At 71.2% G+C, this 57,671-nt stretch carries 49 protein-coding genes and 1 pseudogene (2 of these 50 running past the window's edge); 16 read left to right on the plus strand and 34 right to left on the minus strand.

Annotation, left to right across the window (positions count from 1 at the left end):
* The 3 genes from dapD to ACZ79I_RS08780 form a co-directional block, all read right to left on the minus strand.
* On the minus strand, nt 1-895 hold the 5' portion of the coding sequence (dapD, locus tag ACZ79I_RS08770; RefSeq protein ID WP_471495765.1) for a 2,3,4,5-tetrahydropyridine-2,6-dicarboxylate N-succinyltransferase. Its footprint begins 95 nt before the window's first position; 895 of the gene's 990 nt are visible here — the first part of the coding sequence; its start codon is at nt 893-895; its stop codon lies beyond the left edge, outside the window.
* Nucleotides 896-1,192: 297 nt separating this feature from the next.
* Entirely contained in the window at nt 1,193-1,732 is a 540-nt protein-coding gene (locus ACZ79I_RS08775) for a TetR/AcrR family transcriptional regulator (protein WP_471495766.1), read from the minus strand.
* Nucleotides 1,732-2,052 (minus strand): DMT family transporter, encoded by a 321-nt coding sequence (locus ACZ79I_RS08780; protein ID WP_471495767.1) that lies wholly within the window; start codon nt 2,050-2,052, stop codon nt 1,732-1,734. Before ACZ79I_RS08780 ends, ACZ79I_RS08775 begins: the two co-directional genes overlap by 1 nt.
* 291 nt (nt 2,053-2,343) lie before the next feature.
* Between ACZ79I_RS08780 and ACZ79I_RS08785 the strand changes: the two genes are divergently transcribed.
* Nucleotides 2,344-3,207 (plus strand): AbfB domain-containing protein, encoded by an 864-nt coding sequence (locus ACZ79I_RS08785; protein ID WP_471495769.1) that lies wholly within the window; start codon nt 2,344-2,346, stop codon nt 3,205-3,207.
* Between the two features lie 64 nt (nt 3,208-3,271).
* Here the strand turns inward: ACZ79I_RS08785 and ACZ79I_RS08790 are convergent, their stop codons facing one another.
* The 8 genes from ACZ79I_RS08790 to ACZ79I_RS08825 form a co-directional block, all read right to left on the minus strand.
* On the minus strand, nt 3,272-3,607 hold the full coding sequence (locus ACZ79I_RS08790) for a metal-sulfur cluster assembly factor (RefSeq protein WP_471495771.1): 336 nt from the start codon (nt 3,605-3,607) through the stop codon (nt 3,272-3,274).
* Nucleotides 3,604-4,071, minus strand: coding sequence for a Fe-S cluster assembly sulfur transfer protein SufU (gene sufU / locus ACZ79I_RS08795; protein ID WP_471495772.1), 468 nt, complete (start codon nt 4,069-4,071; stop codon nt 3,604-3,606). Before sufU ends, ACZ79I_RS08790 begins: the two co-directional genes overlap by 4 nt.
* 22 nt (nt 4,072-4,093) lie before the next feature.
* Nucleotides 4,094-5,350: a cysteine desulfurase gene (locus ACZ79I_RS08800; protein ID WP_471495774.1), complete on the minus strand. Its 1,257-nt coding sequence runs from the start codon at nt 5,348-5,350 to the stop codon at nt 4,094-4,096.
* Nucleotides 5,347-6,138, minus strand: coding sequence for a Fe-S cluster assembly ATPase SufC (sufC, locus tag ACZ79I_RS08805; RefSeq protein WP_471495775.1), 792 nt, complete (start codon nt 6,136-6,138; stop codon nt 5,347-5,349). The genes ACZ79I_RS08800 and sufC overlap by 4 nt, the downstream gene beginning before the upstream one ends.
* Before the next feature lie 7 nt (nt 6,139-6,145).
* Complete coding sequence (locus ACZ79I_RS08810) at nt 6,146-6,466, minus strand: bifunctional 3-phenylpropionate/cinnamic acid dioxygenase ferredoxin subunit (RefSeq protein WP_471495776.1); 321 nt, start codon at nt 6,464-6,466, stop codon at nt 6,146-6,148.
* Entirely contained in the window at nt 6,463-7,656 is a 1,194-nt protein-coding gene (gene sufD / locus ACZ79I_RS08815; protein WP_471495778.1) for a Fe-S cluster assembly protein SufD, read from the minus strand. Before sufD ends, ACZ79I_RS08810 begins: the two co-directional genes overlap by 4 nt.
* An 85-nt stretch (nt 7,657-7,741) precedes the next feature.
* Nucleotides 7,742-9,163 carry a Fe-S cluster assembly protein SufB gene (gene sufB, locus ACZ79I_RS08820; protein ID WP_471495779.1) on the minus strand — a complete coding sequence of 474 codons (1,422 nt, stop codon included), beginning with the start codon at nt 9,161-9,163 and terminating at the stop codon, nt 7,742-7,744.
* The gene (locus ACZ79I_RS08825) at nt 9,160-9,930 is read right to left on the minus strand and encodes a helix-turn-helix transcriptional regulator (protein WP_471495780.1); all 771 of its coding nucleotides are present in this window, start codon (nt 9,928-9,930) and stop codon (nt 9,160-9,162) included. The genes sufB and ACZ79I_RS08825 overlap by 4 nt, the downstream gene beginning before the upstream one ends.
* Before the next feature lie 351 nt (nt 9,931-10,281).
* On the opposite strand from ACZ79I_RS08825, the gene ACZ79I_RS08830 reads away from it, so the two are divergent.
* The 3 genes from ACZ79I_RS08830 to ACZ79I_RS08840 are packed head-to-tail and all read left to right on the plus strand — an operon-like array spanning nt 10,282 to nt 13,044.
* Nucleotides 10,282-11,205 (plus strand): ABC transporter ATP-binding protein, encoded by a 924-nt coding sequence (locus tag ACZ79I_RS08830; protein WP_471495782.1) that lies wholly within the window; start codon nt 10,282-10,284, stop codon nt 11,203-11,205.
* Nucleotides 11,206-11,255: 50 nt separating this feature from the next.
* Nucleotides 11,256-11,972 (plus strand): ABC transporter permease, encoded by a 717-nt coding sequence (locus ACZ79I_RS08835; protein WP_471504830.1) that lies wholly within the window; start codon nt 11,256-11,258, stop codon nt 11,970-11,972.
* 55 nt (nt 11,973-12,027) lie between these two features.
* A complete protein-coding gene (locus ACZ79I_RS08840; protein WP_471495783.1) occupies nt 12,028-13,044 on the plus strand; it encodes a COX15/CtaA family protein in 1,017 nt (338 codons plus the stop codon).
* A gap of 275 nt (nt 13,045-13,319) precedes the next feature.
* Here the strand turns inward: ACZ79I_RS08840 and ACZ79I_RS08845 are convergent, their stop codons facing one another.
* The 3 genes from ACZ79I_RS08845 to ACZ79I_RS08855 form a co-directional block, all read right to left on the minus strand.
* A complete protein-coding gene (locus ACZ79I_RS08845; RefSeq protein WP_471495785.1) occupies nt 13,320-14,426 on the minus strand; it encodes an amidohydrolase family protein in 1,107 nt (368 codons plus the stop codon).
* A 124-nt stretch (nt 14,427-14,550) separates the two neighbouring features.
* Nucleotides 14,551-14,907 carry a hypothetical protein gene (locus ACZ79I_RS08850; protein WP_471495786.1) on the minus strand — a complete coding sequence of 119 codons (357 nt, stop codon included), beginning with the start codon at nt 14,905-14,907 and terminating at the stop codon, nt 14,551-14,553.
* Between the two features lie 92 nt (nt 14,908-14,999).
* Nucleotides 15,000-15,953 carry a heme o synthase gene (locus ACZ79I_RS08855; protein ID WP_471504832.1) on the minus strand — a complete coding sequence of 318 codons (954 nt, stop codon included), beginning with the start codon at nt 15,951-15,953 and terminating at the stop codon, nt 15,000-15,002.
* A gap of 481 nt (nt 15,954-16,434) precedes the next feature.
* Between ACZ79I_RS08855 and tkt the strand changes: the two genes are divergently transcribed.
* Genes tkt through pgl form a run of 5 tightly spaced genes read left to right on the plus strand, consistent with a single transcriptional unit; the run spans nt 16,435 to nt 23,106 of the window.
* Nucleotides 16,435-18,537, plus strand: a complete 2,103-nt coding sequence (gene tkt, locus ACZ79I_RS08860) for a transketolase (protein ID WP_471495788.1) — start codon at nt 16,435-16,437, stop codon at nt 18,535-18,537.
* Nucleotides 18,538-18,571: 34 nt separating this feature from the next.
* Nucleotides 18,572-19,726 carry a transaldolase gene (gene tal / locus ACZ79I_RS08865; protein WP_471495790.1) on the plus strand — a complete coding sequence of 385 codons (1,155 nt, stop codon included), beginning with the start codon at nt 18,572-18,574 and terminating at the stop codon, nt 19,724-19,726.
* A 4-nt stretch (nt 19,727-19,730) separates the two neighbouring features.
* Nucleotides 19,731-21,263, plus strand: coding sequence for a glucose-6-phosphate dehydrogenase (gene zwf / locus ACZ79I_RS08870; RefSeq protein ID WP_471495792.1), 1,533 nt, complete (start codon nt 19,731-19,733; stop codon nt 21,261-21,263).
* Nucleotides 21,260-22,327 (plus strand): glucose-6-phosphate dehydrogenase assembly protein OpcA, encoded by a 1,068-nt coding sequence (gene opcA, locus ACZ79I_RS08875; protein WP_471495794.1) that lies wholly within the window; start codon nt 21,260-21,262, stop codon nt 22,325-22,327. Before zwf ends, opcA begins: the two co-directional genes overlap by 4 nt.
* Nucleotides 22,324-23,106, plus strand: coding sequence for a 6-phosphogluconolactonase (gene pgl, locus ACZ79I_RS08880; RefSeq protein ID WP_471495796.1), 783 nt, complete (start codon nt 22,324-22,326; stop codon nt 23,104-23,106). The genes opcA and pgl overlap by 4 nt, the downstream gene beginning before the upstream one ends.
* A 78-nt stretch (nt 23,107-23,184) precedes the next feature.
* Here pgl and ACZ79I_RS08885 read toward each other — a convergent pair whose 3' ends face one another.
* The 5 genes from ACZ79I_RS08885 to ACZ79I_RS08905 form a co-directional block, all read right to left on the minus strand.
* Complete coding sequence (locus ACZ79I_RS08885; RefSeq protein WP_471495798.1) at nt 23,185-24,024, minus strand: carbohydrate ABC transporter permease; 840 nt, start codon at nt 24,022-24,024, stop codon at nt 23,185-23,187.
* Complete coding sequence (locus ACZ79I_RS08890) at nt 24,021-25,382, minus strand: ABC transporter permease (RefSeq protein ID WP_471495799.1); 1,362 nt, start codon at nt 25,380-25,382, stop codon at nt 24,021-24,023. Before ACZ79I_RS08890 ends, ACZ79I_RS08885 begins: the two co-directional genes overlap by 4 nt.
* 6 nt (nt 25,383-25,388) lie before the next feature.
* Nucleotides 25,389-26,717, minus strand: coding sequence for an ABC transporter substrate-binding protein (locus ACZ79I_RS08895; protein WP_471495801.1), 1,329 nt, complete (start codon nt 26,715-26,717; stop codon nt 25,389-25,391).
* A 50-nt stretch (nt 26,718-26,767) separates the two neighbouring features.
* Entirely contained in the window at nt 26,768-28,399 is a 1,632-nt protein-coding gene (locus ACZ79I_RS08900) for a glycoside hydrolase family 13 protein (RefSeq protein WP_471504834.1), read from the minus strand.
* A 217-nt stretch (nt 28,400-28,616) separates the two neighbouring features.
* On the minus strand, nt 28,617-29,888 hold the full coding sequence (locus ACZ79I_RS08905; RefSeq protein ID WP_471495803.1) for an ABC transporter substrate-binding protein: 1,272 nt from the start codon (nt 29,886-29,888) through the stop codon (nt 28,617-28,619).
* A 123-nt stretch (nt 29,889-30,011) separates the two neighbouring features.
* Between ACZ79I_RS08905 and ACZ79I_RS08910 the strand changes: the two genes are divergently transcribed.
* The 3 genes from ACZ79I_RS08910 to ACZ79I_RS08920 all read left to right on the plus strand — a co-directional run bounded on the left by ACZ79I_RS08910 (nt 30,012) and on the right by ACZ79I_RS08920 (nt 33,656).
* Complete coding sequence (locus ACZ79I_RS08910) at nt 30,012-30,527, plus strand: PadR family transcriptional regulator (protein WP_471495805.1); 516 nt, start codon at nt 30,012-30,014, stop codon at nt 30,525-30,527.
* Nucleotides 30,524-31,273 carry an ABC transporter ATP-binding protein gene (locus ACZ79I_RS08915; protein WP_471495807.1) on the plus strand — a complete coding sequence of 250 codons (750 nt, stop codon included), beginning with the start codon at nt 30,524-30,526 and terminating at the stop codon, nt 31,271-31,273. The genes ACZ79I_RS08910 and ACZ79I_RS08915 overlap by 4 nt, the downstream gene beginning before the upstream one ends.
* Before the next feature lie 100 nt (nt 31,274-31,373).
* Nucleotides 31,374-33,656 (plus strand): ABC transporter permease, encoded by a 2,283-nt coding sequence (locus ACZ79I_RS08920; protein ID WP_471495809.1) that lies wholly within the window; start codon nt 31,374-31,376, stop codon nt 33,654-33,656.
* Between the two features lie 99 nt (nt 33,657-33,755).
* Here the strand turns inward: ACZ79I_RS08920 and ACZ79I_RS08925 are convergent, their stop codons facing one another.
* The 13 genes and pseudogenes from ACZ79I_RS08925 to uvrC all read right to left on the minus strand — a co-directional run bounded on the left by ACZ79I_RS08925 (nt 33,756) and on the right by uvrC (nt 50,007).
* Nucleotides 33,756-34,757: a hypothetical protein gene (locus ACZ79I_RS08925; protein ID WP_471495811.1), complete on the minus strand. Its 1,002-nt coding sequence runs from the start codon at nt 34,755-34,757 to the stop codon at nt 33,756-33,758.
* 90 nt (nt 34,758-34,847) lie between these two features.
* Nucleotides 34,848-36,500, minus strand: coding sequence for a glucose-6-phosphate isomerase (gene pgi, locus ACZ79I_RS08930; protein WP_471495813.1), 1,653 nt, complete (start codon nt 36,498-36,500; stop codon nt 34,848-34,850).
* 71 nt (nt 36,501-36,571) lie between these two features.
* Nucleotides 36,572-37,336: pseudogene (locus ACZ79I_RS08935) on the minus strand (MFS transporter).
* A gap of 208 nt (nt 37,337-37,544) precedes the next feature.
* Nucleotides 37,545-37,880: an RNA polymerase-binding protein RbpA gene (locus tag ACZ79I_RS08940; protein WP_078066843.1), complete on the minus strand. Its 336-nt coding sequence runs from the start codon at nt 37,878-37,880 to the stop codon at nt 37,545-37,547.
* A 212-nt stretch (nt 37,881-38,092) separates the two neighbouring features.
* Entirely contained in the window at nt 38,093-38,323 is a 231-nt protein-coding gene (gene secG, locus ACZ79I_RS08945; RefSeq protein ID WP_189698983.1) for a preprotein translocase subunit SecG, read from the minus strand.
* 127 nt (nt 38,324-38,450) lie between these two features.
* Nucleotides 38,451-39,227, minus strand: a complete 777-nt coding sequence (gene tpiA / locus ACZ79I_RS08950) for a triose-phosphate isomerase (protein WP_471495814.1) — start codon at nt 39,225-39,227, stop codon at nt 38,451-38,453.
* A 6-nt stretch (nt 39,228-39,233) separates the two neighbouring features.
* Nucleotides 39,234-40,445 (minus strand): phosphoglycerate kinase, encoded by a 1,212-nt coding sequence (locus tag ACZ79I_RS08955; RefSeq protein WP_471495816.1) that lies wholly within the window; start codon nt 40,443-40,445, stop codon nt 39,234-39,236.
* 152 nt (nt 40,446-40,597) lie between these two features.
* Nucleotides 40,598-41,605: a type I glyceraldehyde-3-phosphate dehydrogenase gene (gene gap, locus ACZ79I_RS08960; RefSeq protein ID WP_471495818.1), complete on the minus strand. Its 1,008-nt coding sequence runs from the start codon at nt 41,603-41,605 to the stop codon at nt 40,598-40,600.
* A gap of 226 nt (nt 41,606-41,831) precedes the next feature.
* Entirely contained in the window at nt 41,832-44,795 is a 2,964-nt protein-coding gene (locus ACZ79I_RS08965) for a M14 family metallopeptidase (RefSeq protein ID WP_471495820.1), read from the minus strand.
* A 148-nt stretch (nt 44,796-44,943) separates the two neighbouring features.
* Nucleotides 44,944-45,933: a DNA-binding protein WhiA gene (gene whiA / locus ACZ79I_RS08970; RefSeq protein WP_381083360.1), complete on the minus strand. Its 990-nt coding sequence runs from the start codon at nt 45,931-45,933 to the stop codon at nt 44,944-44,946.
* Nucleotides 45,924-46,967, minus strand: coding sequence for a gluconeogenesis factor YvcK family protein (locus ACZ79I_RS08975; RefSeq protein ID WP_471495822.1), 1,044 nt, complete (start codon nt 46,965-46,967; stop codon nt 45,924-45,926). Before ACZ79I_RS08975 ends, whiA begins: the two co-directional genes overlap by 10 nt.
* The gene (gene rapZ, locus ACZ79I_RS08980; RefSeq protein ID WP_471495824.1) at nt 46,964-47,977 is read right to left on the minus strand and encodes an RNase adapter RapZ; all 1,014 of its coding nucleotides are present in this window, start codon (nt 47,975-47,977) and stop codon (nt 46,964-46,966) included. The genes ACZ79I_RS08975 and rapZ overlap by 4 nt, the downstream gene beginning before the upstream one ends.
* Nucleotides 47,974-50,007 (minus strand): excinuclease ABC subunit UvrC, encoded by a 2,034-nt coding sequence (gene uvrC, locus ACZ79I_RS08985; RefSeq protein WP_471495825.1) that lies wholly within the window; start codon nt 50,005-50,007, stop codon nt 47,974-47,976. The genes rapZ and uvrC overlap by 4 nt, the downstream gene beginning before the upstream one ends.
* Before the next feature lie 637 nt (nt 50,008-50,644).
* Here uvrC and ACZ79I_RS08990 point away from each other — a divergent pair.
* Nucleotides 50,645-51,592 (plus strand): hypothetical protein, encoded by a 948-nt coding sequence (locus ACZ79I_RS08990; protein WP_471495827.1) that lies wholly within the window; start codon nt 50,645-50,647, stop codon nt 51,590-51,592.
* 18 nt (nt 51,593-51,610) lie between these two features.
* Here ACZ79I_RS08990 and ACZ79I_RS08995 read toward each other — a convergent pair whose 3' ends face one another.
* Nucleotides 51,611-52,036: a Rieske (2Fe-2S) protein gene (locus ACZ79I_RS08995; RefSeq protein ID WP_471495829.1), complete on the minus strand. Its 426-nt coding sequence runs from the start codon at nt 52,034-52,036 to the stop codon at nt 51,611-51,613.
* 194 nt (nt 52,037-52,230) lie between these two features.
* Here ACZ79I_RS08995 and ACZ79I_RS09000 point away from each other — a divergent pair, with 194 nt between their 5' ends.
* Entirely contained in the window at nt 52,231-53,334 is a 1,104-nt protein-coding gene (locus tag ACZ79I_RS09000) for a LacI family DNA-binding transcriptional regulator (RefSeq protein WP_471495831.1), read from the plus strand.
* Nucleotides 53,331-54,242 (plus strand): carbohydrate kinase family protein, encoded by a 912-nt coding sequence (locus tag ACZ79I_RS09005; RefSeq protein WP_471495833.1) that lies wholly within the window; start codon nt 53,331-53,333, stop codon nt 54,240-54,242. The genes ACZ79I_RS09000 and ACZ79I_RS09005 overlap by 4 nt, the downstream gene beginning before the upstream one ends.
* 112 nt (nt 54,243-54,354) lie before the next feature.
* Here the strand turns inward: ACZ79I_RS09005 and uvrA are convergent, their stop codons facing one another.
* Nucleotides 54,355-57,393 (minus strand): excinuclease ABC subunit UvrA, encoded by a 3,039-nt coding sequence (gene uvrA / locus ACZ79I_RS09010; RefSeq protein WP_471495835.1) that lies wholly within the window; start codon nt 57,391-57,393, stop codon nt 54,355-54,357.
* Between the two features lie 222 nt (nt 57,394-57,615).
* On the opposite strand from uvrA, the gene ACZ79I_RS09015 reads away from it, so the two are divergent.
* Nucleotides 57,616-57,671: the 5' portion of a maleylpyruvate isomerase family mycothiol-dependent enzyme gene (locus ACZ79I_RS09015; protein WP_471495837.1), read on the plus strand. 631 nt of this gene lie beyond the right edge of the window; the window shows 56 of its 687 coding nt (coding positions 1-56); it begins with the start codon at nt 57,616-57,618; its stop codon lies beyond the right edge, outside the window.

The raw sequence follows: 57,671 nt of genomic DNA on the forward strand, positions 1-57,671 counted from the left end.
GGATGTGGGAGGCGCCGGAGAGCTCGCGGGCCTTGACGATCTGGCCGTCGGGCAGGGTGACCCGGGTGCCGGCGGTGACGTACAGGCCGGCCTCGACGACGCACTCGTCGCCGAGGGCGATGCCGACGCCCGCCTCCGCGCCGATGAGGCAGCGCTCGCCGATGGAGATGATCACGTTGCCGCCGCCGGAGAGCGTGCCCATGGTGGAGGCTCCGCCGCCGATGTCCGAGCCGTCACCGACCACGACGCCCGCGGAGATGCGGCCCTCGACCATGGAGGTGCCGAGCGTGCCGGCGTTGAAGTTCACGAAGCCCTCGTGCATGACCGTGGTGCCCTCGGCGAGGTGCGCCCCGAGCCGCACCCGGTCGGCGTCGGCGATGCGGACGCCCTTCGGCGCGACGTAGTCCGTCATGCGCGGGAACTTGTCGATCGAGGTCACCTGCAGGTGCAGACCCTCGGCGCGGGCGTTCAGCCGCACCGTCTCGATGTCGTCGACGGCGACCGGGCCCAGCGAGGTCCAGGCCACGTTGGCCAGGAAGCCGAACATGCCGTCCAGGTTCTGGCCGTGCGGCTTGACCAGGCGGTGCGAGAGCAGGTGGAGGCGCAGGTAGACGTCGTGCGCGTCGATCGGCTTGTCGTCGAGCGAGGCGATGACCGTGCGGACCGCGACCACCTCGACGCCCCGCCGGGCGTCCGGGCCGATCGCCTTCGCTGCGCCCTCGCCGAGCAGTTCCACGGCCCGCTCGGCGGACAGCCGTTCGGTGCCGGACGGTCCGGGCCCGGCGGCCAGTCCGGGCGCGGGGAACCAGGTGTCGAGGACGGTGCCGTCGGCGGCGATCGTGGCAAGGCCGGCGGCCACCGCACCGGTGGTACGAGGAGCAGTCGTGTCGGTCATAGGGGAAACCTAACGTGGCCGGGGGCGCTCCGGCGAACCCGTACCCGGACGTCTCACGTACCGGGCCACGGCACCCGGCACCCGGCACCCGCGGCCAGGGGCAGGGACAGGGCCGCCGGTCCCGGGCCACGGCCCCCGGTGCGCGCCCGGCCCGGAAACCGGAGTCCGGAGACGCCGCCCATCGCCGCCCATCGCCGCCGGGCGCCCTGACCGTCGCCCGGAGGCGCGCCGACCATCGCCCGGAGTCGCGCCGACCGTGTCCGGAGGCGCGCCGGTCGCCGGGCCGTCACCCGCCCATCACCCGCCCATCACCCGCGTGAACATCTCCCTCGCGTACTCCTCGTCGTACCGCGCACCCGTGAGCAGCACCTGCAGGCAGATCCCGTCCGTCAGGGCGAGCAGGGCACGCGCGGTGGCCGGGTCGATGCGCCGGGCCAGGCGGGTCGCGGTCTCCTCGGTCCACTCCGCGGCGACGGGGCGCAGGGCCGGCCGGCGCAGGGCCGCGAGGTAGAGCTCGTACTCGAGCTCGACACTGGCGCGGTCGCGGTCCAGCCACTCCCCCAGGGCCCGGGCCAGGTCCGCGGCGAGGTCGCCCTCCGCGTCCTGCGCCACACCGCTCGCGGCCAGTACCTTGGCGAAGCCCTCGTTCACCTGGCGCAGCGCCGCGACCATCAGCTCGTCGAGGGTCGCGAAGTGGTACGTGGTGGAGCCGAGCGGCACATCGGCCTCGGCGGCGACGGAGCGGTGGCTGAGCCCCGCGATGCCCTTCTTCCCCACGACCCGGATCGCCGCGTCGATGATCCGCTGCCGCCGCGCGGGGTCGTGGCGCCGGGGCATCAGTGCACGCCTCCGAGGTTCAGGACCACCACCCCGCCGATGATCAGCCCTATCCCGGCGATCTTCGCGAGGCCCAGTCCCTCGCCGAAGAGCACCAGGCCGATCGCGGCGACGGTCGCGGTGCCGACGCCGGACCAGATCGCGTAGGCCGTGCCGATCGACAGGGTCTTCAGGGCCTGTGCGAGCAGCACGAAGGAGATGACGTAGCCGAGGACGGTCACCAGCGAGGGCCAGAGCCTGCTGAAGCCGTCGCTGTACTTCATGGCGGACGTCGCGACGACTTCGGAGGCGATGGCTCCGGCGAGGAAGGCGTAGTCCATGTGTACGAGTGTACGCATCGATGTGTACGGCCGTACACGAGCGGGTCCGCGGGCCGGCGGGCCGCACGGGGAAACCGCTCTCCGAAACGGGTTCTGGAAGCCCGTCATGTCCACTACTGTTTCACCGGCCGCGCACCCGGCGGCCACCGCCGCCGCGCCACGCGTCCGTGGCCGGCTGCCCCTGCTCTCGCTCCTGCTTGCCTTGCCTTCCCTTGTGCCCCTTGTGCCCCTTGCGCCACCACCACTTGACGATTCCGCGTCCGCCGTACGGCGACGCTGAGGGACCCGCGCATGCCAGAAACGAACCCCCCATCCGCTCCCGACCGGCCAGGCCCCTCCCCGGTGTGGGAGACCGGTGAGGCTCCGGGCGAGGACCGTACGCCCGGGACGCGCAGGCTGTGGGCGGCCGGTCTGCTCGCCGTGGCCGTCTTCTCCACCAGTGCGATAGCGATCTCCTTGGCGGGCAGTGCGTCTGACGGGGCATCACCCCAGCGCACACAGGACGCCGCGGTCGCGCTGGGCGAGCCGGACGTGCCCGACGCCCCGCTGCCCGCCCCCTCCGTCCCGGCGCCCGTCGGGAAGAGCGGCATGGCCTCCGCCGGCCCCTCCAGGACGGCCGCGGACGGATCGCCCTCCCCGAAGTCCGGGAAGCCCGCGCCCGGTTCGGGACCGGCCGCCCACTCCTCGGCGTCGGCCGCCGCCACGTCCAGCGCGTCCGCGTCCACGCCCGCCGCGACACCGACGAGGTCGGTCCGGTCGGTCAACTACCCCGACCGCTACTGGCAGGTGAGCGGCGACTATGTGAAGCTCGACCCGGCCGGCTCCGCTCACGACCGGCGAAACTCCACCTTCACCCTGGTCAAGGGCCTGGCCGACGGCTCCTGTTACTCGTTCGCCACGGCCGACGGCGGCTATCTGCGCCACCGGAACTTCCTGTTGCGCGCCGAACGCAACGACGGCTCCACACTGTTCGGGCAGGACGCCACCTTCTGTCCCCGACCGGCGTCGTACTCCGGCGCGGTCATGCTGGAGTCGGTCAACTACCCGGGCCGCTTCCTGCGCCACCAGAACTTCCAGCTGCGTCTGGACCCGTACCAGCAGACCCCCCTCTACCGCGCGGACTCGGCGTTCCGGCTGGTGGACGGACTGGCCTGAGCACGCGAAACGGCGGCGTCCGCCGGACGCCGCCGTTGTCCCCGGCCGGTGGGGGCCAGGGGCCTCAGACGTTGAACCCGAGTGCCCGCAACTGCTCGCGGCCCTCGTCCGTGATCTTGTCGGGGCCCCACGGCGGCATCCAGACCCAGTTGATGCGCAGCTCGTCGACGAGGCCCTCCGTGGCGGACATGGCCTGGTCCTCGATGACGTCCGTCAGCGGACAGGCCGCGGACGTCAGGGTCATGTCGACGGTGGCGATGTTCGCCGCCTCGTCGATGTGGATGCCGTAGATGAGGCCGAGGTTGACGACGTCGATTCCCAGCTCGGGGTCGACCACGTCCATCAGGGCCTCGCGGATTTCCTCCTCCGAGACCGGCTTCGTCTCCACGGTGTCACTCATGCCGTCTTCCTTTCGGCGTCGGCTCCGCCCAGCGCCTGGGCCGTCGCGTCCTTCCACGCCATCCAGCTCAGGAGGGCGCACTTCACCCTCGCCGGGTACTTGGAGACGCCCGCGAACGCGACCGCGTCCTCCAGGACTTCCTCCATCGCGTCGTCGGGCTCGATCCGGCCCCTGGACTGCATCAGCTCCAGAAAGGTCTCCTGGATCTTCTGCGCCTCGGCCAGCTCCTTGCCGACGAGCAGGTCGTTCAGTACGGAGGCCGATGCCTGGCTGATGGAGCAGCCCTGCCCCTCGTACGACACGTCCCTGATCGTCGTGCCGTCGTACTTCACACGCAGCGTGATCTCGTCGCCACAGGTCGGATTGGTGTGGTGCACCTCGGCGTCGCCATCCCTGAGACCACGACCGTGCGGGTTCTTGTAGTGGTCCAGGATGACTTCCTGGTACATCGAATCAAGCTTCACAACGCCTGCCCTCGCGTCCCTGTCAGCCGAAGAAGTTCCGTACGTGCTCCAGCCCCTCGACCAGTGCATCGATCTCGGCCGGCGTGGAGTACAGATAGAACGACGCTCGTGTGGTCGCCGGAATTCCGTAACGGAGGCAGACCGGACGGGCACAGTGGTGGCCGACCCGGACGGCGATGCCCTGTTCGTCGAGGACCTGGCCCACGTCGTGCGGATGGATGTCTCCCAGAGTGAAGGAGATCGCCGCGCCCCGGTCCTCGGCCGTGCCCGGTCCGATGATCTTCAGATCGGGGACCTCGGCCAGCCGCTGCACCGCGTACTCGGTGATCGCGTGCTCATGGGCGAGGATCCTGTCCATGCCGATCGAGCCGAGGTAGTCGATCGCCGCACCCAGGCCGACCGCCTGCGCGATCGGCGGCGTGCCCGCCTCGAACTTGTGCGGGGCCGGTGCGTAGGTCGACGAGTGCATCGAGACCGTCTCGATCATCTCGCCGCCGCCCAGGAACGGGGGCAGGTCCTCCAGCAGTTCCTGGCGGCCCCAGAGGACGCCGATGCCCGTCGGGCCGCACATCTTGTGGCCGGTGAAGGCCACGAAGTCGGCCTGCAGGGCCTGCACGTCGAGCGGCATGTGGGGCGCGGCCTGCGAGGCGTCGACACAGACCAGCGCGCCGACCTCCTGCGCGCGGCGCACTATCGCCTCGACCGGGTTGAGCGTGCCCAGGATGTTGGACACCAGCACGAAGGAGACGATCTTCGTCTTCTCGGTGATGACCTCGTCGACGGCCGACAGGTCCAGCCGGCCGTCGTCCGTGAGGCCGAACCACTTCAGCTTCGCACCCGTGCGCTGCGCCAGCAGCTGCCACGGGACGATGTTGGAGTGGTGCTCCATCTCCGTGATGACGATCTCGGTGTCGTGGTCCACCCGGTAGGGCTCGTCGGCCCAGCCCAGCATGTTCGCCACCAGATTGAGCGACTCGGAGGCGTTCTTGGTGAAGATCACCTCGTCGCGGCTCGGCGCGTTGATGAACGCGGCGACCTTGTCGCGTGCGCCCTCGTACAGCGCCGTGGCCTCCTCGGCGAGCACATGCACCCCGCGGTGGACGTTGGCGTTGTGGCGCTCGTAGTACTCGCTCAGGACGTCCAGCACCTGGCGCGGCTTCTGCGAGGTCGCCGCGTTGTCCAGGTACACGAGCTTCTTGCCGTCGTGGACCAGCCGGTCCAGGACGGGGAAGTCCTTGCGGATCGCCTCGGTGTCGAGGAGGCCCGGCAGCTGTGTCACGCGACGCCCTCCCCTGAGTTCGCTCCGCTCACGGGGCCACCCTTCACGTATGCCTCGTAGCCCTCGTCCTCCAGCTTGTCCGCGAGCTCGGGGCCGCCGGACTCGACGATGCGGCCGCCGGCGAACACATGGACTTGGTCGGGCTTGATGTAGCGCAGGATGCGCGTGTAGTGCGTGATCAGCAGGGTGCCGACCTCGCCGGTGTCACGGACGCGGTTGACGCCCTCGGACACGATGCGCAGGGCGTCGACGTCCAGGCCGGAGTCGGTCTCGTCGAGGATCGCGATCCTCGGCTTGAGCAGTTCCAGCTGGAGGATCTCGTGGCGCTTCTTCTCACCGCCGGAGAAGCCCTCGTTCACATTGCGCTCGGCGAAGGTCGGGTCCATGCTGAGGCGCTCCATGGCCCCCTTGACCTCCTTCACCCAGGTGCGCAGCTTCGGTGCCTCGCCGCGGACGGCGGTCGCGGACGTGCGCAGGAAGTTGGAGACCGAGACGCCGGGGACCTCGACCGGGTACTGCATCGCCAGGAACAGGCCCGCGCGGGCGCGTTCGTCGACGGACATCGCCAGGACGTCCTCGCCGTCGAGCAGCACGGTGCCGCTGGTGACCGTGTACTTGGGGTGACCCGCGAGCGAGTAGGCGAGGGTCGACTTGCCGGAGCCGTTGGGGCCCATGATGGCGTGTGTCTCGCCCTGCTTCACGGTGAGGTCGACGCCCTTGAGGATCTCCTTCGTGGCGTTGTCTGCCTCGACGGTGACATGCAGGTCTCGGATTTCAAGCGTTGCCATGGGTGCCTCAGGACTCCTGGGTGAGGGAGACGAGCACGTCGTCCCCTTCGATCTTTACGGGGTATACGGGGACGGGGCGCGTCGCGGGAAGGCCGGACGGCTTGCCGGTGCGGAGGTCGAAGCTGGAGCCGTGCAGCCAACACTCGATCTGGCAGTCCTCCACCTCGCCCTCGGAGAGCGAGACGTTCGCGTGGGAGCAGATGTCGTTGATCGCGAACACCTCTCCCTCGGTCTTCACGACCGAGATGGGCGTGCCGTCGAGCTCCACCCGCTTCGGGGTGTTCTCCTCCAGCTCGCTCAGCCCGCAGGCGCGTACGAATGTGGTCATGCGACCGACGCCTCCAGCTCCTCTTCGATCTTGGTGAGCAGGCGCTCCTCGATGTCCTGGACGCCGATCTGCTGGACCAGCTCGGCGAAAAAGCCGCGGACCACCAGGCGGCGCGCCTCGTGTTCCGGGATGCCGCGGGCCATCAGGTAGAAGAGCTGCTCGTCGTCGAAGCGGCCGGTGGCGGACGCGTGGCCGGCGCCGGCGATCTCGCCGGTCTCGATCTCCAGGTTCGGGACCGAGTCGACCCGCGCGCCGTCCGTCAGGACCAGGTTGCGGTTCATCTCGTAGGTGTCCGTGCCCTCGGCCGCGGCCTCGATCAGGACGTCGCCGATCCACACCGCGTGGGCGTCGTCGCCCTGGAGCGCGCCCTTGTAGGCGACGTTCGACTTGCAGTGCGGGGTGTTGTGGTCGACGAAGAGGCGGTGCTCCTGGTGCTGGCCGCGGTCGGTGAAGTACAGGCCGTACAGCTCGGCCTCGCCCCCCGGGCCCGCGTACGTCACCCGCGGGTGCAGCCGGACCACGTCGCCGCCGAAGGTCACGACGATCGACTTGAAGGACGCGTCGCGGCCGACCAGCGCGTTGTGCTGGGCCGCGTGCACGGCCCGGTCATCCCAGTCCTGGACGGATACGACGGTCAGCTTGGCGCCGTCGCCCAGGAGGTAGTCGACGCCCGCGGCGAGCACCGCGTCACCGGTGTGGTCGATGACGACGACCGCCTCGGCGAAGGCGCCGAGTTCGATCACCTGGTGGCCGTAGGCGACCCCGCCCTGGCCGTGTACGGCGATGCGGATCGGCTCGGTGAGGACGGTCTCCTTCGGGACGGTCACGACCGACGCCTTCTCGAAGGCGGAGTACGCCTGCGCGGCGACACGGTCCACGGGGGTGCCCGCCCGGCCGAGCCGCGCGTCGTCGCGGCCGACGGTCTCGACGATGACGCCCTCGGGGGCCTCGACGACGACCTTCACGCCCTCACTGGTGGCTGCGGCGGTGCCGTCGTGCAGCCCGCGCAGCCGCTCCAGCGGCGTGAACCGCCACTCCTCCTCGCGGCCGTGCGGGACCGGGAAGTCCGCGACGTCGAAGGACGGCGGCGCGCTCATGCGCGTGGCGACGGTCGACTCGGCGGCCACCGCGATCGAGCCGGCGGTGGTGGAGCCCGCCGGGATCACCGGGATGTTCTGGGCCTCGGCCATGGCTGTCGTTGTGCTCTCTTCCTGCGTCGGTTGTGATCTTCGGCCCGCCCCGTACGGGCGGGCCGCTACTGCTCGGAGGGGCCGGTCAGCCGACCGCGCCTTCCATCTGCAGCTCGATCAGCCGGTTGAGCTCCAGCGCGTACTCCATGGGCAGCTCCTTGGCGATCGGCTCGACGAAGCCGCGCACGATCATCGCCATCGCCTCGTCCTCGGACAGACCGCGGCTCATCAGGTAGAAGAGCTGGTCCTCGGAGACCTTGGAGACGGTGGCCTCGTGGCCCATGGACACGTCGTCCTCGCGGACGTCGACGTACGGGTACGTGTCGGACCGCGAGATCGTGTCGACGAGCAGGGCGTCGCAGAGCACGTTCGACTTGGCGCCCGGGGCACCCTCGCCGATCTCGATGAGGCCGCGGTAGGAGGTACGGCCGCCGCCGCGCGCCACCGACTTGGAGACGATGTTCGACGACGTGTTCGGCGCCATGTGGACCATCTTGGCGCCGGCGTCCTGGTGCTGGCCCTCGCCCGCGAAGGCGATGGAGAGGGTCTCGCCCTTGGCGTGCTCGCCCATCAGGTAGACGGCCGGGTACTTCATCGTCACCTTGGAGCCGATGTTGCCGTCGACCCACTCCATGGTCGCGCCCTCGTAGGCCACGGCACGCTTGGTGACCAGGTTGTAGACGTTGTTCGACCAGTTCTGGATGGTCGTGTAGCGGCAGCGGGCGTTCTTCTTGACGATGATCTCGACGACCGCGGAGTGCAGCGAGTCGGACTTGTAGATCGGGGCCGTGCACCCCTCGACGTAGTGCACGTAGGCACCCTCGTCGACGATGATCAGGGTCCGCTCGAACTGGCCCATGTTCTCGGTGTTGATGCGGAAGTACGCCTGCAGCGGGATCTCCACGTGCACGCCCGGCGGCACGTAGATGAAGGAGCCTCCGGACCACACGGCGGTGTTCAGCGCGGCGAACTTGTTGTCACCGACCGGGATGACGGTCCCGAAGTACTGCTTGAAGAGTTCCGGGTACTGCTTCAGGGCCGAGTCGGTGTCCAGGAAGACGACGCCCTGCTCCTCCAGGTCCTCGCGGATCTGGTGGTAGACGACCTCCGACTCGTACTGGGCCGCGACACCGGCCACCAGGCGCTGCTTCTCCGCCTCCGGGATGCCGAGCCTGTCGTAGGTGTTCTTGATGTCCTCAGGCAGGTCCTCCCAGGACTGCGCCTGCTTCTCCGTGGAGCGCACGAAGTACTTGATGTTGTCGAAGTCGATGCCCGACAGGTCCGAGCCCCAGTTCGGCATGGGCTTCTTCTCGAAGAGCTTCAGGCCCTTGAGGCGCAGCTTCGTCATCCACTCCGGCTCGGACTTCTTCGCCGAGATGTCGCGGACGACGTCCTCGTTCAGACCGCGCTTCGCCGCGGCACCGGCCTCGTCGGAGTCGGCCCAGCCGTACTCGTACTTGCCCAGGCCCTCCAGTTCGGGGTGGGCGGTCTCCGTGGGGAGAGTCATGCGGGGTTCCTCCCGGCCGTGCTGGCAGATGCGTTGTGGGTGGTCTTGGACTTCTTCGAGGCGTGTGCCGCCTTCGGGATGAACGTCGTGCAGACGCCGTCGCCGTGCGCGATCGTCGCCAGTCGCTGGACGTGCGTGCCGAGCAGCTGGGAGAAGATCTCCGTCTCGGCCTCGCACAGCTGCGGGAACTGCTCCGCGACATGCGCGACCGGGCAGTGGTGCTGGCACAGCTGCTCGCCCGTGTGCGGGAGGGGCGCGCTGCGCGCCGTGGCAGCGTACCCGTCGGCGCTCAGGGCCTTGGCCAGCGCTTCGGTCCGCTGGTCGGGGTCGGCGGACTCGACCGCCTCACGGTACGCCCCGGCCTGGGCGGCGACCCGGGCACGCGCGAAGGCGGCGACCGCCGCTTCCCCGCCCTCCCGCGCGGCGATCCAGCGCAGGGCGTCCGCGGCGAGCTTGTCGTACGACTGGTCGAAGGCGTCGCGGCCGCAGTCGGTGAGCACGAAGACCTTGGCGGGGCGACCGCGCGTACGCGCCCCGTACACGCGCTGCTCACGCGCCTCGACGACATCGTCCGCGACCAGTGCGTCCAGGTGCCGCCGTACGGCCGCCTGGGTGAGCCCCAGCCGCCCGGCGAGTTCGGCGACGGTCGACGGGCCGTGGTCCAGGATGGACCGCGCGATCCGGTTGCGCGTCGAGCGCTCCCCGGTCGCTAGCTCCTCCTCAGAGGCCCCCATGGGGGTCTCCCGAGCTTCGCCGACGTTTTTCACAACGCCATTGTTGCGTAATTCCTCAGAGCCTGACAAGCGCCGGTCCGGGCGGACCCGCGGTGCGGTGCATCACTTAGGCATACCTAAGCCGACCTGCGAAAACGATCTTTGATCGGTCATCGGGGAGACAGTCGCGCGGCCCGCCCGGAGGACCCCGGGCCGCCCCCCGCCCCTCTCCGACCGGCCCTCTTGTCGCGCGGACCGCCCTCGCGGCGCGCTCCGGCGCACCGCCGCCCACGGCGGCGGACGGGGGGCGCGCGGACCGGTGGCCGGTGTCGTACCGGCCGGACGACGGGTGGTTTCCGGACCCCCGCGTCCGGCACCCGGTCGCCGTACCTAGACTCTGGACCCATGCGAAGTGAGCCGGTCGTCCAGGTGCAGGCCCTGGTGAAGCGGTACGGCACGAAGACCGCGGTGCACGGCCTCGACCTGGTGGCCGCGGCGGGTGTCACCGCCGTGCTCGGCCCCAACGGCGCGGGCAAGACCACCACGGTCGAGACCTGCGAGGGATACCGGAAGCCCGACTCCGGCACGGTGCGCGTCCTGGGCCTCGACCCCGTGCGGGACGCGGCCGCGCTGCGCCCCCGGATCGGCGTCATGCTCCAGTCCGGCGGCGTCTACTCCGGCGCCCGCGCGGAGGAGATGCTGCGCCACGTCGCCAGACTGCACGCGCATCCGCTCGACGTGGACGCGCTCATCGAGCGGATGGGGCTCGGCGGCTGCGGGCGCACCCCGTACCGGCGGCTGTCGGGCGGGCAGCAGCAGCGGCTCGCCCTCGCCATGGCCGTCGTCGGCCGCCCGGAGCTGGTCTTCCTGGACGAGCCGACCGCCGGCCTCGATCCCCAGGCCCGCCGGGCCACCTGGGACCTGGTGCGCGATCTGCGCGCCGACGGCGTGTCCGTGATCCTGACCACCCACTACATGGACGAGGCCGAGCAGCTCGCCGACGACGTGGCGATCATCGACGCGGGCCGGGTCATCGCGCAGGGCTCCCCGGAGGAGCTGTGCCGCGGCGGCGCCGAGAACACACTGCGCTTCACGGGCCGGCCGGGCCTCGACGTGGGGTCCCTGCTGAAGGCGCTCCCGGCGGACTGCACGGCCGCGGAGCCGGCGCCGGGCGCGTACCGCGTCGAAGGCAAGGTCGACCCGCAACTGCTCGCGACGGTCACCTCCTGGTGCGCCCAGCACGGGGTGATGCCGGACAGGATCTCCGTCGAACGACACACCCTCGAGGATGTGTTCCTGGAACTCACGGGCAAGGAGCTGCGTTCGTGACCACCGCCGGTACGTACACGCCGAAGCCCGGCGCCGCGCCGCTCCCGCGCATGATCGCGGCGCAGGCCGCGCTCGAGACCAAGATGCTGCTCCGCAACGGCGAGCAGTTGCTGCTCACGGTCGTCATCCCGACGCTGCTGCTGGTCCTCTTCAGTTCCGTCGACATCGTCGACACCGGGGCCGGCAAGGCCGTCGACTTCCTCACCCCCGGCGTCCTCGCGCTCGCGGTGATGTCGACCGCGTTCACCGGCCAGGCCATCGCGACCGGTTTCGAGCGCCGGTACGGGGTGCTGAAGCGGCTCGCCGCCTCCCCGCTCCCCCGCTGGGGCCTGATGGCCGCCAAGACGGCCTCCGTCCTCGTGACCGAGGTCTTCCAGGTGGTCCTGCTGACCGTGATCGCCTTCGCGCTGGGCTGGTCCCCGCACGGCGATCCGCTCTCCGTCCTGCTTCTGCTGGTGCTCGGCACGGCGGCCTTCTCCGGGCTCGGACTGCTGATGGCGGGCACCCTGAAGGCGGAGGCCACGCTGGCGGCGGGCAACCTGGTCTTCCTGCTGCTGCTCGTGGGCGGCGGGGTGGTCGTCCCGCTGGACAAGTTCCCCTCCGGCGCCCAGCACGTCCTCGGTCTGCTGCCGATCTCCGCGCTCTCCGACGGCCTGCGGGGCGTCCTGCAGCACGGGGCCGGGACGCCCTGGGGGGACCTGGGGATCCTCGCGGTGTGGGCCGTGGTGGGACTGGCCGCGGCCGGGAAGTTCTTCCGCTGGGAGTGAGACATCGCTCTCGGTCCGGCCCCCTCGTGAAACCATGCACAAGCGGCCCCCTACCATGAGAGGCGTGCCAAACGTGAACCGCGCCGGCGCCCTGGCCGCCGTGCGCAACCCGCTCACCTCCATCGCCGCACGCTGGACCCCGCAGCCCCGGACGGTCCGGCGGGCGGCACTGTCCGCGCTCGTCATGTCGGTGGTCCTCGTCGCCACCGGTGGTGCCGTGCGCCTCACGGGCTCCGGGCTCGGCTGCCCGACCTGGCCCCGGTGCACCGCCGACTCGCTGGCCACGACCAGCGCCATGGGCGTGCACGGCGTCATCGAGTTCGGCAACCGCCTGCTGACGTACGTGCTGTGCGCGGCGGTCGGCTGGGCGATCATCGCCGCACGCGCGCAGAAGCCGTGGCGGCGCAGTCTCACCCGGCTCGGCTGGGCGCAGTTCTGGATCGTCATGGGCAACGCGGTCCTCGGCGGCATCGTGGTCCTCGTCGGCCTCAACCCGTACACCGTCGCCGCCCACTTCCTGCTCACCTCCGCGCTCATCACGGTGGCCACCCTCATGTGGCAGCGCGCGCGGGAGGGTGACACGGCGCCGCGTCCCCTGGTCGGCAAGGCCGTGCAGCAACTGGTGTGGTTCCTGGTCGCCGCCTCCACGCTGCTGCTCGTGGTCGGCACCGTGGTCACCGGCGCGGGCCCGCACGCGGGCGATTCCAGCGACGTCGAGCGCATGCCGGTCGACTGGGAGACCGTCGCCAAGCTGCACGCCGTGCTCGCCTGGATCGTGGTGACGCTGACCTTCGCGCTGTGGTTCGTGCTCAAGGCGGTCGACGCGCCCGCGGGCCCGCTGCACCGCACCCGTGAGCTGTTCCTGATCCTCCTGGGCCAGGGCGTCATCGGCTACGTCCAGTTCTTCACGCACCTGCCGGAGATCCTGGTCGGCGTCCACATGTTCGGCTCGGGGCTGATGTGGATATGGGTGCTCCGGGTGCTGCTGTCGCTGCGCGAGCGCCCCGAGGAGGCGCCGGGCGCACCGGACAGCCCGGGTCCCGCGGCCGAGTCGGCGCTCTCCGCGGCCTGAGACCGGCCCCGTGACGCCGTACCGCCCGCTGCCGCCACGGTGCCGCCCGCCGTACCGCCCGCTGCCGGGCGGCCCGGCGGGCGGCACCGTGCCGCGCCCCCGACGAGCGCGGCACGCGGCACACCGCAGGGCGGGCCCGCCGGCGGGCACGGCTCCCGGCACGGCTCCCGGCGCCTAAGGCCCGCCGGCGGGCACGGTTCGCGGGGATCGGCTGCGGTACGCGGGAGACGCGGTCGCCGGCGGATGCGGCACGCCGGGGCGGCGCCCCCACACGGTCACTCCAGTCCGTAGACCCGCCGTGCGTTCCCCGCGGCGATCATGTCCGCAACGCGCTGCGCGTCCTCCAGGGACCAGGCGCCCTCGGCGGCCCAGGTTCCGAGCACCCGCGAGAGCGCCTCGCGGAACAGGCGGGCGCCGATCACATGGAGTTCGGGCAGGCCGTGCGCGCCGCTGGAGAAGAGGATCTTGCCGAAGGGGGCCAGTTCCAGGATCTCGGCCACGACGGCCGCGGCCCGGGCGCCCGTGCGGGCGAGCGCCGCGCCGAGGTCCGCGTACACATGCGGGAAGACCCCGGCCAGATGCGCGGCGTGCCGGTGGTACGGATAACCGTGCAGCAGGACGAGATCCGTGCCGAGACCGGCGGTGGCGCGTACGAAGTCGGTGAGCAGGACCGGGTCGGTGCGGTCGATCCGCAGCCCCGGCTCGCCGAGCCCGGCGTGGAGCTGGATGGGCCGTCCCGAGGCCACCGCGCTCCACAGCAGATGGCGCAGCAGCACCGGGTCCGACAGCGCGCCGCCCACCGGGCGGTCCGCGAGCCAGCGGCCGGCCGCGCCCCGCACCTCCCCCGGCCCCGGCGGCTCCGGCGCGAGGGCCAGCCCGTGCCGTACCCCCGCCAGCGAGGTGAACGCCACCGCGTGCGCCGCCGCCCCGTGGACCGACTCGGCGAGATTGGCGAGGAACGACTCCACCGTCCCGGAGGTGTCGGCCACCTGTTCGGCGAGCAGCTCCAGGCGGACGATCTCGTGGGCCTCGGCGTCCCCGGCCGAGGCCATCTCGCCTGGACCGGTGAGATCGCCGGGCAGCCCGGTGTCGACGAGGTACGTGGTGATGCCGCTGCCGCGCAGGAGTCTGCGCCCGGCCTCCAGGACGCCGAGCTCGCGGCGCCGGGCGAGATAGCGGGCGGGCGGGCAGTGCGGCTCCAGGCCGAGCAGGGGCGGACACCAGCGGCGCACGGCGAAACCCGTCTGGGTGTCGAAGAGGGTGGTGCCGGCGGCCGGCGGGCCCTCGGTACGGGCGAGGTGGGCCTCGAACGTGCCGAGGCCCAACTCGGTGCGCAGCACGCCGTGGCAGTACTGGTCCACCAGGGACGGCGTTTCGATCATCCGGACTCCCCGCGACTGGACCGTGTCTCTTCACGTCCTAACGGGTGAACCGGGCGTGAGGTGTTGCTCCTGCCGCACGGTGCCTGTGAGCGGGGCGCCGGACCGGCCCCGCACCGCCGCGGGCTCAGGCGCCCCGGCGGCCGCTCACCTGGATCCCGGCCATGCGCGTCCACTCGTACGGGCCGGTCTTCACCTTGGCCGCGAACTCGCCGTCGAACGCCTCGTGGACGGTGATGCCCGCCTTCCGTACCGCCTTCTCGGCGATCGCGTACGTAGGTGCGACGAGGTCGCCCCAGCCGCCGTCCTCGCCGACGAGCACGATCCGGGCGCCCCGCTGGCCGATGTACGCCACCTGTCCCTCGGCGCCGCCGTGCGCCTTGGCGAAGGCGTTGATCTCCTTGGCGAGCCGGGCGGCCCTGCGCTCGTCCCCGGCGGCCTGCCGGGCGTCCGCGCCCTCGTCAACCTGCTTGGTGTCTGCCATGGTCAGGATGCTACCGACGGGTAGACGCCACGGCGACGGGCAGGGTGCGTGGCCTTGACCACCCTCCCGCCCCTCGGTGCCCAGCTCGGCGCTCAGCGCAGGAAGGGGTCCACCGCCACCGCGACGAACAGCAGCGAGACATAGGTGATGCTCCAGTGGAACAGCCGCATCTCCTTCAGCTTCGCGCCCGTCACCCCGGCCCTCGCCCGGTGCTGCAGCGCGTGCGCCTCCCACAGCCACCAGCCGCCGACCGCCAGCGCGACCGCCGTGTAGAACCAGCCCGTGTAGCCGAGCGGGGTGAGCAGCAGCGAGACCGCGACCATGACCCAGCTGTAGACGACGATCTGGCGGGCCACCACCTTGTTGGAGGCGATGACGGGCAGCATCGGCACGCCCGCGCGCGCGTAGTCGTCCTTGACCTTCATGGACAGCGGCCAGTAGTGCGGCGGCGTCCAGAAGAAGATGACGAGGAAGAGGATGACCGGCGCCCACGACAGGGAGTTCGTCACGGCGGACCAGCCGATGAGGACCGGCATGCAGCCGGCGATGCCGCCCCACACGATGTTCTGCGCCGTACGCCGTTTGAGGATCATCGTGTAGACGACGACGTAGAAGAGGAACGCCCCGAGCGACAGCCACGCGGACAGCCAGTTGACGGTGAAACCGAACAGCAGTGTCGAGACGACCGCCAGCGAGATGCCGAAGACCAGGCACTCCCCGGGGCTGACCATTCCGGTGACCAGCGGACGCTGCGAGGTGCGCTCCATGACGGCGTCGATGTCGCGGTCGATGTACATGTTCAGCGCGTTGGCACCACCCGCGGAGAGGTAGCCGCCGAGACAGGTGAGCAGCACCAGCCGGAGGCTCGGCACGCCCTGCTGGGCGAGGAACATCACCGGGACGGTGGTGATCAGCAGCAGTTCGATGATCCGCGGCTTGGTCAGCGCAACGAACGCCTTGGCACGGGCCCCAAACGGCCGCTGGCCCCGGCTGCTGCTCGTCGCGAGCACTCCCGGCGGACGGGATTCGACGGCCGTCACGTACACCCCTGACAGAGACATCCCAGCGAGCCCCCCGTCTGTGAACCCGGGGTAAAGACTCGCGCGTACCCGGGCAACTCTAGACGTTGCCCACAGCCCGCCCTTCGTGGGGGTGGGTCGTGTTGGCGGCCCTCGTCACCGGGTGCCGTCCGCCGGAGGGCGGAGGGCGGAGCGCCGGCGGAGGGTGCGGCGCACGGTCACGCGCCCCGGGGGCGGCATGCCGCCGGGTACGGCGTCACACGGTGGCACACGGGCCCACGCGGGGGCGTGCGCAGAGCCGCGCACGGCTCGATTGAGCACTCGGATGACCGGCTCCGTATTCAGTTGCCGAACGGTGATCAGGCGGTCGGGAAGCGGGATCGGGGCGACTCCCGGAAGTCTGGCGCGACTCGAAAAGACGCACGTACCTACGGGGGTAGGCTCGTCAGCGGCCGGTGGGCGCCCAGTGCACCGGCATACGACATGTGGAGAGGAGCCCTGACCCAGGGTGAGCACCAAGCCGACCACCACAGACCTCGAGTGGACCGAATTGGACCAGCGGGCCGTCGACACCGCCCGCGTCCTGGCCGCCGATGCCGTACAGAAGGTCGGCAACGGCCATCCGGGTACGGCGATGAGCCTGGCTCCGGCCGCCTACACCCTCTTCCAGAAGGTGATGCGCCACGACCCGGCCGACGCCGGCTGGGTGGGGCGTGACCGCTTCGTGCTGTCCGCCGGCCACTCGTCCCTGACCCTCTACACCCAGCTCTACCTGGCCGGCTTCGGTCTGGAGCTCGATGATCTGAAGGCCTTCAGGACCTGGGGTTCCAAGACGCCGGGCCACCCCGAGTACGGCCACACGGTGGGCGTGGAGACGACGACCGGCCCGCTGGGCCAGGGCGTCGCCAACGCGGTGGGCATGGCCATGGCCGCCCGCTACGAGCGCGGCCTGTTCGACCCGGAGGCCCCGCAGGGCGAGTCCCCCTTCGACCACTTCGTCTACTGCATCGCCGGTGACGGCTGCCTCCAGGAGGGCATCTCCGCCGAGGCGTCCTCGCTGGCCGGTCACCAGAAGCTCGGCAACCTGATCCTGCTGTGGGACGACAACCACATCTCGATCGAGGGCGACACGGAGACCGCGATCTCCGAGGACACGGCCCTGCGGTACGAGGCGTACGGCTGGCATGTGCAGCGCGTGGCGCCGAAGCCCGACGGCGACCTGGACCCGCACGCCCTCTACAACGCGATCCAGCAGGCCAGGGAGGTCACGGACCGGCCCTCGTTCATCGCGATGCGCTCGATCATCGCCTGGCCCGCCCCGAACGCGCAGAACACCGAGGCCGCGCACGGCTCGGCCCTGGGCGAGGAGGAGGTCGCGGCCACCAAGCGCGTCCTCGGCTTCGACCCGGACAAGACCTTCGAGGTCTCCGACGAGGTCATCGGCCACACCCGCAAGGCGCTGGAGCGCGGCCGTCAGGCCAGGGCCGAGTGGGAGAAGTCGTTCCAGGAGTGGCGGGGCAGCCATCCGGAGCGCGCCGCCGAGTTCGACCGCATCGGCAAGGGCGAGCTGCCCACCGGCTGGGAGGAGAAGCTTCCGGTCTTCGAGGCGGGCAAGGGCGTCGCCACGCGGGCCGCGTCGGGCAAGGTGCTGCAGGCGCTGGGCGCGGTCATCCCCGAGCTGTGGGGCGGCTCGGCGGACCTGGCCGGCTCGAACAACACCACCATCGACAAGACCAGCTCCTTCCTGCCCGGGGGCAACCCGCTGCCGGAGGCCGACCCCTACGGCCGCACCATCCACTTCGGCATCCGCGAGCACGCCATGGCCGCGGAGATGAACGGCATCGCCCTGCACGGCAACACCCGCGTCTACGGCGGCACCTTCCTCGTGTTCTCCGACTACATGCGCAACGCCGTCCGCCTGTCCGCACTGATGCACCTGCCGGTGACGTACGTGTGGACCCACGACTCCATCGGCCTGGGCGAGGACGGCCCCACCCACCAGCCCGTCGAGCACCTCGCCTCGCTGCGCGCCATCCCCGGCCTGAACATCGTCCGCCCCGCCGACGCCAACGAGACCGCCATCGCCTGGCGCGAGATCCTCAAGCGCCACACCAAGGAGTGGGGCAAGGGCGCCCCGCACGGTCTCGCGCTGACCCGTCAGGGCGTGCCGACGTACGAGCCCAACGAGGACACGGTGCGCGGCGGTTATGTGATGGCCGAGGCCGAGGGGGCCGACGGGCAGGGCGCCGAGCCGCAGGTGATCCTGGTCGCCACCGGTTCCGAGGTGCACATCGCCGTCGAGGCGCGCGAGCGGCTCCAGGCGGAGGGGGTCCCGACGCGGGTGGTGTCGATGCCGTCCGTGGAGTGGTTCGAGGAGCAGGACCAGGGGTACCGGGACAGCGTCCTGCCGCCGTCGGTGAAGGCGCGGGTGGCGGTCGAGGCCGGGATCGGTCTCACCTGGCACAAGTACGTCGGGGACGCCGGCCGCATCGTGTCCCTGGAGCACTTCGGGGCCTCGGCGGACGGCAAGGTCCTCTTCCGCGAGTTCGGTTTCACCGCCGAGAACGTCGCGGCCGCCGCCCGGGAATCCATCGCCGCGGCCCAGCGCTGACGCTGATATACGAGACGTAGGAGATGCAATTTCCATGACAGACGCACTGAAGCGCCTCTCCGAAGCAGGCGTCGCGATCTGGCTGGACGACCTGTCCCGCAGGCGGATCACGTCCGGAAACCTCGCCGAGCTGATCGACCAGCAGCACGTCGTGGGCGTCACCACCAACCCGACGATCTTCCAGAAGGCGATCTCGGCCGGATGGGGGTCCCCCCGCTCGAGCGAAGCCGAGAGTGGGGGAGGGTACGAGCAGCAGCTCGCCGACCTCGCCGCCCGCAAGGTCACCGTCGAAGAGGCGGTGCGCATGATCACGACGGCGGACGTCCGGGACGCCGCCGACATCCTGCGTCCGGTGTTCGACGCCACGCAGGGCCGGGACGGCCGGGTGTCGATCGAGGTCGATCCGCGTCTGGCGCACAACGCCCGGGCCACGGTCGCCGAGGCCAGGCAGCTGGCCTGGCTGGTCGACCGTCCGAACACGCTCATCAAGATCCCGGCCACCAAGGCGGGCCTGCCTGCGATCACCGAGACCATCGCCAACGGCATCAGCGTCAACGTCACCCTGATCTTCTCGCTGGAGCGCTACCGCGAGGTCATGGACGCGTACATGACCGGGCTGGAGAGGGCGAAGGAGCGCGGCCTGGATCTGTCCGCGATCCACTCGGTGGCGTCGTTCTTCGTGTCCCGCGTGGACACCGAGATCGACAAGCGGATCGACGCGCTGGGCACGCCGGAGGCCAAGGCGCTGCGCGGCAGGGCGGCGGTCGCCAACGCGCGGCTCGCCTACCAGGCGTACGAGGAGGCGTTCGGCAGCGACCGCTGGCACGCCCTCGAAAGGGCGCAGGCCAACAGGCAGCGTCCGCTGTGGGCCTCCACCGGCGTCAAGGACAAGGCGTACAAGGACACCCTGTATGTGGACGAGCTGGTGGCGCCGAACACGGTGAACACCATGCCGGAGGCCACCCTGGTGGCCACCGAGGACCACGGCGAGATCACCGGCGACACCATCGCCGGCACCTACGAGCAGGCGCGCGCCGATCTGGACGCCGTCGAGAAGCTCGGGATCCCGTACGACGACGTGGTCCGGCTCCTGGAGGTCGAGGGCGTCGAGAAGTTCGAGGCGTCCTGGAACGACCTGCTCAAGTCGACCGAGGCGGTACTCGAGCGCCTCGCCCCCTCGGAGGGCTGACATCTTGACATCCGTACACGAAGCGAATCCGCTTCGTGACGCCGCGGACCGGCGGCTCCCGCGCATCGCGGGGCCGTCGGGCCTGGTCATCTTCGGCGTTACGGGCGATTTGTCACGTAAAAAGCTGATGCCTGCCGTGTACGACCTGGCCAACCGCGGTCTGCTGCCCCCGGGCTTCTCGCTCGTCGGCTTCGCCCGCCGCGAGTGGCAGGACGAGGACTTCGCCCAGGAGGTCCACGACGCCGTCAAGCAGCACGCTCGTACGCCCTTCCGCGAGGAGGTCTGGCAGCAGCTCATCCAGGGCATGCGCTTCGTCCAGGGCACCTTCGACGACGACGACGCGTTCGAGCGGCTGCGCGCCACCATCGAGGAGCTGGACAAGGCGCAGGGCACCGGGGGCAACTTCGCCTTCTACCTCTCCGTGCCGCCCAGGTCCTTCCCGATGGTCATCCAGCAGCTGAAGAAGCACGGCCTGGCCGACCAGACCGGCGGGTCCTGGCGGCGCGCGGTGATCGAGAAGCCGTTCGGCCACGACCTGAGGTCGGCCGAGGAGCTCAACGCCATCGTCCACGAGGTCTTCGCCCCGGACCAGGTCTTCCGCATCGACCACTACCTGGGCAAGGAGACCGTCCAGAACATCCTGGCGCTGCGCTTCGCCAACACGATGTTCGAGCCGATCTGGAACCGGTCGTTCGTCGACCATGTGCAGATCACCATGGCGGAGGACATCGGCATCGGCGGCCGCGCCGGCTACTACGACGGCATCGGCGCCGCCCGAGACGTCATCCAGAACCACCTCCTGCAGCTGCTCGCCCTCACCGCCATGGAGGAGCCCGCCTCCTTCGGCGCGGACGCCCTGGCCGCCGAGAAGACCAAGGTGCTCGGGGCCGTCCGGCTGCCCAAGGACCTCGGGCGGGACACCGTGTTCGCTCAGTACACGGCCGGCTGGCAGGGCGGCGAGAAGGCGGTCGGCTACCTCCAGGAGGAGGGCATCGACCCTGCGTCGAAGACCGACACCTACGCCGCGATCAGGCTCGGGATCGACAACCGCCGCTGGGCGGGCGTCCCGTTCTACCTGCGCACCGGCAAGCGGCTGGGGCGGCGGGTGACGGAGATCGCGGTGGTCTTCCAGCGCGCCCCGCACTCCCCCTTCGATACCACCGCCACCGAGGAGCTGGGCCAGAACGCGGTCGTCATCCGCGTCCAGCCCGACGAGGGCGTCACCGTCCGCTTCGGCTCCAAGGTGCCGGGGACCTCCATGGAGATCCGGGACGTGTCCATGGACTTCGCCTACGGCGAGTCCTTCACGGAGTCCAGCCCGGAGGCGTACGAGCGGCTGATCCTGGACGTGCTGCTGGGGGACTCGAACCTCTTCCCGCGCACCGAGGAGGTCGAGCTGTCCTGGAAGATCCTCGACCCGATCGAGGAGTACTGGGACACGCACGGCAGGCCCGCGCGGTACCCGGCCGGAACGTGGGGGCCCGTCGAGGCGGACGAGATGCTTCAGCGAGACGGACGGAGCTGGCGCCGGCCATGAAGATCGACCTCACGGACACCACGGCCAGCAAGATCAACAAGGCGCTGGTCCAGGGACGCCGCGCCATCGGCACGCCCGCCGTCGGCATGGTGCTCACCCTCGTCATCGTCACCGACGAGGAGAACGCCTACGACGCCCTGAAGGCCGCCAACGACGCCTCGCGCGAGCATCCCTCGCGCACCCTCGTGGTCATCAGGCGCGTCTCGCGCTCCCCCCGCGACCGCACATCCTCGCGGCTGGACGCCGAGGTGCGGGTGGGTGCCGACGCGGGTACCGGCGAGACGGTGGTGCTGCGGCTGTACGGCGAGGTCGTGGACCATGCCCAGTCGGTGGTGCTGCCGCTGCTGCTGCCGGACGCCCCGGTGGTCGCCTGGTGGCCGGTGAACGCGCCGCTCGACCCGGCCAACGACCCGCTCGGGGCCCTCGCACAGCGCCGGGTCACCGACACCTACGCGGCCGAGTCTCCGGTACGGGAGCTCGGCGCCCGCGCCGACACCTACACGCCCGGCGACACGGACCTGTCGTGGACCCGCATCACGCCCTGGCGCTCCATGCTGGCCGCGGCGCTCGACCAGGTCACCTGCGAGGTGGAGGAGGTCGAGGTGGAGGGCGAGGAGTTCAACCCGAGCTGTGAGCTGCTGGCCATGTGGCTCGCGGACCGGCTGCACGTCCCCGTCAGGCGCGCCCTCTCCGCCGGCCCCGGCCTCACCGCCGTCCGGATGGGCACCAGCTGCGGCCCGATCGTCCTGGACCGGGCCGACGGGTCGCTCGCCACGCTCTCCGTCCAGGGGCAGCCCGACCGTGCGGTGGCGCTCAAGCGACGCGACACGGCCGAGCTGATGGCGGAGGAGCTGCGCAGGCTCGACCCGGACGACACCTACGCGTCGGCGCTGCGGTACGGCGTGGACCGGCTGCGCACGGGCCCGGAACCGGCCGCCGCGGCGACCGGGGAGACGGTGCCGGCCGAGGCGCCCACCGCGGACGCGGCCGAAGGGCCAGCCGCGGCGGCGGCCGGGGCACCGGCACGGGAGCCCTCGTCCCAGGGGGAGGCGGCCGCGCCGTGAGTACGCCCCAGCTGGTGGTGCACCGCGACAAGGAGCTGATGGCCCAGGCCGCGGCGGCCCGCCTGATCACGAAGGTCGTGGACGCGCAGGCGTCGCGCGGCTACGCCTCGGTCGTGCTCACCGGCGGCCGCAACGGCAACGGGCTGCTCGCCGCGCTCGCCGCCGCGCCCGCCCGGGACGCCGTCGACTGGGGCCGGCTCGACCTGTGGTGGGGCGACGAGCGTTTCCTGCCGGAGGGCGACCCGGAACGCAATGTCACCCAGGCCCGCGAGGCGCTGCTCGACTCGGTGCCGCTGGACCCGAAGCGCGTGCACGCCATGCCCGCGTCGGACGGCCCGTACGGCGCCGACGTGGAGACGGCGGCCGAGGCGTACGCGGCGGAGCTGGCCCGGGCCGCGGGGCCCGAGAACCACGGCTCCGTACCGGCCTTCGACGTCCTGATGCTGGGTGTCGGCCCCGACACGCATGTGGCCTCGCTCTTCCCGGAGCTGCCGGCGGTGCGGGAGACCGAGCGGACGGTGGTGGGCGTGCACGGCGCGCCGAAGCCGCCGCCGACCCGGATCACCCTGACGCTGCCGGCGATCAGGTCAGCCCGGGAGGTGTGGCTGCTGGCGGCCGGCGAGGACAAGGCGCAGGCCGCGGCGATCGCGCTGTCCGGTGCGGGCGAGATCCAGGCCCCGGCGGCGGGAGCGTACGGCCGCTCGCGCACCCTGTGGCTCCTGGACGCGGCGGCGGCCTCCCGGCTGCCCCGCTCGCTGTACCCGCCGGCATCGGCCTGAACGGCCTCGTCCTCCGGCGCCGGACGGGCTGAGTGCTCGGCCCGGCCGGCGCCCGGGGAGCGCCCGTGGCACACGCCCCTACTTCACCGATCCCGCCATGACCCCCTGCACGAAGTGCCGCTGGAACGCGAAGAACACCACCACCGGCACGATCAGCGACAGGAACGCCCCGGGGGCCAGCACATCGATGTTGCTGCCGAACTGCCTGATCTGGGACTGCAGTTCCACGGTCAGCGGCTGCGAGGAGCCGTCGGCGAACAGCAGCGCCACCAGCATGTCGTTCCAGACCCACAGGAACTGGAAGATGGCGAGGCTGGCGATGGCGGGCCGTCCCACGGGCAGCACGAGCCGGGTGAAGATGCGCCACTCGCTCCCGCCGTCCATCCGCGCCGCCTCCAGCATCTCCCGCGGCATCTCGGCGAAGTAGTTGCGCAGCAGGAAGACGGCGAAGGGCAGGCCGTACGCCACGTGGAACAGCACGACACCGGGGATCGTGCCGAACAGCCCGAGCTGTCCGAAGAGTTTGGCGACCGGCAGCAGCCCGATCTGCACGGGCACCACCAGCAGGGCCACCACCAGCAGGAAGACCGGCTCGCGCGCCGGGAAGTCCAGCCACGCGAAGGCGTATCCGGCGAGCGCCGCGATGACGACGACGAGCACCGTGGCGGGCACCGAGATCAGCACGGTGTTCCAGAACGCCTGGGTGATCCCCGCGTTCTTCAGCAGCGCCGAGTAGTTGTCGAAGGACAACTGCCCGGGGCTGGCCAGCGCCGTCCACCAACCGCCCTTGGCGGTGTCCTGGGTGGACCGCAGCGACGACAGGAACAGCCCCGCCAGCGGTGTGAGCCAGACCAGGCCGATCACCACGAGGAATGCCTGCACCAGCCCGTTGCCCAGACCGCGCCTGACCGCGTTCATCGCTGACTCCTTCGGAAACGGCGGACGTTGAAGGCCATGGCGGGGATCACCAGCAGCAGGAGCAGCACGCCGAGGGCGCTGCCGAGCCCTTGGTTGTTCCCGCCGCCGAAGGACACCAGCCACATCTGCGTGGCGAGCACGGTGGCGTCCTCCTGCACCGGGCCGGGCGCGATGATGTAGACGAGGTCGAAGACCTTCATCACATTGATCACCAGGGTCACGAACACCACGGTCAGCACGGGCGCCAGCAGCGGCACGGTGATCCGCCGGAAGATCTGCCACTCGTTGGCGCCGTCCATCCGTGCCGCTTCCAGGGCGTCCCGCGGCAGGGTGGACAGTCCGGCACCGATGAGCACCATCGCGAAGCCGGTCCAGATCCACAGGTACGCCCCGATGATGGCCGGGGTGACCAGCGTCGGCCCGAGCCAGGAGATGCCCTGGTAGGGCGGCGCGAAGTTCGACGCCGGGAGGTTCACCGTGTACGCCCCGGAGCCCAGTCCCTCGAAGCGGAAGGAGCCGTCGGACGCGGTCGTCGTCCGCGCCGCGGTGTGCCCGTCGCGGACCGCCTCGACCTTCATCCCCGGCAGTCCGCTCTCCCGCCGGTCGACCTTCCCCTGCCGCCCTCCCCCGCCGGGCGCGAAGTCCAGGTAGACGACACCGCGCAGTTCGCCGGCGGCGGCTTTGCGTCCGGCCGCCGTGTAGGCGGGCTCGGCGCCCGCGGGCAGGTCCTCGGGCAGCACCCCGACGAGCCCGAGGGCCACCGAGTCCCCCGGCGACACGGTCGCGCTCGTCCGGTACGAGCCGTCCCCGGCCTTGGCGAGGCCCTGGCCGTCGCGGGCCCGCGCGGTCGGATACGACGAGGTGCCGCTGAAGGCGTCGTGGACAAAGACCACGGCGGCGTTGAGCACGCCCTTGTTCGGGTCCTCGTCGTAGGCGAGCCGGAAGATGATGCCGGCGGCGAGGAAGGACACCGCCATCGGCATGAACAGCAGCAGCTTGAACGCCGTGGCCCAGCGGACCTTCTCCACCAGGACGGCCAGGATCAGGCCCAGCCCCGTCAGCAGCGCCGGAGCGACGACCACCCAGATGGTGGTGTTGCGGATGGCCTTGAGCGTCGTCGGGTCACGGAACATCTCCGTGTAGTTGTCGCCGCCCACGAAGCGGGTGCCGGACGCGTCGAAGAAACTGCGGCCGATCGAGAACAGCACCGGGTAGACGACGAGGGCCCCGAGCAGGAGCAGCGCGGGGAAGACGAACAGCAGGGCGATCAACCGCCCGCGCCGTCGCAGGCGCCGCGCGCGGGCGGCGCCTGCGACGGGTGGGGGGCTCGCCTCTTTCACGAGCGTGGTGGCGGTCACGGCAGGTCAGCCCTGGTACGCCTTGGCCGCCGCGGCCTCCAGCTTCGCCGCGGTCGCCGTCGGGTCGGACGGGTCGCGCAGGAAGTCCTGCAGCAGCTTCCACTCGCCCGCGCCCTTGGTGCCGCCGAAGGCCGCCGGAGCCTGGTCGGACATGTCGAAGCGGACCGAGTCGCCCGCCGCGACGAGGGACTTGGCGGTCGCACGGGTGACGTCGTCGCCGTAGGAGGCGAGGTCGAGGTGCTTGTTCGGGGACAGGAAGCCGCCCGCCTTCGCCCACACGGCCGCGGCCTCGGGGGTCGCCAGGTACTCCAGGAGCTTCATGCCGGCCTTGGCGTTCTTGCCGTCCTTGAGGACGACCGCCGCGTCGCCGCCGCTGACCACGGGGGCGGTGCCGCCGTCGACCGCGGGGAACGGGAAGAAGTTCGCGTCCTTCCCGATGCTCTTCCCGAACTGGTCGTGGGCGACCCCGGCGACGAAGTCGCCCTCGTAGACCATGCCCGCCTCGGGCTTGGGCCCGAAGACCTTCTCGACGGAGCCGGGGAAGTCGGTGTTGAGGGCCTCCTTCTGGCCGCCCGCGATCAGCTGCTTGTCCTTGAACAGCTTGCCGAGCGTGCCGAGCGCCTTGACCACGCTCGCGTCGGTCCACTTCAGCTTGTGCGCGGCGAGGGCGTCGTACTTCTCGGGTCCGGCCTGGGACAGGTAGACGTTCTCGAACCAGTCGGTGAGCGTCCAGCCGTCCTGCCCGGCGACCGAGAAGGCGGCGAGGCCCGAGTCGGAGACCGTGTGCCCGGCCTTCAGCATGTCGTCGTACGTCGTCGGAGGCTTGACGCCGGCCTGGGTGAAGGCGTCGGGGCTGTACCAGACGGTCGACTTGTGGGCGGCCTTGAAGTACAGGCCGTAGAGGGTGCCGTCGACGCTCCCGTACGTCTTCCACACACTCGCGTAGTCGGCGTCCACGGTCTTTTGCGTGGCTGGCGACAGCGGCGTGAGCCAGCCCTTCTTCGCGAACTGCTGGAGCACGCCGACCTGCGGGACCATCACGACGTCCGGGGCGTTGCCGCCCTCGATCTTGCTGCCGACGACGGTGGAGACGTTGTCACCGGTGGAGACGAACTGGGTCTTGGCGCCGGTCTTCTCGGAGAAGGCGTCGAGCACCTTCTGGAAGTTCTTCTGCTCGCTGCCGGACCAGACACCGGCCACGGTGACCGTCTGGCCGCTGAGCGCCTTGTCCCCGCCGCCGGCGGAGACCGGGCCGCTTCCGCCGCAGGCGGTCGCCCCGAGCGCCAGGGCGAGGGCGGTGCAGCCGGTGAGCAGGGTGGTACGTCGTCTCATCATCGTTGATGTCCCTTCGGGTTGGGGAGGTGACGGGGAGGGAGGTGACGGGGTCAGAGGCCGGTGCCGTCGCTGATCCACCAGGCGGCCGTGGAGCCGGGGAGCACCCCGGGCGGGCAGGGTCCGCTGGACAGCAGGGGCGTGCCGGAGACCGGCGCGGGCGTGGGCGCGGTGGTGAAGTTGACGGCGCAGACGAGGTCGTCGCCGCGGACGAAGGCGAGGACACCTGGCGGGGTCTCCAGCCAGCGCAGCGTGCCCTCTCCCAACTGCTCAAGCGCGGCGCGCAGTTGGAGGCCGTCGCGGTAGAGGTGCCAGAAGGAGCGGGTGTCGGCCAGGGCGCGGTCGGTGGCGTGCTCGGCGAACCACTCCGGCTGCGGCAGCCATGGCTTGGCGCCCTCGGCACCGGAGGTGAAGCCGAACGGGGAGGCCGTACCCGACCACGGCAGCGGCACCCGGCAGCCGTCGCGGATGCGGGCGCGGCTGCCGGTGCGGCGGAAGATCGGGTCGGTGAGGACGTCGTCGGGCAGGTCGACGACCTCGGGCAGGCCCAGTTCCTCGCCCTGGTAGATGTACGCGGCCCCGGGCAGCGCCAGCATCAGCAGCGCGGCGGCGCGGGCACGGACGGCGCCGAGGCCGCTGCCGCCGGTCGTGGGCTCGCCGTAGCGGGTGACGGTGCGGACCTGGTCGTGGTTGTTGAGGACCCAGGTGACCGTCGAGCCCGTGCCGGCTATGTCCTGCATGGCCTCGGAGATGACCTTGCGGAAGGCGTCGGCGCTCCAGGGGGCGCTGAGCAGGTCGAAGAAGAACGCCTGGTGGAGTTCGTCGGGCCGGACGTAGCACGCGTGCTCACGGGCGGTCGGCACGGAGACCTCGCCGACCAGCAGGCGCTCGCGGCCGTCGCGCGCCGTGTACTCCTCGCACACCGCCCGCCAGTGCCGCCACACGTCGTGCACCTCGGGCTGGTTCCAGGCGAGCGGGTTGACCGAGTCGCGGGTGCGGGCGTCGGCCTCGGGGTCCGGGGAGTCCGGCAGCGCGGGGTGCTTGAAGAGGCCGGCGGCGACATCGATGCGGAAGCCGTCGACGCCCCGGTCGAGCCAGAAGCGGAGCACATGGTCGAAGTGGGCGGCGACCTCGGGGGTGCGCCAGTTCCAGTCCGGCTGCTCGGGCGTGAACATGTGCAGGTACCACTGGCCCGGGCGGCCGTCCGCCTCGGTGACCCGGGTCCAGGCCGGCCCGCCGAACATGGCGTGCCAGTTGTTGGGCGGCTCGGCGCCGTCCGGGCCTCGGCCGTCGACGAAGTGGAACCGGGCCCGGGCGGGGCTGCCGGGAACGGCGGCGAGGGCTTCGCGGAACCACGGGTGCTCGTGGGAGCAGTGGTTGGGGACGATGTCGAGCAGCACCCTGATGCCGAGCCGCCGGGCGGCCGCCATCAGCAGGTCGAACTCGGCGAGGTCGCCGAAGACCGGGTCGACGTCGCAGTAGTCGGCCACGTCGTAGCCGTGGTCGTGCTGCGGCGAGGGGTAGAAGGGGCTCAGCCAGATCCCGTCGACGCCGAGCTTCTTGAGGTAGGGCAGTCCGGCCCGGACGCCGGACAGATCACCGATGCCGTCGCCGGTGCTGTCCAGGAAGCTGCGGACGTACACCTGGTAGATCACTGCGTCGCGCCACCAGCGGTGGGTGTGGATGCGCTTGAGACTCACCCCGTCGACCTGTCTGTGCGTGCTTACGGTTATGCATGCATGTTAGGTAGGCGTGATATCGAGGTGTCAATGAAAAGCGGTAAACTACCGGACAGTTGGCCTTCCATATGCGGACACATCAGGGCGCTTCACACCGAAGAGAGATGTCCTCGTTACCTAACACGTAACTAGGGAAGAGGGATCGGAAGAGGGGTCGGTGAAGCTAGCGGTGAGAGATCGACGCAAGCTCGCGCGCCAGCCGCCGTACCGCCGACTCGGGCGTCTCGTGCCCGGTGAGCGCGTCGTGCATGACCGCCTGCACCGCCAGGCTGACCTGGTCGTAGCGCGGGCTCTTCGGACGCGGGGCGGCCGCGAGGACGCTCGCACGCAGGGTCGGCAGGTACGGGAACTCCCGCACCAGCTCGGGATCGTCGTACAGCGCGGCCCGCACGGGAGGCAGCGCGCCGCGGGTGAGCACCTGGCGCTGGACGCGCTCGCTGGTGAGGTACGCGATCAGCCGCGCGGCCGAATCGGGGTGCCGCGCATGGGTGTTGACCGCCAGGTTGGAGCCGCCCAGAACGCTGGTCCCCGGGCCGCTCGGGCCCGGCAGCGGCACGGCGCCGATCTTGCCGGCGACCGCGGATCCCCTGGCGGAGGCGACGACGTACGCGTAGGGCCAGTTGCGCAGGAAGAGCAGACGGCCGTCCTGGAACGCCTGCTTGGACTCCTCCTCCTTGTACGTCAGCGCCGCCTTGGGTATCCAGCCCTCGCGCACGCCCCGGGCGAGGAACCCGATGCCCTCGCGGGCCGCCGCCGAGTTCACCGTGACGCGCTCGCCCTCGTCGCCGAGGATGGTGCCGCCCGCCGAGTACACCGCCTCCGCCGCGTTGACGGTGAGGCCCTCGTACGGCAGGAACTGGCCCGCGTAGCCGCCGAGTCCGTACTTGGGGGCGATCGTCTTCGCGTCGCGCTCCAGTTCGGCCCAGGTGCGCGGGGGCCGCACGCCCTCCTCGGCGAGGATGTCCTTGCGGTAGAGCAGCAGACCGGCGTTGGTCACATACGGCACCGCGTACAGCCGGCCGTCGTAGGTCGCCGTGCCCACGACCGGCGGCAGGAAGCTCTGCAGCGGGAAGCGGTCGCGGGGCAGCGGCCGTATCCAGCCGGCCGCCGCGAACTCGGAGGTCCAGGCGACATCGATGTTGAGGACGTCGAAGCGGCCGCGGTCCCCGCCCCGGAGATCGGTGGTCATCTGCGCATGGGTCTCGTCGGCGGAGTCCGGCAGTTCGACGAGGGTGACCCGCTCGCCGGGATGGGTGCGGTTCCAGCCCTCCAGCAGCGGGCCGAGGTAGCCGGTGAGGTCGCCCGCGGTCGCCAGGGTGAGCGGGCCCCGGCCGTGCACGGCCCCCTCGTCGGCACGGGCGCCCGAGGCCATATAACCGGTCATGACCACAGCAAGGACGAGAAGGCCCCTACCGGCGGCGCGCGTCCACCGCATAGGTTCCTCCCTGTACACCGGCACCGGGCACCCTCGCCCGAAGTCAGGGCCATGTATACCCGTTAGGTATGGGCGATACTAGGGCCTGGAGCACATGACGAGGACGCGAGGAGGACAGCACGAGTGCGCCTGGCTCTCCTGGCTCTCCTCTCGCGCGGCCCGGCCCACGGCTACGAGCTCAAGCAGGACCTTGAGCAACTGCTGGGCTCCGCGTACCCTCAGCCCAACGTCGGCCAGATCTACGTCACCCTCGGCCGCCTCGAGAAGTCCGGACTGATCGAGGGCGAGGAGGTCGAGCAGTCCAGCCGGCCCAACAAGAAGATCTACCACCTCACCGACGCCGGGCGGGAGGCGCTGCGCGCCTGGTTCGAGGAGACGGCCGACGAGCCCCGGGTACGCGACGAGTTCTTCATGAAGCTCGCCCTCGCCCCGCGGACCGGTCTCGCCGACCAGATCACCCTGATCAACAAGCAGCGGCGCCAGTACCTCAACACCATGCGCAACCTGTCGAAACTGGCCGCCGCCGAAGACCGCGACAACCGGATCGCCCACCTGCTGATCGAGGGCGCGATGCTGCATCTGCAGGCCGACCTCGACTGGCTGGAGCGGTGCCAGGAGGAACTGGAGGAGCCGGAGTGAGCCACAGCCCCGCTCCTCTGCTGCGGGCCGAGGGGCTCGTCAAGACCCACTACGGCGAGGGTGCGCCGGCGCACGCGGTGCGCGGCGTCGACCTGCGCGTGACCCGAGGCGAGTTCGTGGCCGTCACCGGCCCGTCCGGCGCCGGGAAGTCGACGCTGCTGCACCTGCTGGGCGGCCTGCAGCGGCCGGACCGCGGCAGCATCTGGCTGGACGGCGAGTGCACCGACTCCTACACCGAGGCGCGCTGGGCCGTGGAGCGCAGAAAGCGCATCGGGATCGTCTTCCAGTTCTTCAACCTGGTGTCCAACCTGTCGGTCTCGGACAACGTCGAACTGCCCGCGCTGCTCGCCGGCCGGTCGCCCCGGCAGGCGCGGTCCGAGCGGCAGGAGCTGCTGGCCGAGCTGGGTCTGGAGGGCAAGGAGCGCAGCATGCCGGGCGAGCTGTCCGGTGGCGAGCAGCAGCGGGTCGCGCTGGCCCGGGCCCTGGTGAACCATCCGCCGCTGCTGCTCGCCGACGAGCCCGCGGGCAGCCTCGACAGCAAGGGCACCCGCGAGGTGATGCGGCTGCTCTCCCGCTTCCACCAGCGGGGCCAGACCATCCTGCTCGTCACCCATGACGCCCGGCTGGCGAGCGCCGCGGACCGGGTGATCAGCTTCTTCGACGGCCGGATCGCCGACGACGCGGAGCTGGACGGCACGCCGTCGCGGGGTCCGGGGATCTCGGGTGTGCTGGAGCTGAAGGACTGACTGCGGTGGACGACCAGCTGCCGACGGACGGCCGCACGGGGCGGCCGGCACACGCGCCGGGCCCCCGCCGCGCCCCGCACGGGCCGAGGGGCTGAGGCCGGTGCGAGCCACCCTGCGCTGGGCGCACTCCGATCTGCGGACGCACCGCGGCGAGGCGCTGTTCATCGTGCTCGCCACCGCCGGCGTCGTCGCCTCACTGCTGCTGGCCACAGCCCTGTTCGGCTATGCGACCAACCCTTGGCAGCGGGTCTTCACGCAGGCACACGGCGCCCACGTCTGGATCCACACCGGCCCCTCGGCCGACACCCGCCGGCTCACCGTCCTGGACGGCGTCGAGGCCGTCGCCGGCCCCTATCCCACCGAGTCCACCACGGTCGTCTCACGGGGCACCCGCGCCTCCGTCGAACTGCGCAGCACCCCCCGGCCGCCCTCCGTCGGCCGCCCGCTGCTCACCTCCGGCCGCTGGCTCGACCCCGCCCACCCCAGTGGCGTGGTCCTGGAGAGCCGGCTCGCCCGGGCACTGCTGGCCGAGCCCGGCGACACGCTGACGCTGCCCGGCACGGCCCGGACCCTGACCGTCCTCGGCATCGCCGACAGCGCCGAACCCCGCTACAGCCCCGGGGAACAGCCGGGGCTCGTCTGGGCGCTGCCGTCCGCCGTGCGCAACCCCGGCGGCCAGGTGACCGGGCTGCGTCTGACCGACCCCGGCGACACCGACTATGCAGTCCAGCGGGCCGTGACCGTGCTGGGCGCCGGCGCGGTCGACGAGGTCTCCACCTGGCGGCAGGCCCGGTCCGAGGCACAGGGCGACAACCGGCTGCTGGGCCAGGTGCTGGGCCTGTTCGGCCTGGGCTCACTGATCGCCGCCGCATTCGCGGTGCACGGGGCCATCGGCACCCGTATCCGCGGGCATCTGCGGGACATCTCGGTGCTGAAGGCGATCGGTTTCACTCCCGGCCAGGTCGTGCGGATCTTCCTGCTCCAGCACGTCGCCTACGCGCTGCTGGGCGCGGTGGCCGCCGCTGCCGTCACGCAGGGCCTGGGCCGCCGGATCCCGGGGCGGCTCGGCGACGCGGTCGGAGTGTGGCAGGGGCTGCCGGACCACACGGTGGCGCTGTTCGCGGTGCCGGTGGGAGCCGTGCTGTTCATCGCCGCGACCACGGGGCTCGCGGCCTGGCGGGCGGGGCGAGTGCCTCCGGTGCCGGTGCCGCGGCCCACGGCACCGGCCGGCGGGCGTCTGTCGGGTGTGGCGCGCAGGGCCCTCGGTCTGCGGCTGCCGCCCGCGCTGGTCCTGGGCTGCCACCAGGCGTTCACGCGTCGTCCCCGGTCGCTTGCCACGGTCGCCCGGCTGGCGCTGCCGCTGCTGCTGATCGTGGTGGCGATGAGCGCGTGGACCACCATCGACCGCTTCCACCGCAGTCCCGAGCAGGTCGGTCTGCCGGCCGCCCTCACCGTGCGCCCCGACGGCGGTCTCGGTGACACGGCCGCCCGCTCCCTGCTGGCCGGCAGTCCGCAGGTCGCCGCGGCCTACCCGGGGGTCGAGGTGGCGGCCCTCGTGCCGGGCCAGACGGCCACGATCGCCCTGCGCGGCCTGGGTACCCGCCAGGACCCCTACCCCTACGCCCTGGCCGACGGACGCGCCCCGCTGGGTCCCGACGAGGCGGTGGCCGGCCAGGGGCTGCTCGACCTGCTGCATGTGGGCGTCGGCGACTGGGTGCGCATGACGGTGGGCGACCAGCCGCAGATCCTGCACATCGTGGGCCGCAGCATCGAGCCGGAGAACGCCGGGCGGGTCATCTCCACCTCGCTCGACACCCTCCGCGAGAACGACTCCCGGCTGCGTCCCACCCTCTACCAGCTGCGGCTGCGGCCGGGCGCCGATCCGCACGAGGTCGCCGGCGAGCTGGCCGCGGCCGCCCACGGGCGCCTCGACGTGCATCCCGTGACGAATCCGGCGGACGGACTGTCGCCGCTGCGAGGAGTCGTCGCGGGGCTGATCGCCGTCCTCGCGCTCATCGGGCTGATCGAGCTGCTGACCGCGATCGGCGGCACCGTCCGCGAGGGCGAGCGGGATCTGCTCGCCCTCAAGGCGATCGGTCTGTCCCCGCGGCAGATCACGGCGGTCACCGTCACGGCCACCGCCTGCACCGCGCTGGCCTCGGTCGCCGTCGGTGTGGCGCTCGGGATCCCCCTCGCCCACTGGCTGATCGACGCCCAGGGCCGCTCCAGCGGTATCGGCGCGGGGCTGGCCCAGGGGCCGTCCCCGGTCCTGCTGCTGCTGTTCGGGGCCGCCGCCGTGCTGGGCGCCGCCGCCCTCGCCGCCGTGCCCGCGGCCCGCGCGGCACGGCGCCGGCTCGCGGACACCCTGAGCGCGGTGGCCTGAGCGCGGTGGCCTGAGCACGGTGGCCTGAGCGCGGTGGCCTGAGCACGGCGATCCGGTGGACCCGGGGGATCCGGTGGACCCGGGGCCGGCCGCCGCGGATCAGCCGGCGTGGGGGCCGGGGCCGTACGGGTTCTGGGGCGGGTACGGCGGCCGCGGATCGTACGGGTACGGCGGCGCCGGGGGCTGCGGATAGCCGTAGGGGGCGCCCTGGCCGTGCGGATGGGCCGGACCCGGCGCGTACGGATTGCCGTACGGATTGCCGTACGGATTGCCGTAGGGGCTGCCGTAGGGGTTTCCCTGGGGGCTCCCGGGCGGGGGCGGGTGACCGCTCGGCGAGTACGGCGGCGGAGGAGGAGGCAGCGGTGGCAGGGTCGACGGGTGCGCGCCCAGCCGGATGCCGTACCGCCGGCGCAGGCGGTTCATCTCCAGCAGGGCGATTCCCGTGACCGTCAGCGGTGCGCCCAGGATGAAGACGACACCCATGGTGAGGCTGAGCCCGTGCAGATCACCGGTGGCCAGGTCCGGGATCGCCATCAGCCACGTCGTCACGGTGGCGAGCAGCGGCGGCAGACAGCGGTGCACCGCCGCGGTGCCGAAGAAGTTCCCGGACAACCGCACGGCCCCGGCCCCCACGAAACCGGTGAGCCAGATCGCCGGCAGGCCGAGCAGCAGGAGAAGCGGGCCTGTGCCGTCCACCAGCATCCACACCAGCACCGTCACGACGACCGAACCGACGAAGAGCAGCAGCAGCTTGACCGCGTTCACCAGGGAGGCGCGCAGTTGGCGGACGGTTCCGGTGCGCCGCCAGACGTAGAGCATCACGCCGGTCGTCAGAGGCGTGATCAGCAGCAGGACGAGACACGCCGTCAGCATGTTCTGCAGCATCTCGTCGAAGGCGAAGCCGCCCTGCACGAACGTGTAGACGCCCACGGCCGCGATCGCGCCGGCCACCAGCCGGATGCGCTTGAGCGTCTCCACGGCGGGATCGACCGTCTCCGGGATCCACGCCGGGTGGAAGACGGCCCTCGCCACGTTCTTCGGCCTGATGAACGACCTCGGCGTCAGCCTCTCGCTGAGCCATCGCCCGCGCGAACCGGCCACTTCCGCTCCCCCCGTCAGCCGTCGTGATCGCCGGAGGAGTCTACGGGAGGCGGACGGCCCCGCGCCGTCCGCCTCCCCATGCCGTGACCGCTAACGGCCGCGCAGCGCGCGGTACTTGGCGACGAGGGCCTTGGTGGACCCGTCGAGGTCCGGGATGTCGGCGCCATCGGTCAGCGCGGGCTCGATCCGCTTGGCGAGGACCTTGCCGAGTTCGACGCCCCACTGGTCGAAGGAGTCGATGTGCCAGATCGCGCCCTGGACGAACACCTTGTGCTCGTAGAGGGCGATCAGCTGGCCGAGCACCGACGGGGTGAGTTCCCTGGCGAGGATCGTGGTCGTCGGGTGATTGCCCTCGAACGTCTTGTGCGCCACCAGTTCCTCGGGCACGCCCTCGGCGCGCACCTCGTCCGGGGTCTTGCCGAAGGCCAGCGCCTGGGTCTGGGCGAAGAAGTTGGCCATCAGCAGGTCGTGCTGGGCGACCAGTCCGGGGGCGAGGTCGGCGACGGGTTCGGCGAAGCCGATGAAGTCGGCCGGGATCAGTTTGGTGCCCTGGTGGATGAGCTGGTAGTAGGCGTGCTGCCCGTTGGTGCCCGGGGTGCCCCACACCACCGGGCCCGTCTGCCACTCCACCGGGTGCCCGTCGCGGTCCACCGACTTGCCGTTGGACTCCATGTCCAGCTGCTGGAGATAGGCGGTGAACCTCGACAGGTAGTGCGAGTACGGCAGGACGGCGTGCGACTGGGCGTCGTGGAAGTTGCCGTACCAGATGCCCAGCAGGCCCAGCAGCAGCGGGACGTTGGACTCGGCGGGCGCGGTGCGGAAGTGCTCGTCGACGATGCGGAAGCCGTCGAGCATCTCCCGGAAGCGGTCGGGGCCGATGGCGATCATCAGGGACAGGCCGATCGCCGAGTCGTACGAGTAGCGGCCGCCCACCCAGTCCCAGAACTCGAACATGTTGTCCGGGTCGATTCCGAACCCGGCGACCTTCCCGGCGTTCGTCGACAGGGCGACGAAGTGCCGGGCGACCGCCTCCTGGCCGGCCTTCAGCTGGTCGAGCAGCCAGGCGCGGGCCGAGGTCGCGTTGGTGATCGTCTCGATCGTCGTGAACGTCTTCGAGGCGATGACGAACAGCGTCTCGGCCGCGTCCAGGTCCCGTACGGCCTCGTGCAGGTCGGCGCCGTCCACGTTGGAGACGAAGCGGACCGTCAGGTCGCGGTCGGTGCAGGAGCGCAGTGCCTCGTAGGCCATCGCCGGGCCCAGGTCGGAGCCGCCGATGCCGATGTTGATCACGTTCTTGATGCGCCTGCCGGTGTGCCCGGTCCACTCGCCCGAGCGGATCCGGCCGGCGAAGCCGGCCATCTTGTCGAGCACGGCGTGCACCCGGGGCACGACGTTCTCCCCGTCCACCTCGATCACCGCGTCCCGCGGGGCGCGCAGCGCGGTGTGCAGGACCGCGCGGTTCTCGGTCGTGTTGATCTTGTCGCCGCGCAGCATGGCGTCCCGGAGGCCGACGACGTCCCTCGCGGCCGCCAGCTCGCGCAGCAGCCGCAGCGTCTCGTCGGTGACCAGGTGCTTGGAGTAGTCGACGTGGAGGTCCCCCACCTGCAGGACGTACCCGCTGCCGCGTCCGGGGTCAGCCGCGAACAGGTCGCGCAGGTGCACCTCGCCGAGTTCCTCGCGGTGCTCGGCCAGAGCGGTCCACTCGGGCGTCCGGTCGAGCCTGGTACGGCTGTCTGCGTTCATCTCGGACTTCAGCCTTCTTCCTCGCCTGTACTGCTGCGTACCTCGCCCCGCTGCCGACCCAACCTAGTTGATCAGGACGTGGGGCGACCCGTCGTCGCGCCGGCCCGCGGCGCACCCACAGGTACGTCCGGCTCGCGCGCGGTTATCAACGAGGTGACGGCGAGCGCGAAGAGGACGGCCGTCAGCAGCGCGGGTCCGTGGAGCCCGTACATCCGCGCCACGGCCCCGCCGAGGAGGGCGCCGAGCGGGGCTCCGGACGTCGAGGCGGTGCGGAACGCGGAGGCGATGCGGCCCACCATGGGGGCGGGGCTGCGGCGCTGCATCAGTGCGACCTGGTTGACGTTCCACACCATGCCCATGGCGCCCAGCGGCAGCATGCCCGCCAGCAGCGCGCCCGGGTGCCGCACGGTCCCCATCAGCAGCAGGGACGACGTCTGGACGCTCCCGGCCACGAGCAGCGCGGGCCCGTCCGGTACGGCGTGCGATCCGCTGGGCCAGGAAGCCGCCGGCGAGGCCGCCCGCCGCGTACGCCGTCATCGCGGCCGCGTATCCCGCGCTGCCCGCGTGCAGCCGGCCCGTCACCCGCAGCACCAGCGTCCCGATCAGGGCACCCATCCCGAACAGGCCACGACCAGGCCGCGCACGGTGTCCACGGCCCACATCGCCCGCCGCTGGTCGACCCGGTCCGCCACGGCCCCGCCGAGCAGTCCGAAGAGCAGCCAGGGGGCATAGCCGCAGGCGGTGACGGAGGCGACGGCGAGCGGGTCGTCCGTGAGGCGTACGGCGAGCAGGGGCAGCGCGGCCGTCCGTAAGGCGTCCCCGAACCGGGAGACCACGGCGGCGGTCCACAGCCGCCCGAATCCCCCGCGCCACCCGGGGCGCACGGACGCCCAGAATCTCTGTCGTCGCCACGGCTCCCCCTCACGATGCGTCGATGCGCACACCGTAGGGGGCGGCACTGACAATCGGCGCGAAGGCGGCCGCCACCGGGCCCGTAAAGCCGCTGCGGCCAGCCACCTTCGGTGTCCGGCCGGATCGCAACGTCTAGATTTCGCCCCGCAGTTTGGCGAGCGCCTCCGCGAGGATCGCCTCGCCGTCCGCGTCGCTGCGCCGCTCCCGCACATAGGCGAGGTGCGTCTTGTACGGCTCGGTGCGCGGAGGGTCCGGCGGGTTGTCCCGGTCCTGTCCGGCGGGAAAGCCGCAGCGCGGGCAGTCCCAGGTGTCGGGAACCTGCGCGTCGCTGGCGAAGCTCGGCTGCGTCTCGTGCCCGTTGGAGCACCAGAAGGAGACGCGCAGACGCGGCGCGGACTCGCCGCGCTCGGCCTCGCCCATCGGCCCCGCCCCGACCCGGCTTCCTCGGATCGCGTTGCCACTTGCCACGGTCGTAACTCCCTGCGTGATGGTGCCGCGAAGCGAGTCGGCGTTTCGCTTCGCTGCGAGCGCCTCAGTCTACGTAAGGCCCAACGCGCGTCCAGTGATGGGAGTTACCCCCGCCCCTAGACGCACGCCCCATGATAGGCCGCGTCCGAAGACCCGTACCGAACATGGGGCGTCACGTACTCAATGTGAGGTTTGCCGTTATACGGCAGACCCTAGTTGTTGATCTTCATCAGAATGCCGAGCACCACGATGCACGCAAACCAGAGCAGACCGACCACGACGGTGATCCGGTCGAGGTTGCGCTCGGCGACCGAGGAGCCGCCGACGGAGGACTGCATGCCGCCACCGAACATGTCGGAGAGGCCGCCGCCCTTCCCCTTGTGCATCAGCACCAGCAGCATCAGCAGCAGGCTGAAGACGATCAGGGCGATCGAGAACCCCAAAACCACGGCTGGACCAACTTCCTCGGAGTCGGATGGACGACGGGGCCGGATCTCTTGTTGAAACTTCACGTTCCACGGGCTGAGTACCGGCCCCGCAAGAGTACGACGGATCGCGCCTACGTCACACTCACTGATCGCGGAAGCGGACGATCCTGACGAACTCGTCGGCATCCAGTGAGGCGCCGCCGACCAGGGCACCGTCGATGTCCGGCTTGGCCATGATCTCGGCGACGTTCCCGGCCTTCACCGAGCCGCCGTACTGGATCCGCACCTTGTCGGCCACGTCCTGTGCGTACAGCTCGGCGATCTTGCCGCGGATGGCCGCGCAGACCTCCTGGGCGTCGTCGGCGCCGCAGACCTTGCCGGTGCCGATGGCCCAGACGGGCTCGTACGCGATCACGATCGACTCGACCTGCTCGGCCGGCAGGTCCTTCAGACCGCCCTCGACCTGGGCGAGCGTGTGCGTGACGTGGTTGCCCGCGTCGCGGACCTCCAGTTCCTCGCCCACGCACATGATCGGGGTCAGACCGTGCTTGAAGGCGGCCTTGACCTTGGCGTTCACGAGCTCGTCGGTCTCCCGGTGGTACTGCCGCCGCTCGGAGTGCCCGATCACCACATACGTGCACTTCAGCTTGGCCAGCAGCGGGCCGGAGATCTCACCGGTGTAGGCGCCGGAGTCGTGCGCCGAGAGGTCCTGGGCGCCGTACTTGATCCTGAGCTTGTCGCCGTCGACCAGGGTCTGCACGGAGCGCAGGTCGGTGAAGGGCGGCAGGACGGCGACCTCGACGGCCTCGTAGTCCTTGTCCGCCAGGGCGAAGGCGAGCTTCTGGACGTGGGCGATGGCCTCCAGGTGGTTGAGGTTCATCTTCCAGTTGCCCGCCATCAGCGGCATGCGGGTGCTCATCGAGGTTCAGTCCTCCAGTGCGGCGAGGCCGGGGAGCGTCTTGCCCTCGAGGTATTCGAGGGAGGCGCCGCCGCCGGTCGAGATGTGGCCGAATGCCGACTCGTCGAAGCCCAGTGTGCGGACGGCCGCGGCGGAGTCGCCGCCGCCGACCACGGTGTAGCCCGGGGAGTCGACGAGCGCCTGGGCGACGGCCCTGGTGCCCTCGGCGTAGTCGGGGTGCTCGAAGACGCCCATGGGACCGTTCCAGAAGACGGTGGCCGCGTCGGCGAGCTTCGAGGCGTACAGCTTGCGGGTCTCCGGACCGATGTCCAGGCCCTCCTGGTCGGCCGGAATGGAGTCGGCGGCAACCACCGTCGGGTGCGCCGGGGCCTTGGTCCTCAGGTCCGGGAAGTCGGGCGAGACCAGCGCGTCCACGGGCAGCACCAGCTCGACGCCGGTCTTCTCGGCCCGCGCGATGTACTCGGTGACGGCCGGGATCTGGTCCTCCTGGAGGAGGGACCTGCCGACCTCGTAGCCCTTGGCCTTGAGGAAGGTGTAGGCCATGCCGCCGCCGATGAGCAGCCGGTCCGCCTTGCCGAGCAGCTCGTCGATGACGGCCAGCTTGTCGGAGACCTTGGCGCCGCCCAGCGCGACGACGTACGGCCGCCGGACGTCCTCGGTGAGCTTCTTCAGTACGCCGACCTCGGTGGCGATGAGGTAGCCGGCGTAGTGCGGCAGCCGGGCCGGCAGGTCGTACACGGAGGCGTGCTTGCGGTGCACGGCGCCGAAGCCGTCGCCCACGTACACGTCGGCGAGGGCGGCGAGCCGGCTGGCGAACTCGGCGCGCTCGGCGTCGTCCTTGGAGGTCTCGCCGGGGTTGAAGCGCAGGTTCTCGATGACCGCGACCTGGCCGGGCCGCAGGCCGTCCACGACGTCGTGGGCGGCGGGGCCGACGGTGTCCTGGGCGAACGCCACGGGCGTGCCCAGCAGTTCGCCGAGGCGTTCGGCGGCCGGCCGCAGCGAGAAGTCCGGGTCCGGGGCGCCCTTGGGGCGGCCCAGGTGCGAGGCCACGACCACCCTGGCGCCCGCGTCGGCGAGGGCCTTCACGGTGGGCAGGACGGCGCGGATGCGGCCGTCGTCGGTGATGGCTCCGTCCGCCAGCGGGACGTTCAGGTCGGCGCGGACGAAGACCCGCTTGGTGTCCACTCCTTCGGAGAGGAGTTCGTCGATCGTCTTCATAAGGGTTGCTCCAGGGGAAGGGCTCTTGATCGTACGAGGGCCGATCGACCGGCCCGCGAGCCGGGGGCCCGCTGTACGCGAGTCAGGGCCCGGGCGGCGCGACGGTGCGCTGCCCGAGCCCTGTTCTCACATCGACGTGCCTGTTTCGGTGATCAGAGCTGGTTGCCGACGAAGACCGTCAGGTCGACGAGGCGGTTGGAGTAGCCCCACTCGTTGTCGTACCAGCCGATGATCTTCACGTTCTTGCCCTCCTGGACCATGGTCAGGGAGGAGTCGAAGGTGCAGGACACCGGGGCACTGACGATGTCGGAGGACACGATCGGGTCCTCGGTGTAGTCGAGGAGGCCCTTGAGCTCGCCCTCGGCGGCCTTCTGGAAGGCGGCGTTGACCTCTTCCTTGGTGACCTCACGGCTGAGCTCGACGACCAGGTCGGTGACGGAGCCGGTCGGGACCGGGACGCGCATGGCGATGCCGTCCAGCTTGCCCTTGAGCTGCGGCAGGACCAGGGCGGTGGCCTTCGCGGCACCGGTGGTGGTCGGAATGATGTTCTCGGCCGCGGCACGCGCCCGGCGCAGGTCGCTGTGCGGGAAGTCCAGGATGCGCTGGTCGTTCGTGTACGCGTGCACCGTGGTCATCAGGCCCTTGACGATGCCGAAGTTCTCGTCGAGCACCTTCGCCATCGGCGCCACGCAGTTGGTGGTGCAGGACGCGTTGGAGATGACGTGGTGGTTCGCCGGGTCGTACTGGTCCTGGTTGACGCCCATGACGATGGTGACGTCCTCATCCTTGGCCGGAGCCGAGATGATGACCTTCTTCGCACCACCGGCGAGGTGCTTGGCGGCGTCGTCCTTCTTCGTGAAGATGCCCGTCGACTCGATGACGATGTCGACGCCCAGTTCACCCCACGGGATGTCGGCGGGGTTGCGCTCGGAGAGGACCTTGATGGTCTTGCCGTCGACGGTGATCGTGTCGGCGGTGTGGGAGACCTCCTGCTTGAGGCGGCCAAGAATCGTGTCGTACTTCAGCAGATGAGCGGTGGTCGCGGTGTCACCGAGGTCGTTGACAGCCACGATCTCGATGTCTGCACCCTGTTCCAGCAGCGCGCGGAAGTAGTTACGCCCGATGCGGCCGAAGCCGTTGATGCCTACGCGGATCGTCACGAACCGATCTCCTCGTTGGTACGCCGGCTGTCGACGCCGGCGAGCTGGATGTGATGTCCCCGACCGCCTACGACCCTACCCCGCTGAGGCCCCCGAAGTGACATCCGTATGGCCCGTACCCGGCAGTGCGGCCCGTACCCGCCGGTAGGGGTACGGACCACCCGGGCCCAACAGCCCCATCACTCCTTCCGGCGACAGGGAACCATCCGCCGTTGACCGCCCGCGGTCAGCCGCCGAGCGCGGCGAGCGCCTTCCGGACCAGTGCCGACCGGTCGGCCGCCGAGGCGACCTGCTCCAGGCCGAAACCCAGCAGCACGGTGCGGTCCGTGGTGACCGCTCCGTAGGTCGTGAACAACTCCCTTGTGCGTGAGAAGTCCTTGAGGACGGCCGGGCTCCCCGCGGGCGGCCCGGCCACGCTCCACGCGCCCAGGGATGCCTCGAAGCCCTCGGTCTCCGTGGCCGTGCCGCCGGCGACGAGGGAGGCGTCGTCGACGAGGAGGCCGTGGCCGCCGGTGCTCGGGTCGGTGATGTAGCTCAGCGAGATCTCGGCCTTCTTCCCCGCGTACGCGCTCAGGTCGAAGTTCACCTGCTGCCAGCCGTCCGAGGCACCGGTGAGGCTGTGCCAGGCGCCGGTGGTGCCGGTCGCGGCGCAGCCGCTCGCCGCCACGGTCAGGTAGTGCTTGAGCCAGGGGTGCTCGCCGACGAGGAATCCGGCCTCGCAGTCCGTCGGCACGGCCTCCCGGGTGGCGCCGCCGGCCTCCGGCAGCGTGGTCCAGTCGTCGGCCCCGGCCGTGTGGGCCTCCACCACGGCGTGGTCGTATCCCGGCTCGGTGTCCCACAGCAGTTGGGCGCGCAGCGTGGGCTTGTCGGCCGCGCTCACCCGGGTGAGGTCGATCGTGCGGGTGAGCCGCTTGTAAGCGTTGTCGGTGTGCGCGGCCGCGGCCATGTACGAGCCCGCGTAGGGCTCGTACGGGTCGGCCGTCCCGGTGAACCGGCCCGCCCCCGCGCTCGCGAACTGGGGGTACGTGCCGACGGCCAGCTCATCCGAGGTCACGCCGTAGGAGCCCGCCTTGTCCAGCGGGTTGCCGGGCGCGCCGGCCAGCACCGCGGTGAGGCCGTCGAGCCCGCCGGACCCGGTGAAGCCGGTGGCCCCCGGGGTCGACGTGCGCGAGTAGGCGCCCAGGTAGTACTGGCTGAAGTCGTCCGAGGGGGTGCCGTCGCCGAGGTCGACACTGCCGCCGGCCTGCTCCCCCGCCTCGATCAGCCTGCCGCCCTCGTTGAGGAAGGCGCGCAGCCGGAGCTGGGTGGCCTCGCCGGGACCGTTCACGCCCGAGTAGTGGACCACGGTCCTGAAGTGGTCGAGCACGCCGAGCGCGTCGGGCGCGCCCCGGGTGGCGACGTCCCAGACGGCGGCTCTGCGGCCGGCCGCCCTCAGGGCGTCGACGTAGGTCTGCGCCCGCGCGGCCTCGGCGCCCTCCTCGGCGACCACCAGGGTGTCGGCCGCCGGCCGCTCGGCGACGGTGTAGGTGAAGTGAGCGCTGGAGGTCGCCCCGCCGCTCCGGGCGCGGCCCGTGAACCAGACCTCCACCCTGTCGCCCGGGTCGGCCCCCTTGACCGCGGCGCGGTACTCGTCGAAGTAGAGGTTGTCGCCGCCCCCGTACGTCGTGCCGCCCTTCCAGGGCCTGAGCGTCCGCTCCCGGACGCGTCCGCCGTTGATCCGGTACCGGAGCCTCTTGTGGCGTACCGACTTGCGCGCGACGACCGAGACCTCCTGGTCCGCGCCGCGCGCGTACGACGCCGGGAACGCGGCCGGGGTGAAGTCCGGCGCGTCGATGCCGACCGGGGAGGACGGCCGGTCGGGGTGGGACGCCGTCTCGGCGACGGAGAGGGCGAACGGGATGTTCTTCTCAAACTCCCGCTCGATCAGCTTCTCGTCGTCGGGGAAGTTGAAGACCGACCGGCAGTCGGCCGCGTTCCAGGCGTCGTTCGGGTCGCTGTCCGAGGCGGTCTCGCAGGTCGACATCTCGGGCGTGAACATCGCCATGCCGTTGACGTTCGACGCGTGGCCGTCGGCCTCACCGTTGGTGGTGTACAGCTCCGAGGAGACCTGGGAGCGGTAGCCGGGAACGGCCGGGTTGTCGGGGGTACCGGCGAGAGCCTTGTAGAGCACGTCGTCCGGGGTCGGCGTGGCGACCTGCCAGCCGACGCCGTAGAGGAGGAGTTCGGCGGCGGAGTGGTAGTTGATGCCGTACGTGAACCCGATGCGCTTCTCCAGGTCGTCGAGCGCCCGGGTCTCCGGCTCCGACTGCGGGCCGGGCCCTCGATAGGTCTCGCTGGTGGGGAGGGGAGAGGAGCCCTCGTCGTCGTAGCCCCACTTGTAGGCGAAGTTGCGGTTGAGGTCGACGCCGTCGGCGACGGTGATGGCGCCGTCGCCGTCGACGTCGCGCAGGTTCTTGCGCCACAGACGGGTGCCGGCGTCCTTGAAGGTGTGGTCGTAGCCGTCCGGGTTGGCCGAGAGGACGAACCACAGCTCGGTCGAGTCGACGATCTTCTTGATGCGCCGGTCGGTGGCGTAGTGGTCCAGGTAGTAGTGCATCAGCCGGCGGGTCATCTCCGGCGTGATCCACTCACGGGCGTGCTGGTTGGACACGTACAGCACGGAGGGCTTGGAACCGTCCCTCGAGGTCCGCGCGTTCCTGGTCAGTTTGAGTGCGAGGATGTTCTGGCCGTCGACGGTCCTGCCGATGGAGACGACCTTGGTGAGGCCGGGGTGGGCCCTGCCGGTCCGGACGATCTCCTCCTTCAGGCCGCCCTTTCCGCCGTACGGACGGAACACTCCCTGGGCCGCGTTCGTGACCCGTGTCTCGGCCCGGGCCGAGAGGGTGCGCTCGGTGAGGGCGACACCCTGCTTCCGGAGCTTCTCGGCCTGCGGGCCGGTCAGATAGACCTCGACGGCGGTCCTGCCGCTGCCGGTCACCTGCGCGCCGAGTTCACTGGCGTCCTGTCCGGCCTCGAACAGCAGGGGTAACTGCTTGCGGGTGACCTCCGCGCGGAAGACCTTGACCTCCGTGTCCCTGTCCGCGGCGGGCCGGGCGGAACCGCCCGTCTGCGCCTGGGCGACGGGCAGCGAACCCGCCCCGCCGAGCAGGAGTGCGCCGACAGCAAGGATCGATCTCGCTCTGTGTCTCATGCCCCCCCTAGCGGTGATTCGCCACGGCGGCGAACAAATGCCAGGTTCATGACGATTCATGATCGAGTCAAGGTCGCCCCATGGACGGCGCAACGCCGGTGCGATGCTCCATATGAGCGTCGGCACCGGCGTATTGAGACCTCGTGCCTCACCCCGCCAGGTTGTCCGCCATCTCCTCCGTGAGGTTGGACTCCGTACCCGGGATACCGAGGTCCGCGGCGCGCTTGTCCGCCATCGCCAGCAGACGGCGGATGCGGCCGGCGACCGCGTCCTTGGTCAGCGGCGGATCGGCGAGGGCGCCCAGTTCCTCCAGGGATGCCTGCTTGTGTTCCATCCGCAGGCGCCCCGCGGCCGCGAGGTGCTCGGGCACCTCGTCGCCGAGGATCTCCAGGGCGCGGGCGACCCGCGCGCCCGCGGCGACGGCCGCGCGCGCCGACCGGCGCAGATTCGCGTCGTCGAAGTTGGCGAGGCGGTTGGCCGTGGCGCGGACCTCGCGGCGCATCCGCCGCTCCTCCCAGGCCAGCACGGACTCGTGTGCGCCGAGGCGGGTGAGCAGGGCGCCGATCGCGTCCCCGTCCCGCACCACCACCCGGTCCACGCCCCGTACCTCGCGCGCCTTCGCCGCGATCGACAGGCGGCGGGCGGCGCCGACCAGGGCGAGTGCGGCCTCCGGGCCGGGGCAGGTCACCTCCAGGGAGGACGAGCGGCCCGGTTCCGTCAGCGAGCCGTGCGCCAGGAACGCGCCGCGCCAGGCCGCCTCGGCGTCGCAGGTGGCCCCCGAGACCACCTGCGGGGGCAGGCCGCGGATCGGGCGGCCCCGCCCGTCGACGAGGCCCGTCTGACGGGCCAGCTGGTCACCGCCCGCGACCACGCGCACCACATAGCGGGAGCCGCGGCGCAGACCGCCGGGCGCCATCACGATCAGCTCGGAACCGTGCCCGAAGATCTCCAGGATGTCCCGCTTGAGACGCCGGGCCGCCATCGCCGTGTCCAGCTCCGCCTCGATCACGATGCGGCCGCTGACCAGGTGCAGCCCGCCCGCGAACCGCAGGATCGCCGAGACCTCCGACTTTCTGCAGCAGGTCCGGGTGACGGGTAGCCGGGAGATCTCGTCCTTCACCGCTGCCGTCATCGCCATGGGCCGATCCTTCCATGCATCCGAAAAATACGGTCGTACGCGGCGGCCAACAGCTCCGGGTCGTGCCGCGGGGTTCCGTCGGTACGGGCCACCGGCGCCAGCTCGACCGCGGCGCCGAACCGCTGGGCGGCCTCGTTGAGCAAGGCGCGATCGGGCACGGCGGCCTCGTCGGCCAGCACTACGTCCAGGGCGAGTTTAGGGGCGTGTCGTCCCAAAACCTCCAAATGACGCTGCGGGGAGAAGCCCTCGGTCTCTCCGGGCTGCGGGGCGAGGTTCAGGGAGAGTACCCGGCGGGCCTTCGTCTCGGTGAGCGCGTCCAGCAGTTCGGGCACCAGCAGATGCGGAATGACCGAGGAGAACCAGGATCCGGGGCCGAGCACCACCCAGTCGGCGTCCAGGACCGCGGCGACGGCCTCGGGCACGGCGGGCGGGTCGTTCGGCACCAGGTGGACCGACTGCACCTCGCCGGGGGTGAGGGCGACGGTCGCCTGCCCCCGTACGGTGCCGATCTCGTCCGGGTGCTCCGGGTCGTGGCCCTTGACGAGCGCCTGGAGCTCCAGGGGGACGGCGGACATGGGCAGGACGCGGCCGTGTGCGCCCAGGAGCCTGCCGACCAGGTCCAGTGCCTGCACATGGTCACCGAGTTGCTCCCACAGGGCCACGATCAGCAGGTTACCGACAGCGTGGTCGTGCAGGTCGCCCTGGGACTGGAAGCGGTGCTGGATGACCCGGGACCAGGTCTGGCCCCAGTCGTCGTCCCCGCACAGCGCGGCCAGCGCCTTGCGCAGGTCGCCCGGCGGGAGCACGCCGAGCTCGTCCCGCAGCCGGCCGCTGGAGCCGCCGTCGTCGGCGACGGTGACGACCGCGGTGAGGTCACCGGTGATCCGGCGCAGCGCGGCGAGCGAGGCGGACAGGCCCATGCCGCCGCCGAGGGCGACCACCTTCGGCTGGGCGCCGCGGCGGCGCGCCCGGCCGCCGCGGCCCTCGGGCACCACCCGGCGCAGCCTGCTCAGCCGCAGAGTACGTCCGGTCACTCGCGCCCCATGTCCCGGTGCACTACCACGGTCTCCACACCTTCGGCGGCCAGGCGGGCGGCGAGCTTCTCGGACATGGCGACGGAGCGGTGCTTGCCACCGGTGCAGCCCACCGCGATGGTCACATAGCGCTTGCCCTCCCGGCGGTAGCCGGCGGCGACCAGCTGCAGCAGTTCGGCGTAGCGGTCGAGGAACTCCTTGGCGCCCGGCTGGTTGAAGACATACGCCGCGACCTCCTCGTTGAGTCCGGTGTAGGGGCGCAGCTCCGGCACCCAGTGCGGGTTCGGCAGGAAGCGCATGTCCACGACGAGGTCGGCGTCGACGGGGAGGCCGTACTTGAAGCCGAAGGACATGACGGTGGCCCTCAGCTCCGGCTCCTCCTCGCCGGCGAACTGGGCGTCCATCTTGGCCCGCAGCTCGTGCACGTTGAGGCTGGAGGTGTCGATCACGAGGTCGGCGTCGCCGCGCAGCTCGCGCAGCAGTTCCCGCTCGGCGGCGATGCCGTCGACGATGCGGCCGTCGCCCTGGAGCGGGTGCGGCCGGCGGACGGACTCGAAGCGGCGCACCAGGGCCTCGTCGGAGGACTCCAGGAAGACGATCCGCCGGGTGACGTTCTTCGCCTCCAGGTCGGCCAGGGACTCACGGAGGTTGTCGAAGAAGCGCCGGCCGCGGACGTCGACGACGACCGCGATCCGCGCGACGTTCCCCTGGGAGCGCGCGCCCAGTTCCACCATGGTGGGGATCAGCGCGGGCGGCAGGTTGTCGACGACGAACCAGCCGAGGTCCTCCAGGCACTTGGCGGCCGTCGAACGGCCTGCGCCGGACATGCCGGAGATGATCACCAGCTCGGGGATGGCCGCCTCGGGGACCCCGGCCGTTTCGATGCCCGTACCCACCTGTGCTCCGTTGTCCTGGACCGTCTGCTGCCGCGCCCGGCCCTGGCCCGTCTCCGTGCGGGTGGGCCGGTCCTGCGCTGGGCGTTCTTCCGCGTGCTGGTCGTGCTCGGTCATGTCTCCTGCCCCCGTCGTTCGTCCGGGGCCCCCGCGGGCACGGGCTCCCCGGGGGAACCCGCCGTCGTCACGGGTTCCTCCTCTTCCATGATCTCTCCAGTCGCCGTGTTCACGGCGGGCGCGGCCGGGGCCGCCTGGGCGAGGGCCACGGCGATCGTCTCGGCCGTCTTGCGGCCGATGCCGGGAACCTCCTGAATCTGGTCGATTGTGGCGGATCGCAGCTTCTTCACCGAGCCGAAGTGCTTGATAAGCGCCCGTTTGCGCGTGTCGCCGAGCCCCGGCACCTCGTCCAGGGGGCTGGACCGCAGGCGTCTGGTCCGCTTGCTGCGCTGATAGGTGATCGCGAAGCGGTGGGCCTCGTCGCGGACGCGCTGCAGCAGATAGAGGCCCTCGCTGGTGCGGGGCAGCACCACCGGGTCGTCCTCGCCGGGCAACCAGACCTCCTCCAGTCGCTTGGCGAGGCCGCACACGGCGATGTCGTCGATGCCGAGCCCGTCCAGGGCCCTCCGGGCGGCCGCGACCTGCGGCTGCCCGCCGTCGACGACGACGAGCTGCGGCGGGTAGGCGAACCGCTTCGGCCGTCCGTCGTCCTCCGCGGACGGGTCACCGTCGGCCCACTCCCCCGTCTTCTCCTTCTCGGCGAGGTAGCGCCTGAAGCGGCGGGTGATCACCTCGTGCATGGACCGGACGTCGTCCTGGCCCTCGAAGCCCTTGATCTGGAAGCGGCGGTACTCGCTCTTGCGCTGCAGCCCGTCCTCGAAGACGACCATGGAGGCCACGACGTCCTCGCCCTGGAGGTGCGAGATGTCGTAGCACTCGATCCTGAGCGGGGCGCTGTCCAGGCCGAGGGCCCCGGCGATCTCCTCCAGTGCGCGCGAGCGGGTCGTCAGGTCGGAGGCGCGCTTGGTCTTGTGGAGCGCGAGCGCCTGCTGGGCGTTGCGCTGCACCGTCTCCATCAGGGCCTTCTTGTCGCCGCGCTGCGGGATGCGCAGCGACACGTTCGACCCGCGGCGGCCGGTGAGCCAGTCCTGGACGGGCTCTATGGGGTCGGGCAGCGCCGGGACGAGGACCTCCTTGGGCACGGAGTCCCCCGTCTCCTCCCCGTACAGCTGCTGGAGGGCGTGCTCGACGAGGGCGGCGGTGGTGACGTCCTCCACCTTGTCGGTGACCCAGCCGCGCTGGCCGCGCACGCGTCCGCCGCGCACATGGAAGATCTGCACGGCCGCCTCCAGCTCGTCCTCGGCGACGGCGACGAGGTCGGCGTCGGTCGCGTCGGTGAGCACGACCGCGCTCTTCTCCATGGCCTTCTTCAGTGCCTCGATGTCGTCGCGCAGGCGGGCGGCCCGCTCGTACTCCATCTCCTCGGCCGCCTGCATCATCTGCTTCTCCAGACGACGGAGATACGTCCCCGTGCGGCCCGCCATGAAGTCGCAGAACTCCTCGGCCAGTTCGCGGTGGTCCTCGGGCGGGATCCGGCCGACGCAGGGCGCGGAGCACTTGCCGATGTAGCCGAGCAGGCAGGGGCGGCCGGTGCGCGCGGCGTTCTTGAAGACGCCGGCCGAGCAGGTGCGCACCGGGAAGACGCGCAGCAGCAGGTCGACCGTGTCACGGATCGCCCAGGCGTGCCCGTACGGCCCGAAGTAGCGCACGCCCTTGCGCTTCTGGCCGCGCATCACCTGCACGCGCGGGAACTCCTCGTTCATCGTCACCGCGAGGTACGGGTAGCTCTTGTCGTCGCGGTACTTGACGTTGAACCGGGGGTCGAACTCCTTGATCCAGGTGTACTCCAGCTGCAGGGCCTCGACCTCGGTGGACACGACCGTCCACTCCACGGACGCGGCCGTGGTGACCATGGTGCGGGTGCGCGGGTGGAGGCTCGCCAGGTCCTGGAAGTAGTTCGCCAGGCGCTGGCGCAGGCTCTTCGCCTTTCCGACGTAGATCACCCTGCGGTGCTCGTCCCGGAACCTGTAGACCCCGGGCGAGTCCGGGATCTCTCCCGGCCTGGGGCGGTAGCTGGAGGGGTCGGCCATGTCTCACACCCTACTGTCGGGAACCGACAGCGCGGCGCGTGTGCGGGCAAGGCCCGGCGGGGTCCAGGGGAGACGTCGAAGGCGATGTCCGCCGGGGGCCGCGCGGGCAGGCGGGCGGGCAGGCCGGCGCGTCCGGCCGGCCCCGGGGCCGTGGCACGGGGGCCGGGCACGGGGGCCGTGGCACGGGGCCGGGCACGGGGCCGGCCAGGTACCGGATCTCCGGTGCGGGGGGTAGCCGGCGCGGCGGCCAGGGGCGGGGCCCCGCGCCAGGAGGTGCTGGGCCTGGGTCGCCCGGAGCCCGTCCGACCCCGTCCCAGCCCGTCCGAGCCCGTCCGGCCCCGCGAGCGCCGAGCACGCGGCCTCCCGGCGCACGTCGCGCGTCCGCGCCCCTGTGGGAGCGCGCGCCCTGCGCGGTCCCGGGCCCCTGCCCCGCGACGGCGATCACCGGGAGTGAAGTCAGGAGGTTGGGCATCAGGTGTTGTCGGGGCTTGGTCAACACGCTTCAATGCGGTGGAACTTCGGGCTGTGACCGGCGAGGTTCGTTTGTGAACGACCCCGCACCCCCCTCGGGCCTCCCGGTGACACTCCATGCCAACGGTCTGACCAGCCGTCGTCAAGATCACAGAAAGGCCCCTGTATGCGGCACGGCACACAGCATGCGGACGTCGTCCCCGCGGAGTTGGCGGAGGCCCTGCGCGGCGGGCCCTTCCATGTCGCGCTGCGCGCCGCCATCGCCGCCCGGGGCCTGCCGCTGCAGCGTGTGCAGCACCATCTGTCGCGGTACGGGGTCAGGGTCGGCGTGACGAGCCTGAGCTACTGGCAGCAGGGTGCCCGCCGCCCGCAGCGGCCGGAGTCCCTGCGTGCCGTACGTGCCCTGGAGGAGATCCTCCAGCTTCCGGACGAGTCCCTGATCCGGCTGCTGGCCACGGCCGACAAGCACCCCGGACCGGACCGTCCGCCAGGCCGCTCGTACCGCTCCCTGGTGGAGGCGTCGGGGGTACTGGAACGGCTCCTCGCCGAGCTGGGGTCCGGTCTCGACGGCGGCCTGCACACGATCGGCCATCACGAGCATGTCCGCATCGGGGCGCGCCGCGAGCTGCTGACCCACGAGTCGCACCAGATAGTGCGCGCCCATAGGGATGGTGTGGACCGTTATGTCGCCGTCCACCACGGCGATCCGGGCTGCGCCCCGGAGCGGATCACGGTGCACGCGACGGAGAACTGCCGCACCGGGCGCGTGCGGTGGCATCACGACACCGGCATCCTGGTCGCGGAGCTCCTCTTCGACACGCGGCTGCGCAACGGCGACACCTTCCTCTTCCGCTACGGCTTCGAGGACGGCACCGCGGGCGCGTCGTGCGAGTACGTCCGCGGGTTCGGATTCGCGGGCGGCCAGTACGCGCTCCAGGTGCGCTTCGACGAGGAGGCGCTGCCGGTGCGCTGCCACCGGTTCACCCAGCACTCCGCTGCCGCCCCGCGCAGCGGCCGGCAGGAGCTCGCGCTGAGCGGACGCCACCGCTCGGTGCACCTGGTGGAGCCACGGGTGCGGTCGGGGATCGTGGGGATCGGGTGGGAGTGGGAGTGAGCGGCGGCCCGTGAACCGTCAGGCCACGGGGGGACCCGCCACGATCCTGCCGTCCTTCACCTCGACCGTCAGCTCCTGCAGCGGGGCGACGGCAGGAGACTGCGTGACCTTGCCCGTGACGGCGTCGAACCGGCTGCCGTGACAGGGGCAGACGAGCGTCGTGCCCGAGAGCTTGTTGATGGCGCACCCGGCGTGCGTGCACAGCGAGCTGTACGCCTTCAGGGAACCGTCCTCGGCACGGCTGACCACGACGTTCTGGTCCTGGTACAGCTTCGCGCCGCCCTTGGGGACCTCGCTCTCGGCCCCCAGTGTGACCGGCGCGGTGGGCGTGGTGGGCGTCGCGCCGCCCCCCGGCGAACAGGCCGCGAGGCCCAACCCGGCGACCGGGGTGAGAGCGGCCCCGCGAAGGACGGTACGACGGGTCGCTGAGGGGCGGGTGGACATGAGATCTCCACAGGTCAGAGCCGTGCTCGCCGCAGCGGCGGGCATCTCGAACGATACCGGCAGCCGTCCTTCGTCCTTCGGCCGGGGTTGAGTGCGGGAGGCTCACACGGACACGTAAACGCTTACGCAAGCGTTTACGCCCTGCCCTGACATGAGATACGGTCCCGGCCAGGGAAACCGAGGGGGGAGACGCGATGGCAACCATGGCCGATGTCGCACGGAGCGCCGGTGTGTCCGTCGCGACCGTCTCGCATGTGCTCAACGACACCCGTCCGGTGCTGCCCCGCACCCGGCGGGCGGTGCTCGACGCCATCGACGAGCTGGGCTACACACCGAACACACTCGCCCGTTCCCTGGTGACCTCCCGCACCCGGTCCATCGGGCTCGCCGTGTCGGCGATCAGCAATCCGTACTTCACGGAGATCCTTCAGGGTGTCGAGGCCGGTGCCCTGGAGCACGGCTACGGCCTGCTCATCGCCGATCCGCACGACGACCCGGAGCACGAGCGCGAGGTCGCCCGGCTGCTGCACGAGCGCCGCGTCGACGGCATGATCGTCGCTCCCTCCGCGGATCCGCGCGGACTCCTCACCCATCTCGGGCGGCACGGTGTACCGACCGTGTTCCTCGACCGGCTGGTGGACGGCGCGGCGGCCGCCGCCGCCCCGCCGCGGACACCGGCGCTGGACGGGTCCGAGCGGGACGCCCCCTCCGGTGCCGACTTCCGCTTCGACCAGGTCTGCGCGGAGAACACCGAACCGACGGCCGCCCTGGTCACGCATCTCGCCGGTCTGGGGCACACGCGCATCGGCCTGGTCGCGGGCCTGCCCGGGCTCAGCACCACGACCGAGCGCATCAGCGGCTACCGGCGCGGCCTGGCGGCCTCCGGTCTCCCCTACGACGAGCGGCTGGTGTCCCGGGGGGACTCCGCGGCGCAGGGTGCCGAGCGCGCCACCGCCACCCTGCTGGACCTCGCGGCACCGCCCACCGCCCTGGTCACCGCCAACAACGCGATGACCATCGGCGCGCTGCGCGCCCTGCGTGACCGCGGCCTGTCCGTGCCGGACGACATGGCGCTGTGCTGCTTCGACGACTTCGCGTGGGCCGATCTGTTCTCGCCCCGGCTGACGGCGATCTCCCAGCCGAGCAGGGAGATCGGTGCCCGGGCGGTGCGGCTTCTCCTGGAGCGGCTGGAGACGCCGGACCGTCCCTCCCGCACCGTGCGGCTCCCCTGTGCCTTCGTCCACCGCACCTCGTGCGGCTGCCCCGACACCCCCTCCGAGAAGGGAACCGTCTCGTGATCGTCGTCGCCGGTGAGGCCCTGATCGACCTGGTGCCGCAGGACACGGGTGCCCTCGCACCGTTGCGGCCGGCGCTCGGCGGCGGCCCTTACAACACCGCCGTCGCGCTGGGCCGTCTCGGCTCCCCCACGGCGTTCTGCTCCCGCACCTCCTACGACGCCTTCGGGGAGGCCCTGCTGGACGGCCTGCGCACGGCGGGGGTGGACGTCTCGACCGTGCAGCGCGGCACCGAGCCGACCACGCTGGCGGTGGCGACGATCGACGAGAACGGCTCGGCCGCGTACTCCTTCTACGTCGAGGGCACCGCCGACCGCCTGTTCACGGCACCGGCGCACCTGCCGCGGGGCACCCGCGCGGTGTCGTTCGGCACCTGCTCGCTCGTCCTCGAACCGGGGGCGAGCGCCTATGAGGAGCTGATGCGCGACGCCGCCGCACAGGGCGTGTTCACGGCGCTCGACCCGAACATCCGCCCAGGGCTGATCCCGGACCCCGACGCCTACCGGGCCCGCTTCAAGAGCTGGCTGCCGTCGGTGTCGCTGCTCAAACTCTCCGCGGAGGACGCGGAGTGGCTGGGCGGCACGCCACGCGAGTGGCTGGCCTCCGGCCCCGCGGCCGTCGTGATCACCCATGGCGGCGACGGGCTCACGGTCGTCACCCGCGAGGGGGCGGAGTACTCGGTACCGGGTGTGCGGGTCGACATCGTGGACACCATCGGCGCCGGCGACACGGTCAACGCGGCCCTGCTGCACGGGCTGGCCTCCCGCGACAGCCTCTCCCCGGCGGCGCTGGCCGGCCTGGGCGCCGACGGCTGGGGGGAACTGCTGCACTTCGCGGCCCGCGCCGCGGCGATCACCTGCTCCCGGGCCGGTGCGGAGCCGCCGTATGCGTCCGAACTGGGGGATCGCTAGCCCACGGCCGCGGGAACAGGACGGCCGACCGTGCAAGGGGCGGCGCCCCACGGGGAGTTCCCGAGGGGCGCCGTATCCGTCCGGATCTTTCGGCCTGTCCGGGCCGCAGGGCTCATGCCGTGCGGGCCCGCGTGGTCTTCTTCGCGGGTGCCGCCTTCTTGGTGACGGCGGCCGCCTTCCTGGCCGCCGTGCTGTCGGCGGTCTTCGCCGTCCTGGCCGTCGCCGTCTTCTTCGCCGTCGACGCGGCCGCGACCGTCTTCCTGGCCGCCGCCTTGCGCGGGGCCTTCACGGAGGCCGCGTCGCTGACGCGTTCCGCACCGAGGATCTCGCGCAGGAACTTGCCGGTGTGGCTGGCCGGAACCCCGGCGACTTCCTCCGGCGTGCCCTCGGCGACCACGAGGCCGCCGCCCGCTCCGCCCTCGGGTCCCATGTCGACGACCCAGTCGGCGGTCTTGATGACGTCGAGGTTGTGCTCGATCACGATGACCGTGTTGCCCTTGTCGACCAGTCCGCCCAGTACCTGGAGCAGCTTGCTGATGTCCTCGAAGTGCAGACCGGTGGTCGGCTCGTCCAGGACGTAGACCGTGCGCCCGGTGGACCGCTTCTGCAGTTCGCTGGCGAGCTTCACGCGCTGGGCCTCGCCGCCGGACAGGGTGGTCGCGGACTGGCCGAGCCGGACGTAGCCGAGACCGACGTCGTTCAGGGTCTTCAGATGGCGGGCGATCGCGGGGACGGCCTCGAAGAAGTGGAGGGCCTCCTCGATCGGCATGTTCAGGATGTCGGCGATGGACTTGCCCTTGTAGTGGACCTCCAGCGTCTCCCGGTTGTAGCGGGCGCCGTGGCAGACCTCGCACGGGACGTACACGTCCGGGAGGAAGTTCATCTCGATCTTGATCGTGCCGTCGCCCGCGCAGTTCTCGCAGCGGCCGCCCTTGACGTTGAAGGAGAAGCGGCCGGGCTGGTAGCCCCGGACCTTCGCCTCGGTGGTCTCGGCGAACAGCTTGCGGACGTGGTCGAAGACACCGGTGTACGTCGCCGGGTTCGAGCGCGGGGTGCGGCCGATGGGCGACTGGTCGACGTGCACGACCTTGTCGACCAGATCGTCGCCGTCCACCCGTGTGTGCCGCCCGGGGACGTTGCGTGCGCCGTTCAGCTCGCGGGCCAGGTGCGTGTACAGGATGTCGTTCACCAGCGTCGACTTTCCGGAGCCGGACACTCCGGTGACCGCCGTGAACACGCCCAGCGGGAACGACACGTCGATGTCCTGGAGGTTGTTCTCCCGGGCACCGTGCACCGTGAGCCGACGGGACGGGTCGTGCGGGCGCCTGATGCCGGGCAACGGGATCGACTTCTTGCCCGACAGGTACTGCCCGGTCTGTGACTCCTCGTTGGCGAGCAGGTCCTTCAGGGAGCCGCTGTGCACCACCTTGCCACCGTGCTCCCCCGCCCCGGGGCCGATGTCGACGACCCAGTCGGCGACCTTGATGGTGTCCTCGTCGTGCTCGACGACGATGAGGGTGTTGCCCATGTCGCGCAGCCGGACCAGAGTCTCGATCAGCCGGTGGTTGTCACGCTGGTGCAGGCCGATGGACGGCTCGTCCAGTACGTACAGGACGCCGACGAGTCCCGAGCCGATCTGGGTGGCCAGGCGGATGCGCTGGGCCTCTCCGCCGGAGAGCGTGCCGGCCGCGCGGTTCAGCGACAGGTAGTCCAGGCCGACGTCGACCAGGAACCGCAGCCGTTCGTTGACCTCCTTCAGGACCCGCTCGGCGATCTTCTTGTCGCGGGCGTCGAGCTTCAGCTCGCCCAGGAAGTCCGCGCAGTCGCTGATCGACATCGCGGAGACCTCGGCGATCGACCTGCCCATGATCGTGACCGCGAGGACGACCGGCTTGAGGCGGGTGCCCTCACAGCTGGGGCAGGGCACCTCGCGCATATAGCCCTCGAAGCGCTCACGGCTGGCATCGCTCTCGGCCTCGCTGTGTCGGCGCTTCACGAAGGGGACGGCGCCTTCGAAGGGCGTCGTGTACACGCGTTCGCGCCCGTACCGGTTGCGGTACCGGACCTCGATCTGCGTCTTGTGGCCGTGGAGCAGGGCCTTCCTGGCGCGCTGCGGCAGGCCCGCGAAGGGGATGTCGGTCCGGAACCCCAGCGCGTCCGCGAGGGCGCCGACGAGCCGGCCGAAGTAGTCCTTGGTGTGCCCGTGCGACCAGGGGTGGATGGCGCCCTCGTCGAGGGTCTTCTCCTCGTCCGGGACGATGAGCTCGGGGTCGACCTCCATGCGCGTGCCGATGCCGGTGCACTCGGGGCAGGCGCCGAAGGGCGAGTTGAAGGAGAAGGAGCGGGGCTCCAGCTCCTCGAAGGACAGGTCGTCGTACGGACAGTACAGGTGCTCCGAGTACATCCGCTCGCGCTCGGGGTCGTCCTCGGGGAGATCGACGAAGTCGAGCACGACCATGCCGCCGGACAGGCCGAGCGCGGTCTCCACGGAGTCGGTGAGCCGGCGCTTGGCGGAGTCCTTCACCGTGAGCCGGTCGACGACCACCTCGATGGTGTGCTTCTCCTGCTTCTTCAGCGTGGGCGGGCTGGACAGCTGGATCGTCTCACCGTCCACACGCGCCCGGCTGTACCCCTTGGTCTGGAGGTCGGCGAAGAGATCGACGAACTCCCCCTTGCGCTCGCGCACCAGCGGCGACAGCACCTGGAACCGGCTTCCCTCGGGCAGTTCCAGGACCTTGTCGACGATGGCCTGCGGCGACTGGCGAGAGATCGGGCGGCCGCACTGGGGGCAGTGCGGCTTGCCGATGCGCGCGAAGAGCAGACGCAGGTAGTCGTAGACCTCGGTGATGGTGCCGACCGTCGAGCGCGGGTTGCGCGAGGTCGACTTCTGGTCGATGGAGACCGCCGGCGAGAGGCCCTCGATGAAGTCGACGTCCGGCTTGTCCATCTGGCCGAGGAACTGCCGGGCGTACGAGGACAGCGACTCGACGTAACGCCGCTGGCCCTCGGCGAAGATCGTGTCGAAGGCCAGCGAGGACTTGCCCGACCCCGACAGGCCCGTGAACACGATGAGCGAGTCGCGCGGCAGGTCGAGCGAGACATTCTTGAGATTGTGCTCGCGCGCGCCACGGACGATGAGACGGTCGGCCACGCCGGTCCGCACCTTTCTTGAGAGAAGCGACAGGGGCGGGGCCCCCGTGTTTCCCAGACTAGGGGGAGCCACTGACAACGCCGGTCGGATTCCAGGGTTCACAACAATCCCGGGCTCTCCAGCATGCCCGACGCCGCACCTGACCATATAGCACGCGCATTCGATTTGCGGGGCGGGGCCACAACCTTCACCCGAAGGAGTGGCGAGGCTAGGGTCGGACCCATGATTGATCACGCGCACGACCTGGCCTCTGTACGCGACGCGACCGACCGGCTGCT

This window comes from Streptomyces sp. PSU-S4-23, assembly GCF_055632315.1.

Coding starts and splice junctions, on each gene's coding strand:
- tpiA (WP_471495814.1), bottom strand. CDS start 39,227: ATGAGCACCCGCATGCCGCTGATGGCGGGCAACTGGAAGATGAACCTC.
- whiA (WP_381083360.1), bottom strand. CDS start 45,933: ATGGCGATGACGGCAGCGGTGAAGGACGAGATCTCCCGGCTACCCGTC.
- ACZ79I_RS08830 (WP_471495782.1), top strand. CDS start 10,282: ATGCGAAGTGAGCCGGTCGTCCAGGTGCAGGCCCTGGTGAAGCGGTAC.
- ACZ79I_RS08780 (WP_471495767.1), bottom strand. CDS start 2,052: ATGGACTACGCCTTCCTCGCCGGAGCCATCGCCTCCGAAGTCGTCGCG.
- ACZ79I_RS08885 (WP_471495798.1), bottom strand. CDS start 24,024: ATGAACGCGGTCAGGCGCGGTCTGGGCAACGGGCTGGTGCAGGCATTC.
- ACZ79I_RS08785 (WP_471495769.1), top strand. CDS start 2,344: ATGCCAGAAACGAACCCCCCATCCGCTCCCGACCGGCCAGGCCCCTCC.
- ACZ79I_RS08840 (WP_471495783.1), top strand. CDS start 12,028: ATGAGAGGCGTGCCAAACGTGAACCGCGCCGGCGCCCTGGCCGCCGTG.
- ACZ79I_RS08995 (WP_471495829.1), bottom strand. CDS start 52,036: ATGTCCACCCGCCCCTCAGCGACCCGTCGTACCGTCCTTCGCGGGGCC.
- ACZ79I_RS08895 (WP_471495801.1), bottom strand. CDS start 26,717: ATGATGAGACGACGTACCACCCTGCTCACCGGCTGCACCGCCCTCGCC.
- ACZ79I_RS08775 (WP_471495766.1), bottom strand. CDS start 1,732: ATGCCCCGGCGCCACGACCCCGCGCGGCGGCAGCGGATCATCGACGCG.
- ACZ79I_RS08955 (WP_471495816.1), bottom strand. CDS start 40,445: ATGAAGACGATCGACGAACTCCTCTCCGAAGGAGTGGACACCAAGCGG.
- ACZ79I_RS08835 (WP_471504830.1), top strand. CDS start 11,256: ATGATCGCGGCGCAGGCCGCGCTCGAGACCAAGATGCTGCTCCGCAAC.
- ACZ79I_RS08905 (WP_471495803.1), bottom strand. CDS start 29,888: ATGCGGTGGACGCGCGCCGCCGGTAGGGGCCTTCTCGTCCTTGCTGTG.
- sufB (WP_471495779.1), bottom strand. CDS start 9,163: ATGACTCTCCCCACGGAGACCGCCCACCCCGAACTGGAGGGCCTGGGC.
- pgi (WP_471495813.1), bottom strand. CDS start 36,500: ATGAACGCAGACAGCCGTACCAGGCTCGACCGGACGCCCGAGTGGACC.
- rapZ (WP_471495824.1), bottom strand. CDS start 47,977: ATGACCGAGCACGACCAGCACGCGGAAGAACGCCCAGCGCAGGACCGG.
- sufC (WP_471495775.1), bottom strand. CDS start 6,138: ATGGCAACGCTTGAAATCCGAGACCTGCATGTCACCGTCGAGGCAGAC.
- ACZ79I_RS08965 (WP_471495820.1), bottom strand. CDS start 44,795: ATGAGACACAGAGCGAGATCGATCCTTGCTGTCGGCGCACTCCTGCTC.
- ACZ79I_RS08790 (WP_471495771.1), bottom strand. CDS start 3,607: ATGAGTGACACCGTGGAGACGAAGCCGGTCTCGGAGGAGGAAATCCGC.
- ACZ79I_RS08990 (WP_471495827.1), top strand. CDS start 50,645: ATGCGGCACGGCACACAGCATGCGGACGTCGTCCCCGCGGAGTTGGCG.
- ACZ79I_RS09000 (WP_471495831.1), top strand. CDS start 52,231: ATGGCAACCATGGCCGATGTCGCACGGAGCGCCGGTGTGTCCGTCGCG.
- ACZ79I_RS08850 (WP_471495786.1), bottom strand. CDS start 14,907: ATGGCAGACACCAAGCAGGTTGACGAGGGCGCGGACGCCCGGCAGGCC.
- sufD (WP_471495778.1), bottom strand. CDS start 7,656: ATGGCCGAGGCCCAGAACATCCCGGTGATCCCGGCGGGCTCCACCACC.
- ACZ79I_RS08810 (WP_471495776.1), bottom strand. CDS start 6,466: ATGACCACATTCGTACGCGCCTGCGGGCTGAGCGAGCTGGAGGAGAAC.
- tal (WP_471495790.1), top strand. CDS start 18,572: ATGACAGACGCACTGAAGCGCCTCTCCGAAGCAGGCGTCGCGATCTGG.
- ACZ79I_RS08845 (WP_471495785.1), bottom strand. CDS start 14,426: ATGATCGAAACGCCGTCCCTGGTGGACCAGTACTGCCACGGCGTGCTG.
- uvrC (WP_471495825.1), bottom strand. CDS start 50,007: ATGGCCGACCCCTCCAGCTACCGCCCCAGGCCGGGAGAGATCCCGGAC.
- opcA (WP_471495794.1), top strand. CDS start 21,260: ATGAAGATCGACCTCACGGACACCACGGCCAGCAAGATCAACAAGGCG.